42 protein-coding genes, 1 tRNA gene and 1 pseudogene (1 of these 44 cut by a window edge) are annotated in these 42,003 nt (G+C 40.3%); 30 read left to right on the top strand and 14 right to left on the bottom strand.

Annotated elements, in window-relative coordinates:
• The 7 genes and pseudogenes from AOG27_RS21725 to AOG27_RS21225 all read left to right on the top strand — a co-directional run.
• A pseudogene (locus tag AOG27_RS21725) lies at positions 1–233 on the top strand (IS4 family transposase); the annotation flags it as partial.
• Between the two features lie 486 nt (positions 234–719).
• Positions 720–1,196, top strand: coding sequence for a DUF721 domain-containing protein (locus AOG27_RS09995; protein WP_054552875.1), 477 nt, complete (start codon positions 720–722; stop codon positions 1,194–1,196).
• A gap of 724 nt (positions 1,197–1,920) precedes the next feature.
• Entirely contained in the window at positions 1,921–4,629 is a 2,709-nt protein-coding gene (gene secA, locus AOG27_RS09990) for a preprotein translocase subunit SecA (RefSeq protein WP_054552874.1), read from the top strand.
• Between the two features lie 62 nt (positions 4,630–4,691).
• On the top strand, positions 4,692–5,093 hold the full coding sequence (gene mutT, locus AOG27_RS09985; RefSeq protein WP_054552873.1) for an 8-oxo-dGTP diphosphatase MutT: 402 nt from the start codon (positions 4,692–4,694) through the stop codon (positions 5,091–5,093).
• Positions 5,094–5,830: 737 nt separating this feature from the next.
• Positions 5,831–7,903, top strand: a complete 2,073-nt coding sequence (locus tag AOG27_RS09980) for a M13 family metallopeptidase (protein ID WP_054552872.1) — start codon at positions 5,831–5,833, stop codon at positions 7,901–7,903.
• Positions 7,904–8,432: 529 nt separating this feature from the next.
• On the top strand, positions 8,433–8,612 hold the full coding sequence (locus AOG27_RS09975; protein ID WP_152967133.1) for a hypothetical protein: 180 nt from the start codon (positions 8,433–8,435) through the stop codon (positions 8,610–8,612).
• A 243-nt stretch (positions 8,613–8,855) separates the two neighbouring features.
• The gene (locus tag AOG27_RS21225; protein ID WP_082389246.1) at positions 8,856–9,302 is read left to right on the top strand and encodes an REP-associated tyrosine transposase; all 447 of its coding nucleotides are present in this window, start codon (positions 8,856–8,858) and stop codon (positions 9,300–9,302) included.
• Between the two features lie 114 nt (positions 9,303–9,416).
• Here AOG27_RS21225 and yjgA read toward each other — a convergent pair whose 3' ends face one another.
• Positions 9,417–9,938: a ribosome biogenesis factor YjgA gene (gene yjgA, locus AOG27_RS09965; RefSeq protein ID WP_054552889.1), complete on the bottom strand. Its 522-nt coding sequence runs from the start codon at positions 9,936–9,938 to the stop codon at positions 9,417–9,419.
• A 137-nt stretch (positions 9,939–10,075) separates the two neighbouring features.
• Here yjgA and pmbA point away from each other — a divergent pair, with 137 nt between their 5' ends.
• Both pmbA and AOG27_RS09955 read left to right on the top strand, forming a co-directional pair.
• A complete protein-coding gene (gene pmbA, locus AOG27_RS09960; RefSeq protein ID WP_054552870.1) occupies positions 10,076–11,413 on the top strand; it encodes a metalloprotease PmbA in 1,338 nt (445 codons plus the stop codon).
• 129 nt (positions 11,414–11,542) lie between these two features.
• Positions 11,543–11,959, top strand: a complete 417-nt coding sequence (locus AOG27_RS09955) for a VOC family protein (RefSeq protein WP_054552869.1) — start codon at positions 11,543–11,545, stop codon at positions 11,957–11,959.
• A 567-nt stretch (positions 11,960–12,526) separates the two neighbouring features.
• Here the strand turns inward: AOG27_RS09955 and AOG27_RS09950 are convergent.
• Positions 12,527–13,186, bottom strand: a complete 660-nt coding sequence (locus AOG27_RS09950) for a LiaF domain-containing protein (protein WP_054552868.1) — start codon at positions 13,184–13,186, stop codon at positions 12,527–12,529.
• A 330-nt stretch (positions 13,187–13,516) separates the two neighbouring features.
• Here AOG27_RS09950 and AOG27_RS09945 point away from each other — a divergent pair, with 330 nt between their 5' ends.
• The 3 genes from AOG27_RS09945 (at position 13,517) to AOG27_RS09935 (ending at position 14,763) form a co-directional block, all read left to right on the top strand.
• Positions 13,517–14,083: a BON domain-containing protein gene (locus tag AOG27_RS09945; RefSeq protein WP_054552867.1), complete on the top strand. Its 567-nt coding sequence runs from the start codon at positions 13,517–13,519 to the stop codon at positions 14,081–14,083.
• 57 nt (positions 14,084–14,140) lie between these two features.
• Entirely contained in the window at positions 14,141–14,299 is a 159-nt protein-coding gene (locus AOG27_RS21220) for a YqaE/Pmp3 family membrane protein (RefSeq protein WP_064971745.1), read from the top strand.
• A gap of 254 nt (positions 14,300–14,553) precedes the next feature.
• Positions 14,554–14,763 (top strand): hypothetical protein, encoded by a 210-nt coding sequence (locus AOG27_RS09935; RefSeq protein ID WP_054552865.1) that lies wholly within the window; start codon positions 14,554–14,556, stop codon positions 14,761–14,763.
• On the opposite strand, the gene AOG27_RS09930 is transcribed toward AOG27_RS09935, so the two are convergent.
• Positions 14,748–16,772: a methyl-accepting chemotaxis protein gene (locus AOG27_RS09930; RefSeq protein WP_054552864.1), complete on the bottom strand. Its 2,025-nt coding sequence runs from the start codon at positions 16,770–16,772 to the stop codon at positions 14,748–14,750. The two genes, AOG27_RS09935 and AOG27_RS09930, sit on opposite strands and share 16 nt — an antisense overlap.
• Positions 16,773–16,884: 112 nt before the next feature.
• Between AOG27_RS09930 and AOG27_RS09925 the strand changes: the two genes are divergently transcribed.
• The gene (locus AOG27_RS09925) at positions 16,885–17,655 is read left to right on the top strand and encodes an NADP-binding protein (RefSeq protein ID WP_054552863.1); all 771 of its coding nucleotides are present in this window, start codon (positions 16,885–16,887) and stop codon (positions 17,653–17,655) included.
• On the opposite strand, the gene hutC is transcribed toward AOG27_RS09925, so the two are convergent.
• Entirely contained in the window at positions 17,656–18,363 is a 708-nt protein-coding gene (gene hutC, locus AOG27_RS09920) for a histidine utilization repressor (RefSeq protein ID WP_054552862.1), read from the bottom strand.
• Positions 18,364–18,505: 142 nt separating this feature from the next.
• Here hutC and hutI point away from each other — a divergent pair, with 142 nt between their 5' ends.
• A complete protein-coding gene (hutI, locus tag AOG27_RS09915; protein ID WP_054552861.1) occupies positions 18,506–19,747 on the top strand; it encodes an imidazolonepropionase in 1,242 nt (413 codons plus the stop codon).
• 121 nt (positions 19,748–19,868) lie between these two features.
• Complete coding sequence (locus tag AOG27_RS09910; RefSeq protein ID WP_171043809.1) at positions 19,869–21,539, top strand: GGDEF domain-containing phosphodiesterase; 1,671 nt, start codon at positions 19,869–19,871, stop codon at positions 21,537–21,539.
• Between the two features lie 50 nt (positions 21,540–21,589).
• On the opposite strand, the gene AOG27_RS09905 is transcribed toward AOG27_RS09910, so the two are convergent.
• Positions 21,590–22,510, bottom strand: a complete 921-nt coding sequence (locus tag AOG27_RS09905) for an esterase/lipase family protein (RefSeq protein ID WP_054552859.1) — start codon at positions 22,508–22,510, stop codon at positions 21,590–21,592.
• A gap of 423 nt (positions 22,511–22,933) precedes the next feature.
• On the opposite strand from AOG27_RS09905, the gene AOG27_RS09900 reads away from it, so the two are divergent.
• Both AOG27_RS09900 and AOG27_RS09895 read left to right on the top strand, forming a co-directional pair.
• On the top strand, positions 22,934–23,521 hold the full coding sequence (locus AOG27_RS09900; protein ID WP_054552858.1) for a YceI family protein: 588 nt from the start codon (positions 22,934–22,936) through the stop codon (positions 23,519–23,521).
• A complete protein-coding gene (locus AOG27_RS09895) occupies positions 23,521–24,039 on the top strand; it encodes a DUF1285 domain-containing protein (protein ID WP_054552857.1) in 519 nt (172 codons plus the stop codon). The genes AOG27_RS09900 and AOG27_RS09895 overlap by 1 nt, the downstream gene beginning before the upstream one ends.
• A gap of 4 nt (positions 24,040–24,043) precedes the next feature.
• On the opposite strand, the gene yihA is transcribed toward AOG27_RS09895, so the two are convergent.
• Complete coding sequence (gene yihA / locus AOG27_RS09890; protein WP_054552856.1) at positions 24,044–24,691, bottom strand: ribosome biogenesis GTP-binding protein YihA/YsxC; 648 nt, start codon at positions 24,689–24,691, stop codon at positions 24,044–24,046.
• 283 nt (positions 24,692–24,974) lie between these two features.
• On the opposite strand from yihA, the gene AOG27_RS09885 reads away from it, so the two are divergent.
• The 3 genes from AOG27_RS09885 (at position 24,975) to AOG27_RS09875 (ending at position 27,469) form a co-directional block, all read left to right on the top strand.
• The gene (locus tag AOG27_RS09885) at positions 24,975–25,607 is read left to right on the top strand and encodes a c-type cytochrome (protein ID WP_054552855.1); all 633 of its coding nucleotides are present in this window, start codon (positions 24,975–24,977) and stop codon (positions 25,605–25,607) included.
• A gap of 750 nt (positions 25,608–26,357) precedes the next feature.
• On the top strand, positions 26,358–26,957 hold the full coding sequence (yihI, locus tag AOG27_RS09880) for a Der GTPase-activating protein YihI (protein WP_054552854.1): 600 nt from the start codon (positions 26,358–26,360) through the stop codon (positions 26,955–26,957).
• On the top strand, positions 26,954–27,469 hold the full coding sequence (locus AOG27_RS09875; protein ID WP_054552853.1) for a DUF2489 domain-containing protein: 516 nt from the start codon (positions 26,954–26,956) through the stop codon (positions 27,467–27,469). The genes yihI and AOG27_RS09875 overlap by 4 nt, the downstream gene beginning before the upstream one ends.
• A gap of 62 nt (positions 27,470–27,531) precedes the next feature.
• Here the strand turns inward: AOG27_RS09875 and hemN are convergent, their stop codons facing one another.
• Positions 27,532–28,905, bottom strand: coding sequence for an oxygen-independent coproporphyrinogen III oxidase (gene hemN, locus AOG27_RS09870; protein WP_054552852.1), 1,374 nt, complete (start codon positions 28,903–28,905; stop codon positions 27,532–27,534).
• A 366-nt stretch (positions 28,906–29,271) separates the two neighbouring features.
• On the opposite strand from hemN, the gene AOG27_RS09865 reads away from it, so the two are divergent.
• Positions 29,272–29,348: transfer RNA gene (locus AOG27_RS09865), tRNA-Ile, on the top strand.
• A gap of 223 nt (positions 29,349–29,571) precedes the next feature.
• On the opposite strand, the gene AOG27_RS09860 is transcribed toward AOG27_RS09865, so the two are convergent.
• Together AOG27_RS09860 and AOG27_RS09855 are read right to left on the bottom strand one after the other, a co-directional pair.
• Positions 29,572–30,000, bottom strand: coding sequence for a JAB domain-containing protein (locus tag AOG27_RS09860; RefSeq protein ID WP_054552851.1), 429 nt, complete (start codon positions 29,998–30,000; stop codon positions 29,572–29,574).
• Between the two features lie 2 nt (positions 30,001–30,002).
• A complete protein-coding gene (locus AOG27_RS09855; RefSeq protein WP_054552850.1) occupies positions 30,003–30,440 on the bottom strand; it encodes a DUF6641 family protein in 438 nt (145 codons plus the stop codon).
• Between the two features lie 161 nt (positions 30,441–30,601).
• Here AOG27_RS09855 and AOG27_RS09850 point away from each other — a divergent pair, with 161 nt between their 5' ends.
• From AOG27_RS09850 to AOG27_RS09815, 8 genes are all read left to right on the top strand, one after another.
• Positions 30,602–30,787, top strand: a complete 186-nt coding sequence (locus AOG27_RS09850; RefSeq protein WP_054552849.1) for a hypothetical protein — start codon at positions 30,602–30,604, stop codon at positions 30,785–30,787.
• 164 nt (positions 30,788–30,951) lie between these two features.
• Entirely contained in the window at positions 30,952–31,950 is a 999-nt protein-coding gene (locus AOG27_RS09845) for a hypothetical protein (protein ID WP_054552848.1), read from the top strand.
• Positions 31,951–32,068: 118 nt separating this feature from the next.
• Positions 32,069–32,725, top strand: coding sequence for a hypothetical protein (locus AOG27_RS09840; RefSeq protein ID WP_054552847.1), 657 nt, complete (start codon positions 32,069–32,071; stop codon positions 32,723–32,725).
• A gap of 86 nt (positions 32,726–32,811) precedes the next feature.
• Positions 32,812–33,567, top strand: a complete 756-nt coding sequence (locus AOG27_RS09835) for a hypothetical protein (RefSeq protein WP_054552846.1) — start codon at positions 32,812–32,814, stop codon at positions 33,565–33,567.
• A 74-nt stretch (positions 33,568–33,641) separates the two neighbouring features.
• Positions 33,642–34,181 carry a hypothetical protein gene (locus AOG27_RS09830; protein ID WP_054552845.1) on the top strand — a complete coding sequence of 180 codons (540 nt, stop codon included), beginning with the start codon at positions 33,642–33,644 and terminating at the stop codon, positions 34,179–34,181.
• A gap of 1 nt (position 34,182) precedes the next feature.
• Positions 34,183–34,695, top strand: coding sequence for a hypothetical protein (locus AOG27_RS09825; protein ID WP_054552844.1), 513 nt, complete (start codon positions 34,183–34,185; stop codon positions 34,693–34,695).
• Between the two features lie 51 nt (positions 34,696–34,746).
• Positions 34,747–35,550, top strand: coding sequence for a bifunctional DNA primase/polymerase (locus tag AOG27_RS09820; protein WP_054552843.1), 804 nt, complete (start codon positions 34,747–34,749; stop codon positions 35,548–35,550).
• A complete protein-coding gene (locus AOG27_RS09815) occupies positions 35,547–37,124 on the top strand; it encodes a DNA primase family protein (RefSeq protein WP_054552842.1) in 1,578 nt (525 codons plus the stop codon). The genes AOG27_RS09820 and AOG27_RS09815 overlap by 4 nt, the downstream gene beginning before the upstream one ends.
• A gap of 116 nt (positions 37,125–37,240) precedes the next feature.
• Here AOG27_RS09815 and AOG27_RS21580 read toward each other — a convergent pair whose 3' ends face one another.
• Complete coding sequence (locus tag AOG27_RS21580) at positions 37,241–37,393, bottom strand: hypothetical protein (RefSeq protein ID WP_178387095.1); 153 nt, start codon at positions 37,391–37,393, stop codon at positions 37,241–37,243.
• 148 nt (positions 37,394–37,541) lie between these two features.
• Here AOG27_RS21580 and AOG27_RS09805 point away from each other — a divergent pair, with 148 nt between their 5' ends.
• Positions 37,542–37,733, top strand: a complete 192-nt coding sequence (locus tag AOG27_RS09805) for a hypothetical protein (RefSeq protein ID WP_075594324.1) — start codon at positions 37,542–37,544, stop codon at positions 37,731–37,733.
• On the opposite strand, the gene AOG27_RS09800 is transcribed toward AOG27_RS09805, so the two are convergent.
• From AOG27_RS09800 to AOG27_RS09785, 4 genes are all read right to left on the bottom strand, one after another.
• Positions 37,725–37,985, bottom strand: a complete 261-nt coding sequence (locus AOG27_RS09800) for a hypothetical protein (RefSeq protein ID WP_054552839.1) — start codon at positions 37,983–37,985, stop codon at positions 37,725–37,727. The two genes, AOG27_RS09805 and AOG27_RS09800, sit on opposite strands and share 9 nt — an antisense overlap.
• On the bottom strand, positions 37,975–39,060 hold the full coding sequence (locus AOG27_RS09795) for a tyrosine-type recombinase/integrase (protein ID WP_054552838.1): 1,086 nt from the start codon (positions 39,058–39,060) through the stop codon (positions 37,975–37,977). The genes AOG27_RS09800 and AOG27_RS09795 overlap by 11 nt, the downstream gene beginning before the upstream one ends.
• Before the next feature lie 126 nt (positions 39,061–39,186).
• Complete coding sequence (locus AOG27_RS09790; RefSeq protein WP_161804349.1) at positions 39,187–40,206, bottom strand: site-specific integrase; 1,020 nt, start codon at positions 40,204–40,206, stop codon at positions 39,187–39,189.
• Positions 40,207–40,330: 124 nt separating this feature from the next.
• Positions 40,331–42,003: the 3' portion of a Dam family site-specific DNA-(adenine-N6)-methyltransferase gene (locus AOG27_RS09785; RefSeq protein WP_200909090.1), read on the bottom strand. It continues 211 nt past the right edge of the window; the window shows 1,673 of its 1,884 coding nt (coding positions 212–1,884); its start codon lies beyond the right edge, outside the window; the stop codon is at positions 40,331–40,333.

The raw sequence follows: 42,003 nt of genomic DNA, 5'->3' as shown, positions 1-42,003 counted from the left end.
TATGGCCTTATCAACTCAGTTACAGCAATGCTTCTGGCTATATCATCAAGGAGTTAATGATGTTGCCTCACACCTCAGCAGGAAAAGTACCGAGCGTAATAAATAAACTTATTGCAATGGCTGAAACCTTTGTACTGCCAGAGCGAAGAGAAAGACATTATCCAAGATGTGTGAAAAAGAGACCCAGTCGATACCCTGAACGAAAGCCCCAAAAAATGCCTGTCAGCTCTTAACTGACAGGCATTAAACCACGGGATCATTTTTTTACTTCCTCTTCAGTGAAGTGCCTCTTACCCTCTTTGTGCTATTAAATGTTGAGCTGTAAGTTTGAAGCCGAGCGGTGTTGTTTTCGGGTCTTATCCAAAGGCCCATTTTGTAGAAGGTACTTCAGTGCCGAAAATATTTTAACAAAGAGAAGTGAATGAGAAGAAAATGAGGGAACCACAGGATCATTTTTTTACTTTCTCTTCAGCGAAGCGTCTCTTATCCTCTTTGTGCTATTAGATGTCTTTGATGTAGGCGTGAAATTTATTTTGCGAGCTTTCTTGTCGGTCGTGCTTTAGCGCATCATTGATGAGAGGTACGTAATAGCTTGACGCCATAAATGACCACTTTGTACAAAATCGCATCTTGTATCTCGTTCCCCGAACCTAATAGCTTCATATTTGCGTAGGTGGTATATTCTCTTTGTGGTGATTAACCTTTTAGGTAGACGATTAATGGCAAAAGATAGATACGCGCCAAAGGCTGTTGGCGATATTATGGCGGGCTTGAGTGGTCGCTTGGCATCTTATGCTGGTAAAACCCAAGGTTTGTCTTCTCAACAAACCATTCTTGATGACTTCTTAGGTGAAACGCTTTCGAAAAAATGTCGGGTAAGTAATTACCGTGATGGTACTTTGATGATAGAAGCAGTTTCGGCACCGATTGCACTGCGTTTAAATTACTTAAAAATGGATATGCTTTCGCATTTTCGTGCCGCTGGTATGGTAGAGCTTGGGCAAATTAAAATTACCGCAAACCCACAGGCAACACAGCGCTTATCAGCAACAAATAAGCCAGAGCAAAAGCCTGTTTCCAAGCGTCAAATGAGCGAACAAACGGCTGATTACCTCAGCGCCATTGCCGCAGATGCCCCGCCTTCATTAAAAGCCAAGTTAGAGCGTTTAGCACAACATGGGCGGAAAAAGAAGTAAAGCCGTCAGCTTTCAGCTGTCAGTTTGAAGCCGAATTGTGTTGTTTGTAAGTCAGACATAGGTTGGTGAAATGGCGCAGTACGTCAGACGCGCCAAGCAAGCGTGACGCCTATGGTGTAGGCGTGAAATTTATTTCGCGCGAAAATATTTGCACAAAGAGAAGTGAATGAGAAAAGAATGAGAAAGCGATAATGTGCTTTTTTGTTTTCTTTTAAGCGCAGCGTCTCTTATCCTCTTTGTGCGATTAAATGTCTTTGATGTAGGCGTGAAATTTATTTCGCGTGTTATCTTGTAGGTTGTGCTTTAGCGCGTCATTGGTGAAGGAGATGTAATGTATTGTCGCCATAAATGACCACCTACATTTACAAAGTTGAATTTCGTCCCTCTAATCGCCTTTTTTCTCCTCTGATCTTGATTTTATTTCGATTGTCGCCATATCTATTCAGTAATCTTGTTTTCACCCTTTTTGTAGGGTTAGATCAAAGATTATGGCTGATTTTTAAATTTTCTTGCTGAAAATCCATATCTTCATAAACAGAAGGTTTGATGTTGCGCAGACTCTGGTATGATAGCGCACGAAATAAGCGGTGTTTTGAACAGCGTACTGATAAATTGTTAATTAATATGCCCTACATCATGAGCATAAGCGCATATTAATTATCAATTGAAGAAAGTGGGTTAGCTAATGACTAGCTAACAAAGAATATATTGTAACGGTTTTATCATGATATCTAATTTATTTACCAAGATTTTTGGTAGTCGCAATGACCGCACTATTAAAAACCTAAGAAAGACGGTCGCTCTAATTAATGCGCTTGAAAAGCAATTAGAAGCGCTTTCTGATGAAGATTTAAAAGCAAAAACAGCTGAATTTAGAGAGCGTTACGATAACGGACAAAGCCTAGATGACATTTTACCAGAAGCATTTGCTGTGGTACGTGAAGCATCTAAACGTGTAAATGGCATGCGTCACTTCGACGTACAGCTACTAGGTGGTATGGTTTTACACCAAGGTCGCATCGCAGAAATGCGTACCGGTGAAGGTAAAACACTAACAGCAACATTACCTGCCTACCTTCGTGGTTTAACAGGTAAAGGTGTTCACGTAATTACCGTGAATGACTACCTTGCAAAACGTGACGCCGAAACTAACCGTGAACTATTTGAATTCTTGGGCCTAACTGTAGGTTGTAACGTACCAGGCATGATGCCACAGCAGAAGAAAATCGCTTATGCTGCCGACATTACTTACGGTACTAATAACGAATTTGGCTTTGATTATCTGCGCGATAACATGGCATTTAGCATTGAAGAGCGTGTACAACGCCCACTTTACTACGCTGTAGTGGATGAGGTGGATTCAATCTTAATCGATGAAGCGCGTACGCCGCTTATTATCTCAGGCCCAGCTGAAGACAGCTCAGAGCTTTACATCGAAATCAACAAAATTGTGCCTGACCTAGAGCTACAAGAAAAAGAAGATGAAGAAGGCGTTGAAGGCGACGGCGATTACACTATTGATGAAAAGTCTAAGCAGGTTCACCTTACAGAGCGTGGTCAAATTAAAGTCGAAGAGCTACTAATTGAGCGCGGCTTAATTCAAGAAGGTGATTCACTTTACTCAGCTTCAAGCATCACATTATTAAGCCATGTGTATGCGGCACTTCGTGCTCACAAGCTTTATCAAAAAGACGTTGATTACGTTGTAAAAGAAAACGAAGTTATCATCGTTGATGAGCATACTGGCCGTACAATGGAAGGCCGTCGTTGGTCAGAAGGTTTGCACCAAGCTGTTGAAGCAAAAGAAGGTGTACGCATTCAAAACGAAAACCAAACATTGGCATCAATCACATTCCAAAACTACTTCCGTTTATACGACACGCTAGCGGGTATGACAGGTACAGCAGACACAGAAGCGTTTGAGTTCCAGTCTATCTATGGTCTAGACACAGTAGTAATGCCAACGAACAAACCGATGATCCGTGACGATCGTGCTGACCTTGTATACCTAACACAAGAAGAAAAGTACGAAGCAATCCTTGCTGATATCAAAGATTGCCAAGAACGTGGTCAACCGGTACTTGTGGGTACTATCTCTATCGAAAGTTCTGAGTACTTATCGCAGTTCTTACGTAAAGAAAAAATTAAGCACAACGTACTTAATGCTAAGTTCCACGCACAGGAAGCAGACATCGTTGCTGATGCAGGTTTACCTGGCACAGTAACTATTGCAACTAACATGGCCGGTCGTGGTACCGATATCGTGTTAGGTGGTAACTGGAACAGTGAAGTTGAAAAGCTAGAAAACCCAAATGATGAACAAATCAAAGCGATTAAAGATGAGTGGCAAAAACGCCACGATGCAGTAATCGAAGCGGGTGGTTTACACATCATTGGTACTGAACGTCACGAGTCTCGTCGTATCGATAACCAGCTACGTGGTCGTTCTGGTCGTCAAGGTGATGCGGGTTCAAGCCGTTTCTACTTATCAATGGACGACGCGCTAATGCGTATCTTCGCTGGTGAGCGCATGACTAACATGATGCGTAAACTAGGTATGCAACGCGGTGAAGCAATTGAGCACCCTTGGGTTAACCGCGCAATCGAAAACGCACAACGTAAAGTTGAGGCACGTAACTTCGATGTTCGTAAGCAATTACTTGAATACGATGATGTAGCGAACGACCAACGTCGTGTTGTTTACTCGCAACGTAATGAGCTACTTGAAGAAGGCGATATTTCAGAAACTATCACTGCAATTCGTGGCGATGTGCTAAACGGTACAATCGACCAGTACATTGCACCGCAAAGCCTTGCTGAAATGTGGGATATCCCGGGTCTTGAAGAGCGCTTAAAACAAGATTTCTTAATTGAGCTGCCAATTTCACAATGGCTAGCTGACGATAGCAAACTATACGAAGAGAAACTTCGTGAGCGTATCGAAGAAGCGGTTGAGCAAGCATACAAGCAAAAAGAAGAGATGGTAGGCGAGTCTGTACTACGTCAATTCGAAAAAGCGATTATGCTACAAAGCCTAGACCAACATTGGAAAGATCACTTGGCAGCGATGGACCACCTTCGTCAAGGTATCCACTTACGTGGTTACGCACAGAAGAATCCTAAGCAAGAGTACAAGCGCGAGTCGTTTGAGCTATTCTCTGAAATGCTAGAGAACTTAAAAGTCGACGTTGTGGGTATTTTAAGTAAAGTACAAGTTCGCGCTGAAGAAGATGTTGAAAAAGTTGAAGAGCAACATCGTCGTAGCGAAAATGCGCCACGTGAATACCAACACGAAGAAGCTGAGCACATCGGTGGCGAAACACCAGAAGGTGCTGTAGTTACACAACGTGCAGAACCTAAAGTAGGCCGTAACGAGCCGTGTCCTTGTGGTTCAGGTAATAAATATAAGCAGTGTTGCGGTAAATTAAAATAACCAAAACACGGTGATAAAAAGCGACGCTTGCGTCGCTTTTTTTATGATTAAGGAAACAACAAATGACTAAAAAAGTAGTGCATGTTGCTGTTGGCGTTATTTATAAAGATCAGCAATTATTTATATGTAAGCGCCCAGACGACAAACATCAAGGCGGCTTATGGGAATTCCCAGGCGGTAAAGTAGAGCAGGGCGAAAGCGTATTTACTGCGCTACAGCGCGAGCTATTAGAAGAAGTAAACCTAACCGTAAATGGCAGTGAAGAGCTAATGGTTATCGAACATGACTACGGCGATAAGTGCGTACGCTTAGATGTGCACATTGTTGATGATTTCACAGGCACAGCCCATGGCGCAGAAGGCCAACAAGGAAAATGGGTCGCACTAAACGAGCTTAATGATTACAGCTTCCCTGCCGCCAATGTTGAGATCATCGAAAAGATAAAACAGAAGTACAAGCAGTAACAGCCGTCAGCTTTCAGTTTCTGGCCGAGCGGTGTTGTTTGCGGGTTCTTTATTAATTTGCAATCTTGGTGCTGAATGTAAGACGCGCCAAGCAAGCGTGACGCCTACGATTGATGTAGGCGTGAAATTTATTTCGCGCGAAAATAATTGCACAAAGAGAAGTGAATGAGAAAAGAATGAGGAAGTGATAATAATGCTTTTTGTTTTCTCTAAAGCGCAGCGCCTCTTATCCTCTCTGTGGTTCAAATATGTTTTTGCACAAAGAGAAGTGAATGAGAAGAAAATGAGGGAACAACAAGATCCTTTTTCTACTTTCTCTTTAGCGGAGCGTCTCTTTATCTCTTTGTGATAATTTGGTTTTCTCAGTGTAGCGCGAAGCGCCTCTGTGCTCTCTGTGGTTCAATATGTTTTGCACAAAGTGAAGTAAATGAGAAGAGAGTGAGGAAACCACAGGATCTTTTTTTATTTCCTCTTAAGCGAAGCGCCTCTTACCCTCTTTGTGAATCATAGAAACATTGCGCGATGTAAAATCGCGCCTACAATGACCACTAACCACTTAACCTCCCCCTCTCATCGCTCAAAAATGCGGCTTATCTTGTTTTGATAAGAATTGTTACATATTCGGTTTTGTTGTTTTGCTCAAGAGGTTTATTATGGTGAAAGCGAAAAACTAATGATTAATTAGGTTTGCTAGTTTTTCGATAAATACATCAAAAAATAATTAGTACGGGACTCCCATGAAAAAAGTAACACTTACCGCGGCAAGTATTGCACTAGCCCTCGGTCTTGTTGGTTGTGGTGAAAAAGAACAAGAAACTAAAGCACCAGCAACTGCGACCGTCACTGAAGCAAAAGCACCTTTAAACTCTGGCATTGAACTGGCGAACATGGACAAATCTGTTCGCGCACAAGATGACTTTTACTATCACGTAAACGGCGAATGGTTAGAGAAAACAGAAATTCCAGGTGATAAATCAAACTACGGTTCATTCACTCAGCTTTACGATGATTCGCAAAAAGCGATGAAAGAAGTGCTAGAAAAAGCAGCGGCTAATAAAGACGTTAAGCCAGGCTCTGATGAAGCTAAATTAGCTGCATTCTATAACAGCTATATGGACGAAGCAGGCCGTGAAGCGGCAGGCATCAAGCCATTAACACCAGTGTTAGAAAGCGTTGATGCAGTTAAGAACAAGTCTGATCTTGTTGCTTTAATGGCTGAACTTCGCATTAAAGGTGGTAGCCTACCGTTTGGTTGGTACGTAAACAACGACGCGAAAAACTCTAGCGAAAACGCGATGTATGTTTATCAGTCAGGTTTAGGTTTACCAGATCGCGACTACTACTTAAAAGATGAAGAAAAATTCACAAAAATTCGTGAAGCTTACCAAGCATATGTAACAGCAATCTTAAGCAAGGCCGGTGTTGCTGATGCAGAATCTGCGGCTAAAACAATTATTGATCTTGAAACAAGCATTGCCGATGCGCAGTGGAGCCGTGTAGAAAGCCGTGATGCGACTAAATCTTACAATAAGATGAGCGTTGCAGATGCAAACAAACTTACTGGTGAGTTTGATTTTGCAGCTTACCTTGATGCATCAGGTATCAAAACTGACGATGTAATCATTCGCCAACCTAGCTACCTAGAAAAATTCGCAGGTATCTACAACGATACAGACTTAGCAACGTGGCAGAACTACCTTAAGTTCCACTTTGTTAGCAACTATGCTCGCCTATTAGATAAAGAGCTCGTAGACCTTAACTTTGATTTCTACAGCACAACACTTCGCGGTGTTACAGAGCAATCACCACTTTGGAAAAAAGCGGTTGATGCATCAAACGGTGTATTAGGTGAAATTCTTGGTAAAGTATACGTTAAAGAAAACTTCCCGCCTGAAGCAAAAGCACGCATGGAAGAGTTAGTTGATAACGTTATCAAAGGTTATGCAGTTGCGATTGAAAATCTTGAGTGGATGAGCCCAGAAACAAAAATCGCTGCGAAAGCGAAACTTGATAAGTTCACGCCAAAAATCGGTTACCCAGATAAATGGAAAGACTATTCTGCACTTGAAGTGAAAGGTGACGACTTAGTAGGTAACTACATTCGCCACAGCGAGTGGGAATATGCAGATATGACTGCAAAACTAGGTAAGCCAGTTGACCGTTCTGAGTGGCACATGACACCACAAACAGTAAACGCTTACTACAACCCTGTGAACAACGAAATCGTATTCCCAGCGGCTATCTTACAACCGCCATTCTTCAACCTAGAAGCTGATGATGCTGTTAACTACGGTGCAATTGGTGCGGTAATCGGTCACGAATTAGGTCACGGTTTTGATGACCAAGGTGCGAAGTACGATGGTGACGGTAACTTACGTAACTGGTGGAGCGACTCAGACCTTAAACAGTTTGAAGAACGCACGGGTCAGTTAGTTGCTCAGTATAACGAGTACAAACCATTTGAGGATGCTAGCGTAAATGGTCAGCTTACATTAGGTGAGAACATTGGCGACTTAGGTGGCTTAACAGTTGCTTATACTGCATACCAGTTATCACTTGGTGATGAAAAAGCGCCTATTATTGATGGTTACACAGGTGATCAGCGTTTCTTCATGGGTTGGTCGCAAATTTGGCGTCGTAAATATCGTGACGAAGAGTTACGTAACCGCCTAATGACAGACCCTCATTCACCAAGCCATTACCGTGTAATCGGTATTCTTTCAAATATGCCAGAATTCTATCAGGCATTTGATGTGAAAGAAGGCGACAAGATGTATATCAAACCAGAAGACCGCGTAAAAATCTGGTAATTGATTATCGATTTAAAAAAGGCTCTGAGTGAACGCTCAGAGCCTTTTTTGTTTGGAGCTGTCAGCTTTAAGCCGACATTTGATGTAGGCGTGAAATTTATTTCGCGCGGTGGTTGCGTGTTGTGTGGTGTTTAAAACGCGCCAAGCAAGCGTGACGCCTACGGTTTGATGTAGATGGTCGAGTATTGCGTGATGTTTAAAACGCGCCAAGCAAGCGTGACGCCTACGCTTGTGGTAGGCGTGAAATTTATTTCGCGAGATGGTTGAGTATTGTGTGATGTTCAAGACGCGCCAAGCAAGCGTGACGCTTACGTTTGATGTAGACGTGAAATTTATTTCGCGCGATAGTTGAGTATTGTGTGATGTTTAAGACGCGCCAAGCAAGCGTGACGCCTACGTTTGAGGTAGGCGTGAAATTCATTTCGCGCGATGTGTTTGTATTGAGTTGTGTTCAAGACGCGCCAAGCAAGCGTGACGCCTACATTTGATGTAGGCGTGAAATTTATTTCGCGCGATGGTCGAATATTGTGTGGTGTTTAAGAGGCGCCAAGCAAGTGTGACGCCTATGTTTGATGTAGGCGTGAAATTTATTTCGCGCGATGTGTTTGTATTGAGTGGTGTTCAAGACGCGCCAAGCAAGCGTGACGCCTACGGTGATGTAGGCGTGAAATTTATTTCGCGCGATGGTCGAGTATTGCGTGATGTTTAAAACGCGCCAAGCAAGCGTGACGCCTACGTTTGAAGTAGGCGTGAAATTTATTTCGCGCGATGGTCGAGTATTGTGTGGTGTTTAAGACGCGCCAAGCAAGCGTGACGCTTACGTTTGATGTAGACGTGAAATTTATTTCGCGCGATGGTTGTGTATTGTGAGGTTCAAACATTTTTGGTGTAAATTGGCTAGGTGTGTTTTTAAGTTCTAAGATCAGGTTTTACCTTCAGGATTGATAGGTTTATGTTTTCGTCAAGGAAGAGGCTTAAAGGGCGTACCTCACATTCAAACTGCTATTATTCAGTAACTCTTTGTTGTGAGAATCGAGTGCCTATATTTGCCAACTATCTATATGCAGTTGATGCTGCCAAAGCAATTTACCATTTAGAAGATAAAGTGGAGACAATCTGCTTTGTCCTTATGCCTGACCATTTACATTGGATATTTCAACTTCGCCCTCAGCAAAACTTATCAGCAGTAATTAAGCTGTACAAAAGCATGGTGACCATGTCTATTCGTAAGAGAGAGGGGCGCAAAGTAGTGGTTTGGCAAAATAATTTTTATGATCATCAAATCAGAGATGAAAATGACCTAATACATCAAGCTCGATATATAGTCGCAAACCCTCTACGCGCAAAATTAGTCAAGCACGTTGGCGATTACCCGTTTTGGAATTGTATTTGGTTGTAGAGACGTGAAATTTATGTCGCGCGATGGTTGTGTATTAAGTGGTGTTCAACACGCGCCAAGCAAGCGTGACGCCTACGGTGTTGTAGGCGTGAAATTAATTTCGCGCGAAGGAAATCAAAGCATAATCGCATCTTTTAGATACTGGAATAACTCTTTGTAATTCTTTGCTGGCTTTTCTGCTTTTACTTCTTTTGCGGCGCTGCGCACTAATTGGCGCATTTTTTGGCGCTCAAGAGACGGGTATTGATCGATTGTTGAATTGATCAGGTCGTCACCTTGTTTAATTAAATCATCACGCAGGATTTCGATTTTGTTCATCAACACATCCGCTTGATTGTTTTTATTAAGCATGATGTCGATCATCGCTTGGATTTCATCAACGTTTTCTGTGGTACGTAACACTTTTGCGATGTAGTTTAAGTTACGACGGTAAGCATCGCTCTTATCACTTACTTTATCAGAAACAACAAGGGCTTCTTTTAAATCATGATTAAGCGGTAAACGATCGCGCTGCTTTTTCGGCATTTTTGCAATTTCAGCACCCAGACCATGATATTGCATGGCTTCACGTTTTAATTCGCTTTTTGATACGTAAATAATTTCTTCTTCGATAAGTGGCTTTTTCTTCTTCGCCATAAGGATGCTCATTCAGTAAACTTAACTATTCGCTATTATACGCCATTTAGTTAATGATTAATATTAGCTGATGCAGGTCTCGCAGTGTGTTAGCATTCGTTACACTATAAAAAATATCAGAACCTAGGACACACAAGATGAAAGATCCTATTTATCAACACATTTCTGAAGTGAAAGACGCAGTAAGCGAAGTGCTAGAGCATGCAAAAAAATTGGGTGCAACAGCAGCCGAAGCGGCGATGTCGAGCACGTCAGGTTTGTCTGTCAGTACGCGCATGGGCGAAGTTGAAACAATAGAGTTTAACCAAGACGGTGGCTTAGGTATCAGTGTTTATGTGGGTAATAACAAAGGGTCTGCTTCAACGGCTGACTTAAACCCAAAAACATTACGTACAGTGGTCGAAAAAGCCATTGATATTGCAAAGTTCACCTCTGACGACCCATTTAATGGTATCGCTGATAAAGAGTTACTTGAATTTGCGCCGCAAGATTTAGATTTATACCACCCGTGGGAAGTTAGCCCAGAGCAAGGTGTTGAGTTTTGTCATCAAGCAGAACAAGCTGCGCTAAATGCCGATGAGCGCATTGTAAATTCAGACGGTGCGAGTTTTTCTTCTCACCAAGGTTTACGTGTTTATGGTAACAGCCATGGCATGATTGCAGGTTACCCACGTACGCGTCATAGCATTAGTACGATGGTGATTGGTAAAGAAGGCGAGCAAATGCAGCGCGACTCGGCTTACACTATCGCGCGTCATAAAGATGATTTAAACGACGCTGCAAAAGTGGGCCTTGAAGCAGCAACAGAAACCTTGGCTAAGCTTAACAGCCAAAAGCTCGGTACTATGAAAGTGCCTGTAATCTTTAGAGCTGATATTGCGAACTCATTATTCGGCCATTTAGTGTCGGCGATTGGTGGCGGTGCGCTTTATCGTAAATCAAGCTTCTTGCTTGATAGCTTAGGTACAAAAGTATTCAGCGATTGTGTGAATATCTCTGAGCGCCCACATTTATTAAAAGGTTTAGCGTCTTCACCGTTTGATGCTGAAGGTTTAAAAACTGTAGACCGTGAAATTATTCAAGGCGGTGAGCTGCAAACTTACCTATTAGCAAGCTACGCGGCACGTAAACTGTCTATGGCACCAACGGGTCATGCAGGTGGTATTCATAACTGGCTAGTTGAACAAACTCATGCCGATTTAAAAGCGCTATTTAAAACCATGGGCACAGGCTTATTAGTAACTGAACTTATGGGCCAAGGTGTGAACACTGTAACGGGTGATTACTCACGTGGTGCAGCAGGTTTTTGGGTTGAGAATGGCGAAATCCAATACCCAGTCAGTGAAATCACGATTGCTGGTAACTTAAAAGATATGTTTAAGGCCGTTGTGGGCTTAGGTGGCGACATCGAGCGTCGTGGTGGTATTCAAACTGGCTCTGTATTGATTGAACAAATGCAGGTTGCTGGTAGCTGATTCATCAATAACTACTCAATTTTTGAAGCCTCACGTTTGTGGGGCTTTTTTATTTGAAAAAACGCTTTACCTAAACTTAACTTGAGGTTTTATCTTGGTGGCAGTTTAAAAATAAAAAGGAAAACTACAATGTATTTAGAGCACGTAAACCTTGTTGTTAGTAATGTTGATGCCATGCTGCACTTTTATAAAGCCGCATTCCCGCACTGGCGTGTGCGTAGCCAAGGCGATAGCAAATGGTCGGGCAAACCGCGCAAGTGGCTGCACTTTGGTGATGATTACCAATATCTTGCATTAAGCGATAACGGTGAAGCTGAAAACCGTGATTTAGCCGGCCACCAAGTAGGCCTTGCTCATTTTGCCTATGTGACAAACGATATTAATGCGGTAATTGAACGTCTGGTTTCAGCCGGATATGAAATTGATAAACACGGCCCAGAAAACCCTTATCGTAAAAATGTATACTTCATCGACCCCGCAGGGTTTGAAGTTGAGTTTGTAGAGTATTTCAGTGATATCCCGAGTGAGAGGAATAATGACTTGTGAGGGAGCTGTCAGCTTTCAGCTGTCAGTTTTGAGCCGAGCAGTGTTGTTTGTAGGTCAGACATAGGTTGATGGAATGGCGTTGCATATAAGACGCGCCAAGCAAGCGTGACGCCTACGATGTAGGCGGGAAATTTATTTCGCGCGAAAATATTTGCACAAAGAGAAGAGAATGAGGAAAGAATGAGGAAGTGATATTTATCTTTTCTTGTTTCCTCTGAAGCGCAGCGCCTCATTATCTATTTGTGAGATTAATTATCTTTGATGTAGGTGTGAAGTTTATTTCGCGCGAAAATATTTGCACAAAGAGAAGTGAATGAGAAGAGAATGAGTAAACCACAAGATCATTTTTTACTTCCTCTAAAGCGCAGCGTCTCTTAACCTCTTTGTGCGATTAAATGTCTTTGATGTAGGCGTGAAATTTATTTCGCGCGTTATCTTATTATATTGCGCGATGTAAAACTGCGGCTACGATAACTCGCACCTAGCACCTAGCACCTAGCACCTAGCACCTAGCACCTCGCATCTCGCATCTCGCACCTCGCATCTCGCATCTCGCATCTCGCAACTTTACTGCATCTTATTCATCTCTTTCCAACTGGCTTTTAGGCTGTTGGCGAAGCTGATGAACTTTTCTTTCATGGTACGTTTAACTGAAATCTCGACTGAGCCTAGCCATACATTACCTTCAATAGTGATGGTTGGGCCTTGGCCTTTGTTTAAGGCAACTGATTTATTCTCTACACTACCAATCACGCTAAATAATTTAGATACCACATTTACATGTTCTGGTACGTAGATTTCATCGTTACCTAAAATACAGTTCACGTAAATGGTGACATGCTGATGTTGGAAAATCGCTTCGCTAAAGTCGAGTTCGATTGAGCCTAGGCAGTTTGTGATGTGAATTTCTTTTGGTACTACCCATTGGCCGCTGCGCTCATTTGAGCCCAGAATACTGCGTAGCTGCAGGCTTTCGTTGTCGCTGCTGTGGCTGTAGTGAGGTTTAAATTGCGCATGCTTTTGCGATTTGTAGTCAATATCCGCTTTCAGATCTAAATCAGCAACAAGCTCAACCAGTACTTCGTTGCTGGTGGCTTCCATTGCCTGATCTAGGCGGCGTTCAAATGCTTCGGCTGAAATAACAGCATGACTGTAGTTATAAATGAGTTGATCAATGACTTCTTCTCTTACTTGATCGATTGGGCGGTCTTCAAGTTTAACGGCCATGGTAGTTCCCTGTTGTGATTTTAAAGGTGATTCTTTAGTTATTAATTACAAAGCAAAGCTTAGGCCAGATTTTATTTCTATATAAATCATGAGGTTGTCTTTTTAGACGAATAAGCAATTTCGTTAAATTAACCACAGATTAATAAAATCAGCAACTAAATGGTTATTTTTGCAACATTGTGAACATCTTACCGAGCAGCTTGTAAATCTTTACCGAAATGAATATAAATCACCGCTGAATAGGTATTTAACTTGCTGAAATTTAAGGGGTAAATAGTTGGCATCATAGTCGCATTACTTAAACTGTCTTTAATCAAAAGGAGAAAGATTATGAACACTTTTAACAAATCTATGATTGCGGCTTTAGTAATTGGTGCAACTAGCATGTCAGCTCAGGCAAGCAGCTGGGAAAATGAAAGTAAAGATGCTTGGATTGATGGTAAGGCAGAAACTGTGCTTCTTATGAACACAAACCTTAACAACTTTGATATCAACACTGATGTAACGAATGGCAAAGTTGTACTAACAGGTAAAGTTGATAGCGAATTAGATAAAGAGCTTGCTGAAGAGTTAGTTCTTAGCCTAGACGGTGTTAGCTCTGTTGATAACAAACTAACGGTTGTTAAAAACATGAAAGCTAAGCACATGAAATCAGACAAAGCTGATTCTGCAGAAAGCGACTTAACCGATGCAAAAATCAGTACTGTAATCACCACACGTTATTTATTTAACTCAGAAGTAGGTGGTACAGATATCGATGTTGATACCGACAACGGTGTAGTAACACTAAAAGGTACTGTTGAGTCTGATGCAGAAAAGCAATTAGCGGTAAGCATTGCTGAAAACGCTGAAGATGTTCGCAAAGTAATCGATGAATTAACGATTGTTGCTGAATAATAGCAAGCCCTATATAGCCCAGCTTTGGCTGGGCTTATCTTTTTCAAGGAGTGAGTCATGGATTTAATACGTATTATTTTATCGGTTTTAATTCCACCTCTCGGCGTATTTTTACAGGTAGGTTTAGGTGCGCAGTTCTGGATTAATATTCTTTTAACTCTATTAGGGTATATTCCAGGTTTGATTCATGCTGTGTATATCATCGCTAAGCGATAATCACCGCATTAATCTACAAGGATGGGTAATGGAGCACAGCAAGGAAGGGCTGTAGGAGTAACGGACGATAAACCGCAAGGAGTTTACAGTATGGATAATGTAACTAAGCACAAAGGACAACAAGGAAGTAACAAAGCGTTATGGAGTAGCGCACAATGGCAACGCTTTATGGATAAGGTGAATGGAGATGACAGCAAGGATTAAGCTTAGGCTTGGAGCCCAAACGGATGAAGCTAGCGTAAGGAGGAGACTATATGGAACAAGTACAAACGCAATCAAAACAAGGATTGACCAATAATGGAGTTGCTTTATGGAACAAGCAACAGTGGCACGAATTTATGGAACACGCGAAAGCGGTTGCGCCACGATTAACAGGGAAGGCTGACGATAAAAACCCGATGTCATCTTCAGGTGACATCGGGTTTTTAACTACTTCAGCAATTTATCTTTATAACTTAAATTGATTTACTGTCTTATTTAGAGACTCTGCTAACTCATTCAAATCACGTGCTTCATCCGCCAATTCATGGGCATGATCTGCAGTGCTATTCACTAAGTGATTAATCGCTGCCAAGCTATTGTTAATATCTTCTGCAACCACAGTTTGCTGCTCTGTCGAAGTCGCAATTTGATGACTTTGATCTTGTACATTTGTCACAGATTGCGCGATATCTTGCAATGCTTGCAATACAATTTGTGTTTGCTCAACTGAGCCTTCAGCACGCTCTTGACCTTGCTGCATCATTGTTGATGCTTGTTGGGCAATTTGCTGTAAACGGCTGATCATATTGCGAATATCATCTGTTGACTCTTGCGTTCTGCTTGCTAGTGAACGAACCTCATCAGCAACAACTGCGAAACCTCGGCCTTGCTCACCTGCACGGGCTGCTTCTATCGCTGCGTTAAGTGCCAGTAAGTTAGTTTGCTCAGCGATTGAGTTGATAACATCAACCACCGCGCCGATATTGCCACTTTCTTGTTCAAGACCCGCAACGACTTTAGACGCTTCACCAATGTGACTTGCAAGAGCGGTCATGACTGACTGAGCTTGAGTTGAGCGCTTAGTGCCATCTGCGGTAATGGTTTGCACTTCTTCAGCGGCATTATTGGTATGTTGCGCGTTACGTGAAATTTCGAGAACAGTTGAGGCCATTTCGGTTACTGCCGCACTTACGCTATCAACTTGTTGCTTTTCTTGCTGAATTTCATCATTGGTTTTTTGCGATACGGTTTTCAATTGGGCTGCGGCTTGGCTTAATTGCTCAGCTTGAGCTGCAGTATTCAGCATCATTGCACGTAATTTATCGATGAAAGTATTCATGTGATGAGCAAGCTGTCCTACTTCATCCTGACTTTTTATCTCGATTTTTTGTGTTAGATCGCCATCACCTGATGCGATATCACGCATGATGTAAGTGAGTTTAGTCAGCGGCTTGGTGATCATTTGCGTGGCCCAGAAGATCATCGCAATAATAATCGCAAGAATGATGATCACGGATGTTGTGGTTGTCATCACCGCATCATTTACTGGCTCATCAATCATACTGGTCGGAATTAAAATACCCACATACCAATCAAGGTAAGGGCTTTCTAATTCAAGGCGATTGTATACAACGTAATATTGCTCGCCTTTGAATGTGACAAAGCTGCTACCCTCTTTTTGGCTTTTCATCGCGCGGTTTAATTCGCTAAAGCCCGAGGTGTCGTTAAATTGCTTTTCGAGGGCATTTAAGCCTTCTTTGCCATTAGGGCCTTCGTCTGTGATAGATAGTTTATGTCCAGTTCGTTTTGAAAAGTGCACTACTTTCTGGTTACTGTCGAGTAAAAAGCCAAAGCCTTGGCCATCAAATCGAATAGCTTCAACCATGTCGTTGATATTATTAAGCTGTAAATCAACACCACCAAAACCAATAAGCTTGTTTTGTTTATAAACAGGCTGTTGTACAACTGCAGAGGCGATACCTGTGGTTAAATCAACAGAAATAGGGCCAACATACAACTTATTAATTTTTAATGCATCTTGCCACCAACCACGTTTGTAAGCGTAATATGGTTGGCCATTATAAGTGGCGGTACGCTCGTTTTCTTTGAAGTACTCACCTGTGGTCGCAGAAGCAAAGAAGGCTGATAAAATGTTATCATCGTTACCACTAATACGAACAAAATCTTGATTAACGCTGCTGTAACCAGGCTGACTATCTAAGCTTTGATCGCGCTGAGTCCAGTTATCGAACCAGTTAACTAAATGCGGGTTTGTTACAAAGGTTTCGACAACTTTGCCGTATTTGGCAAAATAGGCCTGCATTGACAGTCGCTCACTTTGCAAATAGCTGTCGGCTTCGCGTTGAATTGCATGACGTGAAAGATCAGCAATATGGTTTACAAAAAAGCTAGACGCGATGATTAGTAGCACACTTATCGTCCCGCCAATGAGCAGAAGTATTTTTTTACGTAAAGAGAGGTTGTTTAACATAGTGCACGCGTTTTTATTATAGGTTAGAGTTATCTATCTAATCATATTTGCACCTAAATCGCTACACTGTTAAGCGAAGGTTAATAATAAATACTAAGGGGCAGTTGAGTAAATGAGTACTGAAAATAATAAACTGGTTGTTTTAGGTGCCGGCTGGCTTGGAAATGCACTTTGCGTTGAGGCAAATAAATTAGCATGGCAAGTACAGGGAACACATCGCGGTGGCGAGCACGAATATGACTTTCAGCGCCAGTTTATACTTGAAGGTGATGTGCTCAAGCATGAGCTGTCGCTTGAAAATGCTTGGTGGGTCTGCGCTATTCCACCGCGTAGTCGTAGCTCAGAAAGTAACTATTTAGCGACTTTGCAAGCAGGGCTTGAACTTGCTAAGCAACTAAATTGTAAAGGCTTTATTTTATGTTCTTCGACAGGAGTTTATCCATCTAACAATGGTCAATATGACGAAACTACAGAAATTATTTGCCAATCAGCACGTCAACAGCAGCTATATGATGCTGAACAGTTAGTGCTAAATGCTGGTGGTAAAGTATTGCGCTTGGCTGGTCTTGTAGGGCCTGGGCGCGATCCGGGTAGGTTTGTTGCCGGTAAAGAACTGACTAGCTCAAGTCAGCAAGTGGTAAACATGGTTCAGCAGCAAGATGTGATAGCGGCGATTTTTTCAGTACTTGAAAATTGGTCAAACGCGAGCAGTATTTATAATGTGGTTAATCCGGCACATCCTACAAAAGCAGATTACTACCAACAAAAATGTGCTGAGCAGGGCAACCAGCCACCGACTTTTACTAGTCATGATAAAGGCGAGCGCCTTATTGATGGCTCAGCGATTGAGTCACTGAATTTTCGTTATCAAATGTCCATTTAGTTATTTTTTAAAAGTAAGGTGGCCGCCTAATCGGTATTTACTGCCTGGTGATACTAAACGGGCAAAGCTCACAATACCTTGTGATGACCAAGTTCGGCGGATCACTTGTAAGCATGGCTCTTCGTTATAAAGGTTCAGCCATTCGCACATTTCTTGGTTGGGCATAATCGCTTCGACTGTATGGCGTGCCTCTGTGAGCGGGGCGTTTTGCGATAAGTATTCATGAGGCGTTAGGCTATGGAAATCCTGCTGTAAGTAATCTTTAGCAAGAGCGGGGTTCACAAAGCGTTCTTCAACTTGCAGAGGTTGCTCGTTTTCATTGTGTACAATCACACTTCTGTAAACATGGCTGTCGACCTCGACACCCAAAGCAATCGCAATTGGTGCTATAGCGCTTATAGACTCCATTACTAAAATGGTACAACTATAGTGGTTACTTCGCGCTTTTACCTCATCGGCAATATTTTTAATTTCTAATAAAGATGATTGTGACTTAAAGCTAGCCACAAAAGTACCTAGGCCTTGGCTACGGGTTAATATACCTGCATCGGTTAATTCACTGAGTGCTCGTCTTGCAGTCATACGACTAACTTTAAACTGGTTGCTAAGCTCATTTTCAGAGGGCACTCGGTGATTTTCTTGCCAAGCTCCAGAACGAATATTTTCCAGAATGAACTCTTTTATTTGCGCAAATTTAGGAACACTCATTATGCGTGTATATGTGGTGAGTAAACAGTATGTTTGAAGGTGACATAATTATCTTGTATATACAAGGTGAGTTGATAAACTTTAAGCAAATTTAAACTTAGTCTCGTAATGGGCCTATCGCAAGTATCAATGTAGGTGAAAAATGCACACAACCAATAATGATCAAGCTTTCTGGGATTTAGTGATCACAGATGCCAACATCGCCACAATGGACCCAGCCATCGAAGCACCTTATGGTGCTATTGAAAATGCAGCTATTGCTGTTAAAGATGGCAAAATTGCTTGGTTAGGTGAGCAAGCCGATTTACCAGAGTTTGATGCGCTAGCTACGCCAACATTGTCAGCAAAAGGGCAATGGTTAACTCCCGGGTTAATTGATTGCCACACTCACTTAGTGTTCGCTGGTAGCCGTGCAGAAGAATTTGAACAGCGTTTACAAGGTGTAAGCTATGAGCAAATAGCTGCAAACGGTGGCGGTATTGCAAGTACCGTACGTGCAACGCGAGAAGCCGATCACGAAGCTTTATTTGTCAGTGCAAAAGAGCGCTTAAATGCATTATATGCAGAAGGTGTGACGACGGTAGAGATTAAATCTGGCTACGGTCTTGATTGTGAAAACGAAATTAAACTTCTCGAAGTGGCGCGTTTACTCGGTGAAAATCACCCAGTTGATGTTAAAACCACGTTTTTAGGTGCGCATGCATTACCGCCTGAATATAAAGGCCGTAGCGATGAGTACATTGATCTGGTTTGCGGTGAAATGCTTGACCGTGTTGTTGAAGCTGATTTAGCTGATGCCGTTGATGCTTTTTGTGAAAACGTAGGCTTTAGCAACGAGCAAACACGCCGTGTGTTTGAAGCGGCTAAAAAGCATAACTTACCGGTTAAGTTGCACGCTGAGCAGTTATCTAATCAACATGGTGCAGAGCTTGTTGCTGAATTTAATGGCTTATCTGCGGATCATATTGAACACTTAGATGAAGCTGGTATTCAGGCAATGGCCAAAGCGGGTACTGCAGCAGTTTTATTACCAGGTGCATTTTACTTCTTACGTGAAACAAAGTATCCGCCAATTGAACTACTGCAGCAGTACCAAGTTCCAATTGCTATTTCAACTGACTTCAACCCGGGTACTTCGCCTTTATGTTCATTGCATTTGATGATGAACATGGCATGCACTATTTTTCGGATGACACCAGAGCAAGCATTAGCTGGGGTAACTCGAAACGCTGCAGGTGCTTTAGGACTTGATGATCGTGGTGTGTTAAAGGTAGGCGCACGTGCTGATATTGCCCATTGGCAAATAACCCACCCAGCACAATTAAGTTACCAATTTGGCGTAAATAAACTGTTAAATCTGTGGATTTTGGGTAGACTTAATTAGATAAGTCTTTTTTACGTAGTATTTTTACATGTCTTTGATTGCCAGCTTAGCAAGTAGTAGCGTGAGCCTTGCAAATTTAAGTAGCGATGTTGTGCCAGTGTTTTTAGCTGGTTGCGTTCTTATGGCAATGATTTGTGCCTTATGTGTTACTCAAAATTCTATTTTAAGGCTGAGCTTAGTCGTCAATGGCGTGCTTGGATTAGCAATTCTTAGTCTTGGCATGCCTTGGTTAGTGTTATTGTTAAGTGCAAGTGTTTGTTTTCATTTGTGGCAGGCATTTCGCACAACTAATTGGCTAGCAATCATTATTTCAGTTGTTGCTGCGATTGTATTAACAGTACTTTATTCAGCTCATTTATTGTTACATACTGCTCTTTACTGGCTTGTTTTTTCTGTCGTTATTTTGTGTATATCAGGCTTTTTTAACTATGAAGAACCTGAAGAAGAGCAGGTGGTCGTTGAGCCACTTCACACTGACGAGTTAGATGCGACACCTCTTACAGGCTTACCCGATCGCAACGCCCTAAAAAATAGCTTTATTGCTTGGACCGAGGAGCATGATGCTAACTGCGCGTTAGTGATGCTTCGCCTTGAAGGTTTTAACGATGTAAACCAACACATAGGTCGAGACTTTGGTGATTTGTTATTAGCGCAATCAGCAACCCGAATTAAACAGCAGCTCAATGTTGATAATGTTCTTAATATAGTGGGTAATTCTGGCAAAGCCGAAAAGTTGGCGCATTTAGGGGGCTTGAACTTTGCGTTTATTTGCTCATTAGAGGAACAAAAGCACCTTCATGAGCAACTAATTAGTCAAATTCGCCATGTTACTTTAAAGCCATTTAATGTTGCCAATTGCACCATTGAAGTTAAAGTTCGTGCTAGTTATGTAGTTTGTGATGAGCCTGAATACAGCTTTGAAAACTTCATTTCGTTTGCCAATCTAGCGCTTGATTCAAATCCAGACAAAGCGATTGTGCCTTATCATCCGCAAATGATGATTGAGCAATTGGAGCAGCAAGCACGACTACGTGAGTTAGCACACCTTGATTTTGCAAGTGAACTAGAGTTGTATTTTCAGCCAGTTATTCGTAATAGCGATGAGCAAATCGAATTTTTAGAATTGCTGTTACGTTGGCAGCATCCTAAGCAAGGGATTCTTTCTGCGAATAAATTTATAGATGATATACGTGTTGCAGGCCTAAGCTATCCTGTGGCTGCTTTTGTTATTGAGCGTGCAGCAGAACTTGCTATGGCACTACGAATGGAAGGTATTGAATTACCTCTTAGTATAAATGTGTTTGGCCCTGAGATGCTGCACGAAGAATTTATTGAGTTTGTTGACCGTATCATGGCTGAGCATCGACTAGAGCCGGGTGATTTAATTATCGAGTGCCCGCTCGATTTATTTATGAGTTTAGATGACCAAGGTAAAGCGATGGTTGCAAGGCTCAATAGTATTGGTATCAAATTATGTATAGATGGTTTTGGTGACACACCTATTTGGCTAGCTAAGCTTCCGAATCTTAATGTTGAGTATATTAAAGTGGCGGCTTCACTTACCGCTGATTTTGCTCATCAAAGTCAAATTCGAAGCCTCGTTTCGGGCATGGTCGATATGCACAATCAAAATAATGCAAAAGTGATTTGTGAAGGAGTTGAAACTCTAGAGCAACTTAAGTTTGTAAAGTCGCTTAAAACCTATGCTGCACAGGGCTATTATTTTAATTACCCATTGAGTAGTGTTGGTATGATGTCATGGCTTAAACAATGGCGTTTGGAGCACCAGTAAGCATAAAGCTGTGCTCTCCCTCTGGTAGGCTTCACGATACAACACCGCTTTTATAACCCTAGTTTCTGTAACCTTGTCACGTGGCTACGGTAAAGTTCAACTGGATCAACTTCACGAAAACTATGCAAACCAATAAATTGGTTAATCTCATCGAGATGATTCATTTTGTAATCATCTTTGATCACATGCCCTAAATGGCTACTACAGCGTGAAATGAGACCGTCACTGTGACCTAAGATAAATAATGAGCCAAAAAACATGGATAAGTCACTTAAATCTAAGATATTAGTGAGTGTTTCTGTTCCGCTCCAAGAAAAGTAGTATACGCCATTGCTTGCAAGCATATTACCTTGTTCGCACTCGTTTTTGGGCAAGCCTTCGGGGTACTTTTGATTAAATGTTGCTGCTCCTTGTGTGCTTAAACTATTTATTGCACCGAGTGTATTTTGCGGTAATTGACTATTGCCTGATAATAACGAAATAACACCACCGAATGCATCGAATACTAATCGAGTTGTATATTCTGCTTGAGAGCCGGGTGTTAGCTCCTTATTAATAAGATCAATAATGCCACTGCCATAATTTGCACCGCCTACACTGGTAACTGAGGCAATTAGATCAGGCCTGATAGATGCAACATAGCGTGCAGTTTGCGCACCTTGACTGTGACCAATCAAGTTTACTTTTTTAGCACTAGTCAGAGCTAAGATTGATTCTATTTGAGTGAGTAATTGCTCGCCTCGGACTTCTGAACTATTGATAGCAGAAACGGCAGGTGTGAAGACTAAAGTACCATCTTTTTCCAGAATTGTAGCGATATTGTAGAAGTAATCGATTCCGAGCAGGTTATCGAATCCCATTAGCCCATGAACTAAAACAACTGGATATTGGGTAGTTGTTTTTTTGGCATTGCACCAAGGGCTCAACAAAAAAAGTAAGGTAACAAATAAAATTAACGGGATTTTTTTCATACCTTTTACTCTTCTACTTCAATATTTATCACCAACAAGCCTTAAAAAAGCCTGATTTTAGTGCGCTTTTAATTCACCTTACCTTAAATTTGGGTTCTCTGTAATGTTAAATTAAAGTAAGCAGGAAAAGATGGTTTTAGTGTTTCGTTATATGTTTATCAATTTGTGTTTTTTCTGCGGTTAAGCAATTTATTTTTAATCTGGTATTTGATAAAGTCCGCGCCGTCCTCATCCTGTAGGACATCCTGTTGATGATGCATCTGAAAGGATGCAACGTATTGATAGCTTCTCCCCAGTTTGCTATAACGACTCACTCCTTGTTGAGTGAGTCGCTTTTTCTTTTCTCATCATACAATTCATTGCACAAATACACGCAAGTGATACCATCAAAGTGATTCTTATTTACTTTCGAAGGAATGCGTTATGTTTAAATCTTTGGCAATAGCTGCCTTTTCATTATCGAGTATTTTAGTTGCCCCTTTAGCCAGCGCAAATTGGCAAGTTAATAATGAGCAAAGTAACGTAAGCTTTGTATCTATTAAAAAGAACTCTATTGCAGAAGCACATCATTTCAAAAACGTGTCGGGTACACTTAACGAACAAGGTCAATTTAAGTTGATGATAGACCTAACATCGGTTGAAACTCTGATCCCTATCCGCAATGAGCGCATGACTAAGTTGTTATTTGAAACAGCTAAATTCCCTAATGCAGTGTTAACTGCTGACTTAAGCAAAGCGCTGTTAACGCTAAAACCAGGTCAACATGTGCTGAAAGGGTTAAAAGCTGAATTAGACTTTCATGGCAACAAGAAAGAGCTAACGATTGATGTTCTAGCTAATATGTCAGCAAAGGGCGATATTAGCGTGTCATCTTTTACGCCAGTTATTATTAATGCGAGTGATTTCAAAGTAACAGAAGGCATTAGTGAACTACAAAAGCTTGCGGGCTTACCATCAATTGCAACGGCGGTTCCTGTAACATTTTCTTTGACGCTAGATAAAGAAAAATAATGCAATCACTTGCTGACTTAGAAGCCGCTCTTCAGACGCCCGATAAACCTTTTGATCAATGGCAGCCACAAAACTGTGGGCAAGTGCCAATAACGATTGATGCGCAAGGGCGGTGGTTTTATGGCGGCAGTGAAATAAAACGCGAGGCAATGGTTAAACTCTTTGCCTCTGTGCTTTGCAAAGAGGCAGATAGTTATTTTTTAAAAACACCCGTCGAGAAAATGGCCATCACTGTCATTGATGTGCCTTTTATTATTGTTGATTGGCGTTTTGAAGAGACAGAGCAAGGCCTTGCTCTATGTTGTGTCGATAATTTACAGCGCGCTTGGTTGGTATCAGCAAAGCAACCACTATTACTGAGAGAATTTGAAGGTGTCAGTGTGCCTTATCTTCAATTAGCACATGGCTTGGCTGCGAGGGTATCGAGAAATGTTTATTATCAGTGGGCTGAAATAGCCTGCTCAGATGAGCAGGGCTATTATATAGAATCATTAGCCAAGCGTTATTACTTGGCCTAAGCACTTAGTCTTCTGGTTGTTCGTCAGACTCAGGTGCTTGCGCTTCAATAGGGCCTAAAAACCACTCATCGAGCTTTTTAGCAACTTCAGGTAAGCCGGTGCCTTTTAGTGAAGAAAAGGCGTGAACTGTAATATCACCATCTAAACTACTTAACTCACGACGAACTTGTAAAACTTGAGCTTTACGCGCGCCTTGTTTTAGCTTGTCAGCTTTAGTTAATAGTGCCAGTACTGGAATATCGCTGCCCACCGCCCAGTCGATTAAGTCACGGTCTAAATCTTTTAACGGGTGGCGAATATCCATCAAAACAACGATACCTTTTAAGCTTTGACGTTTTTGTAAATATTCACCTAGCGACTTTTGCCATTTCTTTTTCATTTCGATAGGCACTTTCGCAAAACCATAGCCCGGCAAGTCAATAAGGCGCTTATCGGCATCAAGTTCAAAGGTATTGATCAGCTGAGTACGACCAGGTGTTTTAGAAGTACGCGCTAACTTTTGATCAGTTAACGTGTTTAAAGCACTTGATTTACCCGCATTAGAGCGACCAGCAAACGCGACTTCAATCCCCGTATCAGCAGGTAAGCGTGAGATATCAGGTGCGCTGGTAACAAAGGACGCAGTATTGTATTTGATACGAGATTTGAGCACAGGCTCTCCTAGTCTTTTATAAAAAATAACAAACAGTGGCTAATTTCCACTTAAGGCACGTATTTTATACTATTAAAGCAGCATTCAAAAGCGTATTTAAGCGTGCTAAATTGGCTTTAAATTAGGAAAATTACTAGGTGTAAACTTAATCTAAGTCAAATCCCTATAAATTATGAGCTTAATGTGGGCAGAAAACGTGCCAGAGAATTTATTATCGTGTAGAATATAGAAATCACAACATCCATATTGTAGATGATACAGGGTCGGAAACAGAGAATTCACCATGAAAAAAATAGCACTATCTTTAACTATATTGCTTGGTACGTTGTCAGCAAGCAACGCAACAGCATTTGATGGCGATGTAAACGCAGGTAAAGAGAAATCGGCAACGTGTGCGGCTTGTCACGGCCCAGACGGTAATGCACCGGTTAATATCTACCCTAAAATTGCAGGCCAACACGCAGATTATATCTATAAACAATTACAAGAGTTTAAATTAGGTATGACATCTGGCGGCAAAGAAGGTCGTATGGATCCAGTAATGAGTGGTATGGCTATGCCGCTTAGCGATCAAGACATGAAAGACCTAGCAGCTTACTTCTCTTCTTTAAATATGTCTGAAGGTGCAACACCTAAAGATGTAGTAGAAGTAGGTCAGCAGCTTTATAAAGCCGGTGATGCAGAGCGTGGTATTCCAGCATGTGCTGCGTGTCACGGTCCTCGTGGTAACGGTACATCACTAGCTAAATTCCCGAAAATTTCGTTCCAACATCCAGAATACATCAAGTCACAACTTGAAAAATTCCGTGATGGTACGCGTAATAACGACTTAAACGGTATGATGCAAGACATCGCTAAAAAGCTAACAGACAAAGACATCGAAGTACTTTCAAAATACTTAGGTGGCTTACACTAAAGTCTGATTGCGGAAAGAAATGCTCCGCAGTAGTATGTAAAGAGTTTGAAAAAGCAGCGCAAGCTGCTTTTTTTGTACCTAACGTATGTCGAAATTTCCCACTCCCTTGTGAGACATTGACCATATCTAGCTGTAAGCCAAGTCTTATTTTTATTTCACTATTTTTGCTAAGTCTTTGTTATTAATTAAAATGACAATGTTGCAATAAGTCATCTGTAAGAAAAATTATATAAATTAGTTGTAACAATTTTATTAATAAGTAAATTAACCACTGTCGCTGAGACAGCAAAAACAACATGGACAATGTAATAAGGAAAGTAACTGCGGCAAATCTTTAGGGGTTGACACTAGTTAGGTGTCCTAAAGGAAATAACAAAAAAGCGTCAGGATTGACCGAGAATAATAAAAGCTCATGGAAGTTTAATAATAAAAACAAAATGGAATGCTACACGGAAGGTTAAAACAATAACAAAATGGATAAACAATAATAATAAAAATAATAAAGACTAAAAAGTCGAAGGGAGAAGTGTCCAGATAATTGGCGCTCAGATTAGTAGGCGGTAGAGATGTTTTCTCTACCGCCTTTTTATTTGTCCTGTTACAATAGCCACCGTTTGTACTAAAAGTATGAAAAGTGCGCAGTTCGTCAAGTTGACCAACCACATCCGCACATCGAATTCTTCTGGTTATGCCAGCATTACAATGCCACAAAGGCGTTGTGCACAACCTCTTAAGTGAGATGATCAAGATATGAGTAGAAAGAAAAAGTCGCGTAAAATTCCATCGAATGGTCCTGTACGTCTGAGCAAAGAAAAGCTTAGAGAGATGCGCGCGTTAAAAGAGCAGCGAGTTAAAAAGACCAAAGGTGCTAAACCTGGGTCTCGAAATGCACCTGATGCACAAAATGCAGAAAACACTGCTGCAAACAATCAACCGAAAGATAAGCGTGTTGGTAGTAAAAAGCCGGTTTCTTTAGTTGCGCCTAAGGCTGAGCCGAAAGTTGAAATGAAACGCAACTTAAAACCTATGGTTGAGCTTAAGAAAGTGACTGAGCCTGAACTAACACCAGAGCAAGAGTTAGAAGCGCTAGAGAATGACGAGCGTCTACTTAAGCTGGTTGAGCGTCATGAGCGCGGTGAGTTATTAACAGGTAAAGACGCTAAGTACTTCAATAGCCGTATTGCTCGCCACCAAGCACTTTGCGAGTTATTAGGCATTGAAGATGAAGACGAGTACGAAGATGACTTTGAAGATGATTCATACGATGAAGGTGAATCTGACTTCGATAAGTACTTATCTGATGATTTAGCCAACGAATGGTTTGATGACGAAGATGAGGATGAGCGATGAGCACAACCTTGATTATTGCCATCTTAATTGGTGCGGCAATTATCGCAGGGCTTGCGTTTTATGCAGGACAACTTCTGTATAAACTAAAAGAGCAAAATAAGCTTATCGCCAAGAAGCAAGCTGAGCATGAGCAAAAACTTGCGGCATCAAAAGCAAAGCGTAATGCAAAGCTAGCCGATAGCATTCATTTAATTGCCCGTGCAATGAATGAAGAGCAATGTGAGTTCTCAGAAGGCTGCTTACGTATTTGGGTGCTGATCTCTCAATATAGCTTTGCTGAAGAGTTTGAGCTAAGTGAGCGCTACCCAGGCATATTTAAAATGTACGAAGTCGTAAAAGATATGCCAACGCACGATGCCCGTAAGAAATACTCTAAAAAAGAGATTTTTAAAATGGACACTGCTCGCTGGCGTGCTGAAGAGCAACATAGCGATGAAATCAAAGCGGATTGCGCACGTATAATTGAAGAGTTTAAAGCCGCTCCAGGCAGCGAAAACGTAGTATTTAATTAAGTTGACGTACCGTTGAATTAAACAAAATAAAAAGCAGAGCCCAGGCTCTGCTTTTTGTTGGGCTAGATAACTCGTGAGAAACGAGTTTGCTTGATTTGTTGTTGTAGGTGCGCATCAAAGCACATACAAATAATACGAATAAACAAATTACCGCGCGCTGTTACTGTGATCTTATCTTGGCTAACAGACACCAAGCCATCAGCTAGTAATGGGTCGAGCGCCTGTAACGCCTCGCAGAAGTAGCTGGCAAAGTTGATATTAAACTGTTTTTCGATTGCTGGAATATCCAGCTCAAACTGGCAGATCAATTGTTTGATAACCGCTGCACGTAACGTATCGTCATCAGTTAAAGCAACACCTTTACAGATTGCACTACCAAAGCCTTCTTGCACGGCTTTGTAATAGTGCTTTAACTCTTTTTCGTTTTGTAAAATGGCATTGCCTATTTGCGAAATAGATGACACACCCAAACCTAATAAGTCACATTGGCCATGCGTTGTGTAACCTTGGAAATTACGGTGTAATTGACCCGCGTTTTGTGCAATTGCCAATTCATTGTCTTTACGGGCAAAGTGGTCCATACCAATAAACTGATAACCCGCCGCTAACATCTGCTCAAGGGTATTTTTGAACATAGTGAGCTTGTCGCCAGCAGATGGTAAGTCAGCGTCTTTAATTTTACGCTGAGCAGCGAATCTATCTGGTAAGTGGGCATAGTTAAATACCGACACGCGATCAGGGTTTAACTCTATCAGCTGCGCAATCGTCTCTTTAAAACTCTCTGGTGTTTGCAGTGGCAAACCGTAAATCATATCTGCATTAATAGACTTAAAGCCAAGTTCACGAGCCTCACTTATTAAACCTTTTACAGATTGCACGCTTTGTGGGCGATTAACTGCCAGCTGCACATCATCATTGAAATCCTGAATACCAAACGAGACACGATTGAAGCCAAGTTTACGTAGGTGAACTAGCATGCCATCAGCTAAAGAACGAGGGTCAATCTCAATACCGCGTTCGGCATCATCAGAAAAATTAAAATGCTGCTCAACCAGCGCCATTAAGCGACTCATTTGCTCTGCCGATAAGAACGTTGGTGTACCACCCCCTAAATGCAGTTGCTCAACGTTATAATCGGCAAAAAGTGTTGCTTGCTCAGCAATTTCAAGCGCTAAGTTATCTAGGTATAAATCGGCTTTAGATTGATGACGAGTGATCACCTTATTACAACCACAGTAATAACAAAGCTGACTGCAAAAAGGGATATGGATATACAGCGATAAAGAACGGCTTTTCGACGCTGCAATCGCGTTAATCATATCTTGTTGCTTATAACCATCAGCTAAAGACAATGCCGTTGGGTAAGATGTATATCGAGGCCCAGAAATATTGTACTTGTTGATCAGAGATTGATCCCAGCTTGGTAAATTTATCACAGTCAGCACTCCGCAATTGATTGAGCGGCTATTTTAACGAGTTTAGCAAGTTAGCTATTTGATCTAGAACAATGTCGGAGAATAGAAACGAATCGGCAATGCTTTAAGGTCGTTGTAAAAACAAAGAGTTTACTATTTGAGCAGTTGATTTAGTGATTGTTAAAATAAAGGGTTTTGCTAGTGACAAGGTTGCAAAAACTTTTTATACTGCATCCCGCTTTAGTCAGTCAAACCTGTTAAACGCATCAAAAAATTTAGCTTTCGCTAATACAATGGCCCCTTAGCTCAGTTGGTTAGAGCACACGACTCATAATGAGCGGGTTTAAGTGGTAAGAGTAGAAAAGCAAGTCCAAGCTTTAAAAATGTGGCCCCATAGCTCAGTTGGTTAGAGCATCCGACTCATAATCGGCAGGTCCCCTGTTCAAGTCAGGGTGGGGCCACCATCTCCACTAAATACGTGGGCTAGATGGTGAATAACTTCTCACTATTTTCTGTTTTACCAGATAAGTCGCCAATCCCGACCAAGGTCAACTAGGACCACCTAGATTTTCCCTAAATTTCATTTTAAAAAGTAGCCACGTTTGATTGGGGATCGCCCCTAGTAACGAAATTCGTGTAATTTTTTGGTAACTATGAATTTGGTTGAAACCCTGATTTTAACAGGGCTTAATCTCTGACAGCTCTATCAAAACGCTCATATCCAATAACAACATGGTCAAGCACATCGATACTGAACATCTTTGCGGCTTGTTTAATTTGTTCGGTAAAATGAAAATCTTGCTGACTTGGTTTTGGATCACCTGATGGATGGTTATGAATTAGAATAATCGCTGGTGCGTTAATTAAAATGGCTGTTCTCAATACTTCAGCCGGACGAAGTGATATCTGATTTACCGTGCCAATCGCTATAACTTCATAATTGATGATTTGATGCTGGCTGTTCAAGTTTACCACGATAAAACGCTCTTTGGTTTCATGTTTCAAATGCTTAAACACTTGATAGACCTTCTTTGGACTATCAAGTGTTACATTCAAAATGTCATCATCTACTTCCCTAAAGGTATAGACACAGCTTATTTCACGTAATATAGCCACGCCTAGACCTTTGCTTTTCTTGGTCCAGTAACGGCTTTTAGCTGAGTATCTAACTCTCCTTTTTCAACAGCCTGAATTAAGGTGTCGATTGTTGTTAGTAAATTTTCTTGCTTACCCACTTCAATCGCAACTTTGCCTTTCTGTAATTCCAATGACTTGTTGCCATACTTTATTTCAAAGAACCAAATATCATTCACTTGATAGAACCACTGTCTTAGCTTCTTAGGTTGCTTTACTCGTTTCTTCTCTCCGGTAATACCATCGGTTATCCGAACCTCTTTATAAGCGGTATACACCTCATTTTCCAATAAGCAAGCAACCATAGCACATTGTTCGTTTAAACGAGCAATCAGTTTTTCGCGTTTAACTTGAATTGGCTGGATAGCAGGAATAATAGGACGGGTGGTACATATCAGTTTTGTTAGTGTTGATTGACTCATTACTTCACCTGTTGGTTAATTAAGACCCAATAACCATCCAGCGATTAACCTATTGTTGGCAACGGCAAATTTCGTTATTTAGATGACGCCTTTTTACTGTGCTCCCGTTGTCTATTGCGAGAAGGTGCAAGAAAGTTAATTAATACTAACAAGGAGGCACTATGCTAACGCAGAAACAAATCAACCAGATCGCTGAAATGATAAATGAATCAGATATCCATAACGATGATATTGGCGAACACATTGGTTTAATTTTAGAGAATGTTGCTGGTGTAGAGCTTTTAAACGACGAACAACTTAATACGCTTCACTCCAAAATTGAGCAAGCAGTAAAATCACTAAAATAACCATTTAAAGCCCACCAACTTAGCTTGAACCCGAATAATTCAGCGCTGAGTTTATTTCACCTGACAGGATATCCAGATCCGCTTACTTTTTTCTATGCATCAGGTAACGACTTTGCTCTCAGTTCATGTAAAATCCGCTTAAGGTTCCCTCGTTAGTGCTACTTATGAAAGCAGCTGGTTATTTAGCGTTATTAATAGAAAATAAAAAGTTAGATTCTTTTATTGCATCATCGAATTCGTCAGCAAAATCAATATTATCAGGAATAATTAAGTCGGCCCTTAATACACTAAAGTCGAAAGATTATTTGTGGGATGATGTATTTTTAGATAAAGACGTACTAGTGCATTTAATTAATATGGTAATTACGAGCGAGAAAACTGGTGATAATTCTTTTTTTGCGGCTATTGATGAAATAAAAACGCGCCTTCACCAAAATGACAATAATTGGCTTAAAAAAGATATAGCTGCAATTCTAGATGAAGGAACAGTTATTGCCGAGAACTTTGCTATGGGCGCATTTGTTCACTCAATTAACGGGTTGATGACAGATGACCCGTTTGAGTTATATAAAGCAACGCAATATGAAAGCTATATAGTATTTGCCGAAGTATCATTTGCATCTCTTTTACGCAGTGAGCAGGCTGAAGTGACGAGAGCACAGGGAAGACTCCGATCAAAACAAATTCGTACAACAAAATCTAATATTGAAAATGCTATTGATAAGATGGCACTGAAAATATGGAAAGAGTATCCAACAATAGGTGTATTGCCGTTAGCGATTGCGATTCACGGTCAACTGGAAGAAACTCTTAATCGTTTTCGTATTAACGGCTGTCGAGCCTTTTATGAGCATGGCTTATATGAAGAACAAGATGCCAGTGACGAGCTAATGGGTTACCAAATATTAAATAACAGGAAGCAAAATTTTCACTCGCTTCCTGAAGAAGCTCATAGGCTTTACGCTATTGAGCACCCTGAAGATAAAAAAAAGGTTTGTATTCCAGCTCAATTGAAAAAAGCTGACACCATCAGGCAGCAAATAAAAGTTTTAAAGCCACCTAAGACTACATGTAAAAAACCTATCGACAAAAAAGATATCGAGCAGAAACTAATAGACGCCTTTAAATGCAGTGACCAAGACTGCAATTGCGATAAAAATTAGTTGAAATTGGTATTTGGTTACCAGATACCAGCACCCCAATTCCCTTCAATTTATCATCATCTTCGAAGTTTGGGTGGTCACTCACCACCTTTTTAGTTTTAACTTACGGAGATACACAATGACTTTATTAAACGAACTTTTCTCACGTTGCACGAACGAAATTTCTGATTTTGCCGAGCAAGAGAGTTATCTCATCAAAGAACCTGTAGCTTACCTTGTAGGTGACAGGACCTTTGATCCTGAAGCTTGGCAAAGACGAACGGTAGCAGATGCAGATATTGCTAAATTGCCTGTTTTTCAGCAAATGAATGATGATGAGTTTATCATCTTGGAGCGACCAGACGTATGTAATGGTGAACATATCGAAGCTGTAATTTTTGATAATAACGGTATAGGTTGGATTTACTCTATTGATACATCATTACCTGAAGAAGGATTTATGTGCGCAGCTTACGCGCTACCAACAACGGATGGGCTTGCTGGATTTAGGCCAGACGAAGCTTTCTCAAGCCTCTTTGCTGCCAGAGATTTAATAAGTGCTTCCACAAAATTTGCAATTGAAGAACAGCAAGCTCTTTTAGAAGAATTAACGGCATTTCTTGATGGGGTGTGGGTGTTTATTAAGCGCATACTTCTGATCGATGTTGCTGATGACATTTTACAAGATGAAATGCTTCTGGTCACCGCTGAATTGGAAAGGTTGCACCCTAAAATGTGGTCTTCTCTTACTGCACACAAAACGTGTGACTTTGACCTATCAAAACTAAACGGATAGTCGTTTAACCCCTCTTAAGATTTTATTAACAAATTATTAGGGCGCATCATGCGTTATGGCTAGGTGCGCGCTTAAGGAAGTGATTTATGAAAAAACGTTATTTTTCATGCGCGGCTAAGAAGCAGGCATTAACAAGTGTTGAAGGTCATCATAACTCATCGAGTCTCAGCGTTGAGCGTTGTCCACCTATTGAAAAGCAGGTTAAGGCGGCAGCACTGCCTGCTAAAAAGCACTATAAGTATTGTACTCCGTACGATCTAACCGCTAGATTTATCGCAAAAGCCGTTCACTGGAATGTTAGTTCCGTAAACGACTCATCTATTGCTGATGTTTCTACCTTTAATGGCGCGATTCATGATGGCGCGGTTGTCATTGAGTTGATGCATCCCGATAGGTATGTCACTGATAATGCCTTACAAGATGTGTATTTTGTCAGGCTTTCTAATGCGGCACCAGAATACTGTGAAGTAACCTCATGGTGCGCTAACGGAGGTATCGAGCTCAATACTTTTACATTACCAACCACAAGTGGGTTTAGAAGTCATGTATCAACTGTCACATGTTTGAATTTACTACTCGCTTGTCAAATCGCAATAAAAGCATCGACTAAGTTGAGCCAGCAAGACAAACAACGAGTTTTGAAACAGATCAAACGAGATCATGGTTATGTGCTCAACTTTATCAAGCGTATACCGAAGTCACCCAACAAAAGCCAAAAAGCGTGGTTACAACGCCAAATCCCCAAAGTGACTGATGCACTGTTAGCTAACAGTCGTCATTACTGGTCGATTATTCAGCGCCATAGCATCACTGATTTTAAGTTTAAGCACCTAAGCGCGTAATAAGTTACAACTACCTAAAAACTAAAACAGGGTGCAGTGTGCACTTAGACCAGACTCACCCTTAAGGAATTGAAATGAAAAAAGAACTCGTTATCCCTGAGCCTTGGAAACACCATGCCATACAAGCGTGTATATCATCGATAGATATGCACTTTTATGTTGATGTGTTAACTCTCACGCAAGCAGAAGATGGAGCTATTGAGATTAACATTGTTCTGTTACCGAATAATCGCCTTGGCTTTGCAATTAAGCAAGGTGAAAACTGGCATCGTTATGAAAATCTTGATGCACTAGCGGAGAGCGGTTGTGGCATTGAAATTATTCAGCATGTGTATTTTGGCCTTTTTAAATTATGGCAATGCTTAACACCATCAAAAGCAAGAAAAATGATACTTCGCAATAAACTGTATCAAGAAACTATCGGCGATGCGGCAAAAGATAAAACGTCGTCAATTTATTTTGACAGACTCGCTTATGTTACAGGTCACCTATACCGTTTTATTAAAAGCTTATTACAAAAGAAGTCACCCAATTGGTCAGTGATAGCTGCACCTATAATTTATGACTACACCCCGCCTACTCACCAGAAAACGCTTAATGATGCTGAGGCTTAATATGAAATATTTAGAGAATTACGTTTGGCAAAAGCAGTCACTATCCATTGCATATATCTTTGGTGATATTGGTGTCAGTGATGATGTTTGTGTAGACGCAATAGCACTTAAGGGCGGTGATTTCGGTGAAATTGCGATTATCAATAGAAAGCAGCGAGAGCTATTGGTGGCATATAAAAAAGTTAGTTACCAAACAATGCAAGTAGAGGATTGTGATCCTGCACGGTCAGAACCAATTAATATCAAAATACCTGACACTAAAGGACAAGCATCGATTAGCAATCTAGAAGATTGTTACTGGCTCTACCGTGATGTCCCGTTCACTCATGCAGTATTAACCGGTGTATTTCGATTAGCACAAACCTTAGGTGTATTAAAAGGTCACGCTTTAATCGAAAAAGCAACACGCATTAATAAGTTAATAGAACAGTACATTGGGCAAGAACCTTGTACCGACTACCACCAAACGCTGTTTAATGAGCTAACTTATCTTGCTCGTATCATTCGTCATTAACTTCAAACGATAAGCACGCTGATATCGTCAGCATGCTTTTAAGGAATCATTATGAATAAAGTTACAGCTGCACTGTATTTTGCAGGCATGGGTATTCATGTTTTTCGGGTAAAAGAAAACGGTAAGACACCGTTAAACACTGGCTGGCAAAAAGAAGCAACAACAGACATTAATACACTTAAAAGCTGGTTTAACAGTGGCAAATACAATCTTGGCCTTGCTACAGGTGAAATATCAAAATTTAACGCCATTGACGTTGACGTTAAAAACGGTGTTGATGGTCGAAAGTCACTAAAGGAGCGGTATGGACAGATTGTCAGTCAATCCCCAATTTTACAGTTTAAAACGCCAACGGGCGGTTACCATATTCCTGTTAAGTGGACACCTGAAACTGACGTGTCTATTGGCTCAAGAGTTTGTGGTTTGGATGGCGTTGATGTTCGTGGTAACGGCGGATATATCGTGGCTGCACCTTCTACGCGTGTTATCAATGGCAAACTTGTCGAATACGAAATTAATGATCCGAATTTACCAATGGCCGAACCTATGGGCTGGATGAAGGATCTACTGCTGAGCCATAAAAACAAACAGTTGGATAAGTTTAATCCAATACAAGTGATGCGGGGCTTGTCTCAGGGAGAACGCAATGAAACCCTATTTCGTTATGCCTGCCACTTACGTGCATTTGATATTGACCAAGTATTACTTATTGAGTTCGTTCTAGAAGCAGCCAGAAGGTGTACTCCACCGTTTCCTGATGATGAAGCTATGCAAGTGATCAAGAGCGCCTATAGCTATCCTACACAAGCAAAAAAAACTAATAAACCACTTACTTTATCGGAGGTATTATCATGAGCGAGACTATACAGCCGCGCGATACATTATCACTGGCAATATCAGGTCAGTTGGACGCCATTGAAAAACTAGATTTTAATCAAGTAAGGGAGCTTTGCTATTTAGACCCCGATTTTGATTATACCGACTCTGGTAATGCAAAACTTCAAGTTGAGTTAGTAGAGAATAAAGTCGTTTGGGTAGATGAGCTTGGCAATTTTGCTTTTCATGAAGGGCGTTGGCAACAAGACGTTAATGGAGCGACAATTCGATTGGCGGACTTGTTGTTGCAACGAAGAAAGCAAGAATTATCTGTCTATCGAAAATTAGAAAAAAAGCTTCAAAGTTTTGGTGATGAATTCAATACTAAGCCTGTTATCAGGATGGTTGAAGCTCGTATTAAAGAGTTAGTACAGCACTGTAAAAAGGTACAAAGCAAAACTGCTATATTTGCCATACGTGAGCTATTTAAAGCGCAAAAAGGAATTACAGTGCCACTAGCAACCTTTGATAGTAAAGCGCATTACATTGGCGTAAAAAACGGAATTGTAGATTTGAGAAATGGTAATTTTATTACTAATAAACCAGAATATCTGATGATGAAATCGATGGCTGTTTCATTTGATAAAGATGCTACTTGTCCGCGCTTTGAAAAGTTTGTCAGTGAAATTATGTTGGGCAATAAAGAAATGGTAGCATTCATCCAGCGGCTTGTTGGGCAAATGATATTGGGCATTTCCAATAAAGATAAGTTCGTTATATTAATTGGCTCAGGGCTTAACGGTAAAAGCGTTTTAATTGATTTATTGGTACAAATACTTGCCGATTACGCTGAGCAAACTGAATCCGATATCTTTACCGATAGGCGTAATAACAAGGAGTACTTTAAAGCGGAGCTTGTTGCAAAACGTTTAGTATCTATGAATGAATCAAGCCGTGGTGACAAACTTGACAGTGCTATGATTAAGTCGTGTGTACGCAGTGGTAAAGTGGTTGCTCGCTCTCCGCACGGTAAACCCTTTACTTATCAACCAATGTTTACACCAGTATTATCAACAAATTTCCTATTGGATATACCTCAAGATCCAGCGGTATGGGAGCGATTATTAATAGTACCATTTGATTATGTCGTGACTGATAACAAACGGGATCCAAAGCTCAAAGAAACACTGTTTAAAGAAGAAGGTGCTGGCATCTTAAATTGGATGGTAAAAGGTGCTCAAATGTTTCTAAACGAAGGGCTCAATGTACCTGAAGAACTTTTAGCGAAACAAGATGGTTATCGACGTAAATCTGATAAAGTTGCACAGTTTTTAACCGACAGTTGTACTGAAAATGTATCAATTAAAGACGCCCTATATTTACAAGCAAGCTATAATCAACTGCGTGATGGTTTTTTTATCTGGTGTAAGCAGAATAATTACCCACAACCAACTAGTGGTGAATTTAAAGAAGAACTCCGTAAAAAAGGTTACAAAATCGGTAAAGATAATAAAGGTAGTTTAGTAGTAAATGGCGTATCAATAAGCGATTTTACAACGTATATCTCACTTAAATTACACGACCCGAACATAGAATCAGTAATAGGGCTTTGATTCTAAAAGCTAGCAGATGATACAGACCAAGTTTCAGGTGACAATATTGTAAAAACTATAAGCTGAATTAGTTTTTATATATTTTTACTTAAAAAGTGGTCTGTTTGGTCTGTATATCACTTAACTTGCTTACTTTTTATTTTTTGGTAATACGTTGAAGCCCCAGCTGGAGTTAAACCACAAGTGTTAATAAATTCAGCAATAATATCTTTACGTCTGACACCTTCCTGATTTCTCATTTTCAAATAAACGCGTGTGGCTTTATCCATCTTGGTTTCCGTTGATTCACTCTTGATTATATCCACAATAGTTCTCCATAAATCTTATTTTAGTATCTACGTTTAACTGGGTATCCAGCAACAGTTGAAAAACAACTAACCCTTGTTGATGATTAATTAACTAAATTACGAGATGTTTATGATGATTGAAAAACAAATACGATTACCTAGTGGACAACTGATTGGACGAATTACTGATGTTGGTAATCGTATTGAAGCAAGAAGAACAGACGGTGTATTACTTGGCTGGTATTGTAAAGCTTCGGACAATACCCGTCTGGCAAACGGACATTTATATTGCTGGGGTAATGGGGTTCAAATGTTACTTTGAACCCTTCTTATTTTTATCAACTTTCACTTTTGAATTACTGTTCAAATGTGTTTGTATTGGTGACTGATTAGCGGCTCTAACACGATATTCCAAGTAAATAACATGTTCTCCTGATTTCTGATCAAACACTTGTTTAACACGCTTCAGCTTTGAATTACCGCCAGATTCGAAACCGAACAGTTTATCAAGTATATACAGCGCCTTATTCCACCAGTCAGCTGATGATTCATGTAAAACATCATTAAGAAACATGGTTATCTCCATTTGGTTGTAATCGTTCCAAAATATCACGTGCTTTAGCTGTAATATCTTTTCGTTCAAGGTGTGCATAAATTTGAGTGGTTTTTATGTCTGTGTGACCAAGCACTTCTTTTACTTCATAAAGGTTTAAACCAGCTTGTACTAATCGACTTGCACAGGTATGACGTAAATCGTGAATTTTGAAGTTCTCAATACCAGCTCGTTTTATAGCCGCTCTAATCCCCTTGGCTTGATAACCTCTTGGCTGTCCTGTTGAGTTCGTAAAAACAAATTCTTCAGATAACCGATTTTGAAATCGACGCTTAAAAATCTCTTTAACACGGTTTGTCATGTAGATAATTGATTCGTTTCTAACCTTGGGTCGCCATAGGTTTAATGTACCTTCGTCAATATTTATTGAATCCCATTTAATAGCTGCAATTTCTGAGTATCGCGCTCCAGTATCTAGAAGGCAGACAACCAAATCGTAATTATCTTGATATCGACGGTTTTCTTCCGCTGTTCTGTACTCATAATCAGGGCGAAACGGGCGTTTGCGCTTGGGGTCTAATTCGGTAAGCAATCTTGCTTCTTCTTCGTGGGATAAGTAACGTAAACGATGCTTAGGTAACTTAATTTTAGGGAACGAAACTTCTTTCACACTGTAACCATGCTCTTTAGCCCAATTTACAGCACTTCTAATCGCTTGAAAGTTGTGTTTAATTGTTTGCGGTGCTATACCTTCTTTTTCACGAGACACCTTAAATTTAGTTAAATCCGAGTCACGAATCTGGTCTACGTAAACATCGACATTAACTCGCTCTGTTACTGTTTTGACATTGGTAAATGCATAATTTTGGCTTCCAGTACCTTGCTTTTCGTTAAGGTAACCATTCAACGCATCACGCAATGTAATTCTTGGTCGTTCACCTAATTCATCAATCTTATGGAGTTCATCTCGCCATTCTCGCTCCATACGCTCAGCTGTACGTTTATTGGTCGTCTTTGAGCTTTTACAGTAAGTTTTTCCGTTGAAATTAAACTGGATGTAATAATTACCAACACCGTTTCTTTTAAATACACTCATAATCATAAATCCTATCAAATTGACTCTTACCGAGTCGTTTAGCTTCATAGTTATTTATGCTTGAGTTCAACGGCCTTACCAGATCTCGGCGAAACTTTTATCAGTGTTCAGTGCCAAGTTAAGTTATTAATTGTTATTGAGAATTTCAACTGCTTGATTTGCTATAGCTTGTTGCTCTAAATGAGAATAACGCTGTGACATAGAAATATTTGAGTGACCTAGAAGTTTAGATACTGCGAATAAGCTCATACCACTTTTTACTAGTTTAGAAGCTGTTGAATGACGAATGGAGTGAGTGCAAAACCCTTCCAAACCAAGCTCTTTATATACGTTTTGAATAGATTTAGGTGTAGTTCTGCGCAAGCCACCTTTTTTTGATGGGAATACGAATTTTTTTTGGGAACTTGATTCATATCGGCGTTTTAAAATATTTAATGAGCGTTCTGTAAGTTTAAGGACAGATGCCGTATTTGTCTTAGTTCGCCACAAATGAAGTTCAGCTGCTTCTAAATCAACAGATTCCCAATGTAATTGTTGGATTTCATTTAATCTAGCCGCAGTGTCCAGCAATAAAACAACCAGATCATAATCATCTGGATTTTTGTTCAGTTTCAATCGTTCGAGTAGCTGAACTTCTTCCTGATTAGACAAGGTTCTAGTTCTTTGATTATTAACACGTAGCTTAGGTATTACGAGATTTTCTGGTTGCAAGTAACCGGCTAATTTTGACCAATTAACAACCCCTTTTAAAGTGGTAAGCATTAACCTGATAGTGCCTTCTGTAACCCCATCTTTGCGTCTAAGCGATACTAACCTCGTTAAGTGCCCACCATTTAAGCCATGTAAATCCGCTTGGAGTGAATACACACGGGATAGTTGAGCATTCAGCGTTCTAATTTGTGAATCAAGGTTTTGTTTATTGACCGAGCCACTCTTGCTAGTTGCATATTCCAGTATTGCTTCAGCTAAAGTGATAATCGGTCTATCACCTAATACGTGCTGCCTATACAGCGTTTCTCGTAGTTGACTCTCAAAGCGCAATGCTAGTGACTTTTTAGTAGTTTTAGTACTGCGAATTACCGTCTTGCCTTTTATATTGATTTCACAGTAGTAGAACTTAGAGTTTTTTCGCTTGTAGACTGACATTTGAAAGACCGTTAGCACCATTTAAGGTTACTATCCGGTCAAAAAATTGTAGAGACAAGGCTTAAATACCGATCAAAAATCAACAAAGGCGAAAACGTTGAACTTCATTTAACGAGCGGTTACATCAGTAATTTATTACTAGCACCTCTTTTCTCTTAACTTTCAAATTGCCTTCAATGGTAATTATTTTGTAACTACGGTTATTCAGCCACTCTTTAATTTCATTATTGTGGGAATCACCATGTTCTAAAACGTAAGACAGCATAAACTTAATACCCTTTTCATTTATGCTATCAATAAACTCTATCAATTCTTGCTCTGCGCTCATACACCAGCCCTTAAACCCCCTTTTACCGTCATTATATGAGCCTAATGTTAGACGGTAAGGAGGATCCATATAAACAAAGTCATCCGTATTGAGACTATAAAGAAAATCTTTATAGTGTTGACTTAGGAACTGTATATTTTTTTGCTTAACGACTCTAGAAAAACTAACCAACTTTTCTAAAACCTTGTCATTAAACCACCTCATTCCTACTGGATTATTAAATTCATGTGCACTATTAAATCTTATTTGTTGATTAAAACCATACAGAATTAACGTATATAGTAACTTGGGATCGCGCTTATTAGGAGGAAGTGAGTTATAGTAATCCCTAAATTTCATATAACTTTCCGAGTTTTCAGCTTCCAGCCCGAACTTTTTTATATTCAACTTTACAAATTGAATATACTTATAGGTATCAAAGTCTTTGAACGACTTTATTAACTCTGCCACATAATGATTTAAATCATTGTAAACAATTTCCTTACAACCCAAATTAATTGCAACATTCCCTCCCCCACCGAATGCATCTATAAATTTAGGATAACTCTTTATCTCATTAGGAAGGTTCTCTTTTATTTCTTTTATCATATTGGCTTTACTACCAATATAATTTAGAGGAGAAGAGAACTCTACATCATCCATTTCTTTTTTTTCAATGAAAAACAAATATTCAAAATGATCATTTGTTCTTTTGGTTTTGAAGTTTCTATATTTCTTATAGGCTATTTTTTTACAGATGTAAGTTTCAGGCTTACCGTAACGCTTGAGGCTAGCTTCGATAAAGCTCTTAGACATAATGCCATCAATGCTGTAGCTAAATACTATATACTTGGCTTTTGTTTTGGCTAACACCTCATCAAATAGAATGTGTGCTTTATAGTCTTTTGACCAATCTGACCTCATAGGGCCCGTAGGTCGGGAGCCTGTTATCTTACTCATTGTGGGGTTATCGTTTAGAACCAGCGTCTCTAAAAGATGGTACTGAGTCCCATATTGATTTTGAGTATAAGGAGGGTCAAGATATAGGATGTCACATTCTACTGATTCAATAATTTTTTCAACTTTATCATTGAAAAAAGTTAACTCGGAAGAACTTTCAACTTTGTTACTAAAGAAACTTAACTGTTTATCATTCTTAGTATCTGTATGCCCCTTAACAAACTGGATATTTTTTTTTGCTCGAGAATCCCAATGTTTGAGAAATGCACCGTACACACCAGCAGTATTAGAAACTAGAGAGACAGATTCAATTAGGCAATAAATTAAATAACTGTATTCGTTTTCGTCGATTTCATCTTTATTTTTCCATTCTTCTATGGTGGTTCTAAAGTAATCTATTCTAGCTGCATTATCTTCGCTAAAGTACATTCTTTGAGAACCGCCTGGCGAATAGTTATTGTAAAAAAATCCTTTTATTTTTGTGTTGTTAGTATTAAAAAAAACAAAGGGGTCAAATCCTAATTTACTAA

It is taken from the genome of Pseudoalteromonas lipolytica (genome assembly GCF_001306915.1).
GTDB classification, from domain to species: domain Bacteria; phylum Pseudomonadota; class Gammaproteobacteria; order Enterobacterales; family Alteromonadaceae; genus Pseudoalteromonas; species Pseudoalteromonas simplex.
This window is presented reverse-complemented; position numbering and strand designations above follow the sequence as displayed.

Excerpts from the sequence above, each read along its gene's own strand:
- AOG27_RS09995 (WP_054552875.1), top strand. The coding sequence starts at position 720 with ATGGCAAAAGATAGATACGCGCCAAAGGCTGTTGGCGATATTATGGCG.
- secA (WP_054552874.1), top strand. The coding sequence starts at position 1,921 with ATGATATCTAATTTATTTACCAAGATTTTTGGTAGTCGCAATGACCGC.
- mutT (WP_054552873.1), top strand. The coding sequence starts at position 4,692 with ATGACTAAAAAAGTAGTGCATGTTGCTGTTGGCGTTATTTATAAAGAT.
- AOG27_RS09980 (WP_054552872.1), top strand. The coding sequence starts at position 5,831 with ATGAAAAAAGTAACACTTACCGCGGCAAGTATTGCACTAGCCCTCGGT.
- AOG27_RS21225 (WP_082389246.1), top strand. The coding sequence starts at position 8,856 with ATGTTTTCGTCAAGGAAGAGGCTTAAAGGGCGTACCTCACATTCAAAC.
- yjgA (WP_054552889.1), bottom strand. The coding sequence starts at position 9,938 with ATGGCGAAGAAGAAAAAGCCACTTATCGAAGAAGAAATTATTTACGTA.
- pmbA (WP_054552870.1), top strand. The coding sequence starts at position 10,076 with ATGAAAGATCCTATTTATCAACACATTTCTGAAGTGAAAGACGCAGTA.
- AOG27_RS09955 (WP_054552869.1), top strand. The coding sequence starts at position 11,543 with ATGTATTTAGAGCACGTAAACCTTGTTGTTAGTAATGTTGATGCCATG.
- AOG27_RS09950 (WP_054552868.1), bottom strand. The coding sequence starts at position 13,186 with ATGGCCGTTAAACTTGAAGACCGCCCAATCGATCAAGTAAGAGAAGAA.
- AOG27_RS09945 (WP_054552867.1), top strand. The coding sequence starts at position 13,517 with ATGAACACTTTTAACAAATCTATGATTGCGGCTTTAGTAATTGGTGCA.
- AOG27_RS21220 (WP_064971745.1), top strand. The coding sequence starts at position 14,141 with ATGGATTTAATACGTATTATTTTATCGGTTTTAATTCCACCTCTCGGC.
- AOG27_RS09935 (WP_054552865.1), top strand. The coding sequence starts at position 14,554 with ATGGAACAAGTACAAACGCAATCAAAACAAGGATTGACCAATAATGGA.
- AOG27_RS09930 (WP_054552864.1), bottom strand. The coding sequence starts at position 16,772 with ATGTTAAACAACCTCTCTTTACGTAAAAAAATACTTCTGCTCATTGGC.
- AOG27_RS09925 (WP_054552863.1), top strand. The coding sequence starts at position 16,885 with ATGAGTACTGAAAATAATAAACTGGTTGTTTTAGGTGCCGGCTGGCTT.
- hutC (WP_054552862.1), bottom strand. The coding sequence starts at position 18,363 with ATGAGTGTTCCTAAATTTGCGCAAATAAAAGAGTTCATTCTGGAAAAT.
- hutI (WP_054552861.1), top strand. The coding sequence starts at position 18,506 with ATGCACACAACCAATAATGATCAAGCTTTCTGGGATTTAGTGATCACA.
- AOG27_RS09910 (WP_171043809.1), top strand. The coding sequence starts at position 19,869 with ATGGCAATGATTTGTGCCTTATGTGTTACTCAAAATTCTATTTTAAGG.
- AOG27_RS09905 (WP_054552859.1), bottom strand. The coding sequence starts at position 22,510 with ATGAAAAAAATCCCGTTAATTTTATTTGTTACCTTACTTTTTTTGTTG.
- AOG27_RS09900 (WP_054552858.1), top strand. The coding sequence starts at position 22,934 with ATGTTTAAATCTTTGGCAATAGCTGCCTTTTCATTATCGAGTATTTTA.
- AOG27_RS09895 (WP_054552857.1), top strand. The coding sequence starts at position 23,521 with ATGCAATCACTTGCTGACTTAGAAGCCGCTCTTCAGACGCCCGATAAA.
- AOG27_RS09885 (WP_054552855.1), top strand. The coding sequence starts at position 24,975 with ATGAAAAAAATAGCACTATCTTTAACTATATTGCTTGGTACGTTGTCA.
- yihI (WP_054552854.1), top strand. The coding sequence starts at position 26,358 with ATGAGTAGAAAGAAAAAGTCGCGTAAAATTCCATCGAATGGTCCTGTA.
- AOG27_RS09875 (WP_054552853.1), top strand. The coding sequence starts at position 26,954 with ATGAGCACAACCTTGATTATTGCCATCTTAATTGGTGCGGCAATTATC.
- AOG27_RS09855 (WP_054552850.1), bottom strand. The coding sequence starts at position 30,440 with ATGAGTCAATCAACACTAACAAAACTGATATGTACCACCCGTCCTATT.
- AOG27_RS09850 (WP_054552849.1), top strand. The coding sequence starts at position 30,602 with ATGCTAACGCAGAAACAAATCAACCAGATCGCTGAAATGATAAATGAA.
- AOG27_RS09845 (WP_054552848.1), top strand. The coding sequence starts at position 30,952 with ATGAAAGCAGCTGGTTATTTAGCGTTATTAATAGAAAATAAAAAGTTA.
- AOG27_RS09840 (WP_054552847.1), top strand. The coding sequence starts at position 32,069 with ATGACTTTATTAAACGAACTTTTCTCACGTTGCACGAACGAAATTTCT.
- AOG27_RS09835 (WP_054552846.1), top strand. The coding sequence starts at position 32,812 with ATGAAAAAACGTTATTTTTCATGCGCGGCTAAGAAGCAGGCATTAACA.
- AOG27_RS09830 (WP_054552845.1), top strand. The coding sequence starts at position 33,642 with ATGAAAAAAGAACTCGTTATCCCTGAGCCTTGGAAACACCATGCCATA.
- AOG27_RS09825 (WP_054552844.1), top strand. The coding sequence starts at position 34,183 with ATGAAATATTTAGAGAATTACGTTTGGCAAAAGCAGTCACTATCCATT.
- AOG27_RS09820 (WP_054552843.1), top strand. The coding sequence starts at position 34,747 with ATGAATAAAGTTACAGCTGCACTGTATTTTGCAGGCATGGGTATTCAT.
- AOG27_RS09815 (WP_054552842.1), top strand. The coding sequence starts at position 35,547 with ATGAGCGAGACTATACAGCCGCGCGATACATTATCACTGGCAATATCA.
- AOG27_RS21580 (WP_178387095.1), bottom strand. The coding sequence starts at position 37,393 with ATGGATAAAGCCACACGCGTTTATTTGAAAATGAGAAATCAGGAAGGT.
- AOG27_RS09805 (WP_075594324.1), top strand. The coding sequence starts at position 37,542 with ATGATGATTGAAAAACAAATACGATTACCTAGTGGACAACTGATTGGA.
- AOG27_RS09800 (WP_054552839.1), bottom strand. The coding sequence starts at position 37,985 with ATGTTTCTTAATGATGTTTTACATGAATCATCAGCTGACTGGTGGAAT.
- AOG27_RS09795 (WP_054552838.1), bottom strand. The coding sequence starts at position 39,060 with ATGAGTGTATTTAAAAGAAACGGTGTTGGTAATTATTACATCCAGTTT.
- AOG27_RS09790 (WP_161804349.1), bottom strand. The coding sequence starts at position 40,206 with ATGTCAGTCTACAAGCGAAAAAACTCTAAGTTCTACTACTGTGAAATC.